At 57.4% G+C, this 57,671-nt stretch carries 45 protein-coding genes (1 of these 45 running past the window's edge); 24 read left to right on the plus strand and 21 right to left on the minus strand.

All coding sequences use genetic code 11. The annotated features are described in order from the left end of the window. Positions 1 to 147: 147 nt before the first annotated feature. The 4 genes from J5J09_RS16045 to J5J09_RS16060 all read right to left on the minus strand — a co-directional run bounded on the left by J5J09_RS16045 (position 148) and on the right by J5J09_RS16060 (position 4,931). Complete coding sequence (locus J5J09_RS16045) at positions 148 to 717, minus strand: CarD family transcriptional regulator (protein ID WP_208552198.1); 570 nt, start codon at positions 715 to 717, stop codon at positions 148 to 150. A gap of 336 nt (positions 718 to 1,053) precedes the next feature. Beyond that, entirely contained in the window at positions 1,054 to 1,392 is a 339-nt protein-coding gene (gene fdxA, locus J5J09_RS16050; protein WP_208552199.1) for a ferredoxin FdxA, read from the minus strand. Positions 1,393 to 1,556: 164 nt separating this feature from the next. Next, positions 1,557 to 1,961: an RNA-binding S4 domain-containing protein gene (locus tag J5J09_RS16055; RefSeq protein ID WP_208552201.1), complete on the minus strand. Its 405-nt coding sequence runs from the start codon at positions 1,959 to 1,961 to the stop codon at positions 1,557 to 1,559. 6 nt (positions 1,962 to 1,967) lie between these two features. Continuing rightward, positions 1,968 to 4,931 (minus strand): helicase-related protein, encoded by a 2,964-nt coding sequence (locus tag J5J09_RS16060; protein ID WP_208553610.1) that lies wholly within the window; start codon positions 4,929 to 4,931, stop codon positions 1,968 to 1,970. 265 nt (positions 4,932 to 5,196) lie between these two features. On the opposite strand from J5J09_RS16060, the gene J5J09_RS16065 reads away from it, so the two are divergent. Genes J5J09_RS16065 through J5J09_RS16075 form a run of 3 tightly spaced genes read left to right on the plus strand, consistent with a single transcriptional unit; the run spans position 5,197 to position 6,644 of the window. After that, a complete protein-coding gene (locus J5J09_RS16065) occupies positions 5,197 to 6,177 on the plus strand; it encodes an alpha/beta hydrolase (RefSeq protein WP_208552203.1) in 981 nt (326 codons plus the stop codon). 36 nt (positions 6,178 to 6,213) lie between these two features. Further along, positions 6,214 to 6,369 carry a DUF3309 family protein gene (locus J5J09_RS16070; protein ID WP_208552204.1) on the plus strand — a complete coding sequence of 52 codons (156 nt, stop codon included), beginning with the start codon at positions 6,214 to 6,216 and terminating at the stop codon, positions 6,367 to 6,369. Positions 6,370 to 6,389: 20 nt separating this feature from the next. Continuing rightward, on the plus strand, positions 6,390 to 6,644 hold the full coding sequence (locus J5J09_RS16075) for a glycine zipper domain-containing protein (RefSeq protein ID WP_208552206.1): 255 nt from the start codon (positions 6,390 to 6,392) through the stop codon (positions 6,642 to 6,644). 62 nt (positions 6,645 to 6,706) lie between these two features. Here J5J09_RS16075 and J5J09_RS16080 read toward each other — a convergent pair whose 3' ends face one another. Beyond that, a complete protein-coding gene (locus J5J09_RS16080) occupies positions 6,707 to 7,432 on the minus strand; it encodes a beta-ketoacyl-ACP reductase (protein ID WP_208552209.1) in 726 nt (241 codons plus the stop codon). 88 nt (positions 7,433 to 7,520) lie between these two features. After that, positions 7,521 to 8,702, minus strand: a complete 1,182-nt coding sequence (locus J5J09_RS16085; protein WP_208552211.1) for an acetyl-CoA C-acetyltransferase — start codon at positions 8,700 to 8,702, stop codon at positions 7,521 to 7,523. 237 nt (positions 8,703 to 8,939) lie between these two features. On the opposite strand from J5J09_RS16085, the gene phaR reads away from it, so the two are divergent. Next, the gene (gene phaR, locus J5J09_RS16090) at positions 8,940 to 9,515 is read left to right on the plus strand and encodes a polyhydroxyalkanoate synthesis repressor PhaR (RefSeq protein ID WP_208552212.1); all 576 of its coding nucleotides are present in this window, start codon (positions 8,940 to 8,942) and stop codon (positions 9,513 to 9,515) included. Positions 9,516 to 9,734: 219 nt separating this feature from the next. Here the strand turns inward: phaR and rpmF are convergent, their stop codons facing one another. The 3 genes from rpmF to mtgA form a co-directional block, all read right to left on the minus strand. Then, positions 9,735 to 9,920, minus strand: a complete 186-nt coding sequence (gene rpmF / locus J5J09_RS16095) for a 50S ribosomal protein L32 (RefSeq protein ID WP_208552213.1) — start codon at positions 9,918 to 9,920, stop codon at positions 9,735 to 9,737. A gap of 151 nt (positions 9,921 to 10,071) precedes the next feature. Beyond that, positions 10,072 to 10,719 (minus strand): glutathione S-transferase family protein, encoded by a 648-nt coding sequence (locus J5J09_RS16100; protein WP_208552214.1) that lies wholly within the window; start codon positions 10,717 to 10,719, stop codon positions 10,072 to 10,074. A gap of 71 nt (positions 10,720 to 10,790) precedes the next feature. After that, entirely contained in the window at positions 10,791 to 11,489 is a 699-nt protein-coding gene (gene mtgA / locus J5J09_RS16105; protein WP_208552215.1) for a monofunctional biosynthetic peptidoglycan transglycosylase, read from the minus strand. 170 nt (positions 11,490 to 11,659) lie between these two features. On the opposite strand from mtgA, the gene J5J09_RS16110 reads away from it, so the two are divergent. Continuing rightward, a complete protein-coding gene (locus J5J09_RS16110; protein ID WP_208552218.1) occupies positions 11,660 to 12,574 on the plus strand; it encodes a polyprenyl synthetase family protein in 915 nt (304 codons plus the stop codon). Between the two features lie 55 nt (positions 12,575 to 12,629). Further along, positions 12,630 to 13,262 (plus strand): LysE family translocator, encoded by a 633-nt coding sequence (locus tag J5J09_RS16115; RefSeq protein WP_208552220.1) that lies wholly within the window; start codon positions 12,630 to 12,632, stop codon positions 13,260 to 13,262. A gap of 59 nt (positions 13,263 to 13,321) precedes the next feature. Here the strand turns inward: J5J09_RS16115 and J5J09_RS16120 are convergent, their stop codons facing one another. The 3 genes from J5J09_RS16120 to J5J09_RS16130 all read right to left on the minus strand — a co-directional run bounded on the left by J5J09_RS16120 (position 13,322) and on the right by J5J09_RS16130 (position 16,578). After that, a complete protein-coding gene (locus J5J09_RS16120) occupies positions 13,322 to 13,984 on the minus strand; it encodes an OmpA family protein (RefSeq protein WP_208552221.1) in 663 nt (220 codons plus the stop codon). Positions 13,985 to 14,057: 73 nt separating this feature from the next. Beyond that, on the minus strand, positions 14,058 to 15,308 hold the full coding sequence (gene ispG / locus J5J09_RS16125) for a flavodoxin-dependent (E)-4-hydroxy-3-methylbut-2-enyl-diphosphate synthase (protein ID WP_208552225.1): 1,251 nt from the start codon (positions 15,306 to 15,308) through the stop codon (positions 14,058 to 14,060). A gap of 73 nt (positions 15,309 to 15,381) precedes the next feature. After that, positions 15,382 to 16,578 (minus strand): MFS transporter, encoded by a 1,197-nt coding sequence (locus J5J09_RS16130; protein WP_208552228.1) that lies wholly within the window; start codon positions 16,576 to 16,578, stop codon positions 15,382 to 15,384. Between the two features lie 161 nt (positions 16,579 to 16,739). On the opposite strand from J5J09_RS16130, the gene J5J09_RS16135 reads away from it, so the two are divergent. The 4 genes from J5J09_RS16135 (at position 16,740) to J5J09_RS16150 (ending at position 22,145) form a co-directional block, all read left to right on the plus strand. Beyond that, the gene (locus J5J09_RS16135; protein WP_246745858.1) at positions 16,740 to 17,639 is read left to right on the plus strand and encodes a DMT family transporter; all 900 of its coding nucleotides are present in this window, start codon (positions 16,740 to 16,742) and stop codon (positions 17,637 to 17,639) included. A gap of 96 nt (positions 17,640 to 17,735) precedes the next feature. After that, positions 17,736 to 17,936, plus strand: a complete 201-nt coding sequence (locus tag J5J09_RS16140) for a DUF2892 domain-containing protein (RefSeq protein ID WP_208552234.1) — start codon at positions 17,736 to 17,738, stop codon at positions 17,934 to 17,936. A 19-nt stretch (positions 17,937 to 17,955) separates the two neighbouring features. Then, positions 17,956 to 18,948, plus strand: coding sequence for an efflux RND transporter periplasmic adaptor subunit (locus J5J09_RS16145; protein WP_246745859.1), 993 nt, complete (start codon positions 17,956 to 17,958; stop codon positions 18,946 to 18,948). Then, positions 18,948 to 22,145, plus strand: coding sequence for an efflux RND transporter permease subunit (locus tag J5J09_RS16150; RefSeq protein WP_208553612.1), 3,198 nt, complete (start codon positions 18,948 to 18,950; stop codon positions 22,143 to 22,145). The genes J5J09_RS16145 and J5J09_RS16150 overlap by 1 nt, the downstream gene beginning before the upstream one ends. Before the next feature lie 42 nt (positions 22,146 to 22,187). Here the strand turns inward: J5J09_RS16150 and J5J09_RS16155 are convergent, their stop codons facing one another. From J5J09_RS16155 to J5J09_RS16175, 5 genes are all read right to left on the minus strand, one after another. Next, positions 22,188 to 23,351, minus strand: coding sequence for a M20 aminoacylase family protein (locus tag J5J09_RS16155; protein WP_246745860.1), 1,164 nt, complete (start codon positions 23,349 to 23,351; stop codon positions 22,188 to 22,190). After that, positions 23,352 to 24,167 carry an ABC transporter permease subunit gene (locus tag J5J09_RS16160; RefSeq protein ID WP_208552236.1) on the minus strand — a complete coding sequence of 272 codons (816 nt, stop codon included), beginning with the start codon at positions 24,165 to 24,167 and terminating at the stop codon, positions 23,352 to 23,354. It lies immediately after the preceding gene. Between the two features lies 1 nt (position 24,168). Beyond that, positions 24,169 to 24,897, minus strand: a complete 729-nt coding sequence (locus tag J5J09_RS16165; RefSeq protein WP_208552238.1) for an ABC transporter permease — start codon at positions 24,895 to 24,897, stop codon at positions 24,169 to 24,171. Positions 24,898 to 24,971: 74 nt separating this feature from the next. Next, complete coding sequence (locus J5J09_RS16170; protein WP_246745985.1) at positions 24,972 to 25,715, minus strand: transporter substrate-binding domain-containing protein; 744 nt, start codon at positions 25,713 to 25,715, stop codon at positions 24,972 to 24,974. A gap of 78 nt (positions 25,716 to 25,793) precedes the next feature. Continuing rightward, positions 25,794 to 26,567, minus strand: coding sequence for an ABC transporter ATP-binding protein (locus tag J5J09_RS16175; RefSeq protein WP_208552242.1), 774 nt, complete (start codon positions 26,565 to 26,567; stop codon positions 25,794 to 25,796). A gap of 227 nt (positions 26,568 to 26,794) precedes the next feature. On the opposite strand from J5J09_RS16175, the gene J5J09_RS16180 reads away from it, so the two are divergent. The 6 genes from J5J09_RS16180 to J5J09_RS16205 all read left to right on the plus strand — a co-directional run bounded on the left by J5J09_RS16180 (position 26,795) and on the right by J5J09_RS16205 (position 40,586). Then, positions 26,795 to 27,649: an arginine deiminase family protein gene (locus J5J09_RS16180; RefSeq protein ID WP_208553614.1), complete on the plus strand. Its 855-nt coding sequence runs from the start codon at positions 26,795 to 26,797 to the stop codon at positions 27,647 to 27,649. Further along, complete coding sequence (locus J5J09_RS16185) at positions 27,646 to 28,281, plus strand: TetR family transcriptional regulator C-terminal domain-containing protein (protein WP_208552249.1); 636 nt, start codon at positions 27,646 to 27,648, stop codon at positions 28,279 to 28,281. Before J5J09_RS16180 ends, J5J09_RS16185 begins: the two co-directional genes overlap by 4 nt. A gap of 12 nt (positions 28,282 to 28,293) precedes the next feature. Continuing rightward, entirely contained in the window at positions 28,294 to 29,493 is a 1,200-nt protein-coding gene (locus J5J09_RS16190) for a pyridoxal phosphate-dependent aminotransferase (RefSeq protein ID WP_208552251.1), read from the plus strand. Next, positions 29,481 to 31,091, plus strand: a complete 1,611-nt coding sequence (locus tag J5J09_RS16195; RefSeq protein ID WP_208552253.1) for a 5-guanidino-2-oxopentanoate decarboxylase — start codon at positions 29,481 to 29,483, stop codon at positions 31,089 to 31,091. Before J5J09_RS16190 ends, J5J09_RS16195 begins: the two co-directional genes overlap by 13 nt. A 113-nt stretch (positions 31,092 to 31,204) precedes the next feature. Continuing rightward, positions 31,205 to 31,888: an XRE family transcriptional regulator gene (locus J5J09_RS16200; RefSeq protein WP_208552254.1), complete on the plus strand. Its 684-nt coding sequence runs from the start codon at positions 31,205 to 31,207 to the stop codon at positions 31,886 to 31,888. 217 nt (positions 31,889 to 32,105) lie between these two features. Continuing rightward, a complete protein-coding gene (locus tag J5J09_RS16205; RefSeq protein ID WP_208552255.1) occupies positions 32,106 to 40,586 on the plus strand; it encodes a glucoamylase family protein in 8,481 nt (2,826 codons plus the stop codon). A gap of 73 nt (positions 40,587 to 40,659) precedes the next feature. Here J5J09_RS16205 and pyc read toward each other — a convergent pair whose 3' ends face one another. Continuing rightward, positions 40,660 to 44,121, minus strand: coding sequence for a pyruvate carboxylase (gene pyc, locus J5J09_RS16210; protein ID WP_208552256.1), 3,462 nt, complete (start codon positions 44,119 to 44,121; stop codon positions 40,660 to 40,662). Between the two features lie 159 nt (positions 44,122 to 44,280). Further along, on the minus strand, positions 44,281 to 45,021 hold the full coding sequence (locus J5J09_RS16215) for a LuxR family transcriptional regulator (RefSeq protein WP_208552258.1): 741 nt from the start codon (positions 45,019 to 45,021) through the stop codon (positions 44,281 to 44,283). 295 nt (positions 45,022 to 45,316) lie between these two features. Here J5J09_RS16215 and J5J09_RS16220 point away from each other — a divergent pair, with 295 nt between their 5' ends. Next, positions 45,317 to 47,065: a glucan ABC transporter ATP-binding protein/ permease gene (locus tag J5J09_RS16220; protein WP_208552260.1), complete on the plus strand. Its 1,749-nt coding sequence runs from the start codon at positions 45,317 to 45,319 to the stop codon at positions 47,063 to 47,065. Between the two features lie 22 nt (positions 47,066 to 47,087). Here the strand turns inward: J5J09_RS16220 and J5J09_RS16225 are convergent, their stop codons facing one another. Further along, entirely contained in the window at positions 47,088 to 47,852 is a 765-nt protein-coding gene (locus J5J09_RS16225) for an IclR family transcriptional regulator (RefSeq protein WP_208552262.1), read from the minus strand. 245 nt (positions 47,853 to 48,097) lie between these two features. On the opposite strand from J5J09_RS16225, the gene J5J09_RS16230 reads away from it, so the two are divergent. Next, a complete protein-coding gene (locus tag J5J09_RS16230) occupies positions 48,098 to 49,615 on the plus strand; it encodes an altronate dehydratase family protein (protein ID WP_208552264.1) in 1,518 nt (505 codons plus the stop codon). A 9-nt stretch (positions 49,616 to 49,624) separates the two neighbouring features. Here the strand turns inward: J5J09_RS16230 and J5J09_RS16235 are convergent, their stop codons facing one another. Continuing rightward, entirely contained in the window at positions 49,625 to 50,566 is a 942-nt protein-coding gene (locus tag J5J09_RS16235; protein ID WP_208552266.1) for a LysR family transcriptional regulator, read from the minus strand. A gap of 173 nt (positions 50,567 to 50,739) precedes the next feature. On the opposite strand from J5J09_RS16235, the gene chvE reads away from it, so the two are divergent. The 6 genes from chvE to J5J09_RS16265 form a co-directional block, all read left to right on the plus strand. Further along, a complete protein-coding gene (gene chvE / locus J5J09_RS16240) occupies positions 50,740 to 51,810 on the plus strand; it encodes a multiple monosaccharide ABC transporter substrate-binding protein (RefSeq protein ID WP_208552268.1) in 1,071 nt (356 codons plus the stop codon). A gap of 118 nt (positions 51,811 to 51,928) precedes the next feature. Then, entirely contained in the window at positions 51,929 to 53,464 is a 1,536-nt protein-coding gene (mmsA, locus tag J5J09_RS16245) for a multiple monosaccharide ABC transporter ATP-binding protein (RefSeq protein ID WP_208552271.1), read from the plus strand. Further along, complete coding sequence (mmsB, locus tag J5J09_RS16250) at positions 53,464 to 54,675, plus strand: multiple monosaccharide ABC transporter permease (RefSeq protein WP_208552273.1); 1,212 nt, start codon at positions 53,464 to 53,466, stop codon at positions 54,673 to 54,675. Before mmsA ends, mmsB begins: the two co-directional genes overlap by 1 nt. Positions 54,676 to 54,685: 10 nt before the next feature. Then, entirely contained in the window at positions 54,686 to 55,651 is a 966-nt protein-coding gene (araD1, locus tag J5J09_RS16255; protein WP_208552274.1) for an AraD1 family protein, read from the plus strand. 47 nt (positions 55,652 to 55,698) lie between these two features. Beyond that, the gene (gene araD / locus J5J09_RS16260; RefSeq protein ID WP_208552275.1) at positions 55,699 to 57,444 is read left to right on the plus strand and encodes an L-arabinonate dehydratase; all 1,746 of its coding nucleotides are present in this window, start codon (positions 55,699 to 55,701) and stop codon (positions 57,442 to 57,444) included. A gap of 11 nt (positions 57,445 to 57,455) precedes the next feature. Continuing rightward, positions 57,456 to 57,671, plus strand: the 5' end (the start) of a protein-coding gene (locus J5J09_RS16265) for a Gfo/Idh/MocA family oxidoreductase (protein WP_208552276.1). It continues 711 nt past the right edge of the window; only the first 216 of its 927 coding nucleotides appear in the window; its start codon is at positions 57,456 to 57,458; its stop codon lies beyond the right edge, outside the window.

The following is a 57,671-nucleotide window of genomic DNA, read 5'->3' on the forward strand; positions in this document are numbered from 1 at the left end:
CGATTAAGATCACGAAAACCTAAGACCAAAACACCACCTGACCGCGCACCTAAAAACAAGAAAACCCGCCAAGCAAAAATCGGCGGGTTTGTCAGCAGTCTGAAGGCGTCCTGAACGGACGCCTTTTTGGTAACTCTTTGCCGGCTTTTATGCCGCCTCTTCCTGCGCGTCGTCCTCTTCGACAACCTTTCCGCGCTTCGGACCCTTGTTGAGATTGGCTTCGATAAGGCGCACCGCTTCAGTTTCCGACATTTTATTCACCGCGGCAATTTCACGAGCCATTCTGTCTAAAGCGGCCTCGTAGAGCTGTCGCTCGGAATAGGACTGCTCAGGCTGGTTTTCGGCCCTGTAGAGATCCCGGACAACCTCGGCGATCGATATCAAATCACCCGAATTGATCTTTGCATCATACTCCTGCGCGCGGCGGGACCACATGGTACGCTTTACCCGTGCCTTGCCTTGTACGACCTTGAGTGCGCGATCAACAAAATCGGTTTCCGACAGCTTGCGCATGCCAATGCTCACAGCCTTAGCGACCGGAACCTTGAGACGCATCTTGTCTTTCTCGAAATCAATGACAAAAAGCTCAAGCTTCATGCCCGCAACTTCTTGCTCCTCGATGGCCGTGATGGTACCCACCCCGTGAGCAGGATAGACGATCGATTCGCCGGTCTTGAAGCCTTGACGGATCGGGGATTTCTTCTGCTGGTTCGTCATTCGAATTACAAACTCCCTGTTATGCTTCCAGCCCAAGGCCGGCGCCGGGTCGATTCAGGCCCGGATGAGACGGGGGAAACCGTCAGGTCACACGTTGCTGATCCTATAAACAAAAGCCGACATGCCCTCGGCCCTAATCTTGACGCGACTTATGTCTGCGCAGTCGCCAAGACCTAGCCCGAAGCATGCTTGTTTTGTGAAAATTAGGGCATACCCATGCCTAAAGTGGAACAGTTTTTGTGTTGTAGCACAAAAGCATGCGGAAATCAATATTTTGCTGCTTGGCTACGCTGCGCCTTGCCTGCCACTTCATTGGACCGGGTGAGAACCGAACAGTCAGTCACCCTGACCGGGGTTTGGGGAGAAAAATTTCTCGAGCTTCCCTTCTAGGCCGTCCATCTCTTTGGCTTCCGGCAGAGCATCGCGCTTCGTGGTGATGTTAGGCCACACTTTTGCATATTCCATATTAAGCTTTAACCAGGAGTCGAGACCCGGTTCTGTGTCAGGCTTGATGGCTTCAGCCGGACACTCCGGTTCGCAAACCCCGCAATCGATGCACTCATCGGGATGTATGACGAGGAAATTTTCGCCCTCGTAAAAACAGTCGACCGGACAGACCTCCACGCAGTCGGTGTACTTGCAGCGTATGCAATTGTCTGTAACGACGTACGTCATGCGGGACTCCAAGCCTTCTAATATTTTTTCGCCGACAGTCTGACAGCAGCCAGAACCCGTCCGTTGGCCGCTCCAATTTCTGTCGGAGCCAATGAGCTATTGGCTCGGCTGCGCTATAGCAAGGATAAACCATCCTGAAAATAGCTGAAAAGGAACAGAGTTTTCTAATCGCTGTCGTCTGCGACGCTGGGACGCAAGGCTGCTATAGCGCGGCGTTCACGTTTCGTGGGTCGCCCGCTTCCGGGCTTGCGGAGGGCCTGGTGTAGATGTGTAAGGCGCTGCTCGCCAGTCTTTGACGGCGTCACATCTTCATAAAGAAGCCGAGCCTCGGAATACGGACCCCGCCTGTCGGCGATTCCCTTTACAATGAGGACGCTATCCGCATGCTCGAAGGAAAGCTCTAAGCGGTCTTCAAGTGTAACGAGGCGGCTTGCCTGATGAACCGCGTTGCCATTGATCTTGATATGGCCTCCGCCGATATACGCTTGCGCAAGAGACCGCGATTTCACGATGCGGGCGAAATAGAGCCACTTGTCGACACGTTGACGATGTTCCGCAGCGCGATCCATGACGTCCTATTTTTTCATCTGCTCCTTGAGCGCCGCCAGCTTCGCGAAGGGAGAGTCGGGATCGAGGGGTCGCTCCTTGCGGGGCGGATTTGCCTCAAAACGAGCTTGCTGGGGCTTTTGCCGACGATCATCGCGCGACGATTTCGAATGCCGACCTTTGCCATCGGGAGCCGCGGCCCTGTCTTTCTTAGAGCTATGCTCCTCGCGGTTTCCGCCAGTCCTTGGCGGGCCCTTTCGGTTTTCGCCGTGACGACCTTGAGAAGCTTCATCACGTCGCGACCGCCCATCCCGAGTGAGAGCGCGCTCGCTACGTTGCTGATCATTCCGCCCGCCCGGCCGCCAAAGGAGAACTGGTTTCGGTTCAGATGAAGCCGCCTCTTCATCAATACCAACCGCCGCCTCTTCAGTATCTGCCTGGGACGTCTCGGAAGTCTCCTCCGTCACCTCAGAAGCAATGGGAGGAACCGGGGACCCCGGCACTATGTCGGCTGCGTCGGAAGTGACTGGGTTTTGCTTCTGCAAGAACTCCGCTGCTTCGGCTGCCGAGACAACATCGGCGCGATAGCCAAGTCCCTTGAGGATTTCTTCTATATCATCTGGTGTCGCCCCTAGAATCGACAACATCGCAGTGGTTGCGGTGAACCGACGGCCATCATAAGCACCCTCAGGGCGTGGACCCTGTCCCGGCTTCCACTGCAAAAGCGGACGAATGAGGTCCGCGAGCCGCTCAAGTATGTCGATACGAACTGCACGTTTTCCGAGAAAGCGGAAACCGGCCAGTTTGTAGAAGGTTCGCTCGAAGCCACTATCCGTGGCGACCGAGGTCCGACCTGCCGCAAGCACCGGTATCAATTCGCCATAGCCGGCCTTATCGAGACCATCATTCTTCAGGGCCCACAACAAAGTTATCAATTCGGCCGGCGCTGGCTTCAGCAACGCAGGCATGAAAACGTGATAGGCACCAAAACGTACGCCGTGACGCCGCATGGACGCACGAGCGTCCTGATCGAGAGACTTAACGTCATCGGCCACATCTCGACGGAACAGAACCCCCAGATTTTCCACCAACTGAAAAGCGAGACCTTTTGCAAGACCCTGCAAATCCTCGGCTCTCGAGAGATCATCGAGCGGCTTCAGAACGGTCGCGATATGGTGATTCACAAAGCGCTCGATACGGGCAACCACATGTTCCCTGGCGTTACCCGAAAGCTGCTCGTCCGCAAGTAGGATCACCCGAGGATGAAGGATGTGATCACTTCCCGTGAGACGACCCACCGGGTCGCCGAGCCAACGGACCAAACCGTCGGAGCTAAGCGCGAGGTCGCTGTTGCCGCAGGCATGCAGTCGAGCGGCGCGCGCTTCAAACTCGAGATGCAGCGCCTTTTGGGCAGCAGACTGGACAGCCTTCGCATCGGGGCCGTCCGTGCCGGCGACGGTCGTGAAACGAAATCCCGCCAATTGCCCCATCAGATGACCTTCCACGAAGACGTCACCATTAACACTGATTTCTGCTTCCAGCATCGCATTCTCTCTTAAGCGCTTCATGAGCACAGATGTCCTGCGATCAACAAAGCGTTTCGTCAACCGTTCATGTAACGCATCGGACAACCGATCCTCGATTTCCCGCGTCTTTTCTTGCCAGTGTGTCGGATCGGCAAGCCAACCCGGCCGATTGGAGACATAGGTCCATGTTCGGATCTGCGCAATCCTGGCGGACAGCGTGTCTATTTCACCATCTATTCGATCGGCCCTTTTGACCTGTTCCGCCATGAAGTTCTCGTTGACCGTGCCGTGACGTACGAGATCGAAAAACAGCGTGGAGATCAGATCCGCATGCTGCGCAGGTGTGATCCGGCGATAGTCAGGCAAAGCGCAGGCTTCCCAGAGCTTTTCCACTTTTTCTGCATCAGTGGCAGCATCTCTGATCTCCGGGTACCGCGCCAGATATTCAAGCGCCTGCTGATCGACGGCCGGCAAAGCCCTCGCAAGACCACCAATCTGCGGCGCCGCGTCAAGACTCCGGCGCAGTGCATCTATGGATGAATAGTCGAGACGCGCCGTGCGCCATTGCAGGACCTTGACGGGATCGAATGCATGTACCTCCAACCGTTCAACCAGTTCATCATCGAAAGGCGCCACCCGGCCCGTGACGCCGAAGGTCCCATCCCGCACATGACGTCCAGCACGACCTGCTATCTGCCCAAGCTCACCGGGATTTAGGTTCCGAAACTGATAGCCGTCAAACTTGCGATCCTGTGCAAAAGCAACATGATCAACGTCAAGATTGAGCCCCATACCGATGGCATCTGTCGCGACCAGGTACTCGACATCGCCGGATTGGTAGAGCGCCACCTGTGCATTGCGTGTGCGTGGGCTCAAGGCGCCAAGAACGACGGCTGCACCGCCACGCTGTCGCCGTATGAGTTCAGCGATGGCATAAACCTCATCGGCGGAAAAGGCCACAATAGCCGTACGCTGCGGAAGACGCGTGGTCTTTTTTTGTCCTGCATAGAGAAGCTGCGAGAGACGGGGGCGCTCGACGATTGTTATACCGGGCAGCAGCTGAAGAAGGATGGACTTCATCGTTGCCGAGCCAAGCAACAAAGTCTCGTCTCGTCCACGCAGGTGCAGTAGCCTGTCCGTAAAAATATGTCCGCGCTCGAGATCGCCAGCCAACTGTATCTCGTCGATGGCCACGAAAGACGCTTTCGTATCCCGTGGCATTGCTTCGACCGTACAGACGGAAAACCGGGCCGCTACAGGTGTTATACGCTCCTCTCCGGTGATTAAGGCGACCTGCGCAGCACCAACCTTTTCGACAAGACGGCCGTAGACTTCCCGGGCGAGCAGCCGAAGAGGCAATCCTATGATACCCGAGCCATGAGCGATCATCCTTTCGATCGCGAAATGCGTTTTCCCGGTATTGGTCGGCCCCAACACGGCAGTTACACCGCGACCGGTCAGGATCATGGGATGCGATGTCAACCTTAAACTCCACGACTAGACGCCACGTTGGCGACGTCGACAATCAAATGGCTATGAATTTTCAGAAAGGCAAGCGACGGAACTCACCGCGGCCGAAAAATGCCGATGACGGAATGAGGTCCGGGCGGTAACGCCAGGAATTGGCAAGTGCCTGCAGTGAGAGGAAGGCGCAATGACCTGGAGCTTCCGGCATCCGACCTCGATGGGAACATTTTCGTGCCCTTTTCGTTGAAGCGCCGAGGTCAAGAACATGTCCCTTCCGCTTCCACCCCCCGAACAACTTTCGGCTTTCCCCGGCCACAACTTCGCGCTGATCCACGGGTTGGGAATGGCGCCAGTCTTCTGGCGGCTTTACGCACCCCAATTCATGCTTGAGCACAAGACGATTGCCTATCCCCTCCCCGGCCATGACGGATGGCCGCTTCCTGTCGCGGGTCAGCCACTCTACACCCAGCAAATAGTTTCGGCATATGCGAATGCGATCGAACGAGATTTCCGAGGCCAGCCTGTTACGTTATTCGGCCATTCCACCGGTGGCTTCGTGTCCCTTGCGATCGCGGCAGCCAGACCCGATCTTGTTCGTGCGATCGTGCTGATCGGTGGATTCGCCTGCGGCCGATTTGAGGGACGTGAGCGCCTTGCTGCGCGCCTGCTGCGGATACCACACATCGGCCCCGCCCTTTTTCAGACTTTGTTCAAGAGATGGATTTCCACGCGGGAGACCTTCCGCTCAGGCTCCATTGATTGTGTCTACGATAAGTCCTGCCCTTGGGAGAGTGACGAGACACAGCAGATGATGGAAGACGTGCGGGTGCGTCTTCAGTGTTGTCGCCCGGAAGACGTGGGTTCAGTCGTCCGTTGGTTCCAGAACAGCACTCTGCTGGATCATCTCGAAAAGATCACCACACCCGTTCTCAATCTTGTTGGTGCAAATGACGAGATTGTCCCCGCGCATCATCAGCTCAGATTGGCACGAAGCATGCCTAACGCGATGACGGTACTGTTTGGCCAGACAGGACACCTCCTGATGGTCGAAAGGCAGAGCGAGCTAAACAGGATTTTGTCCCGCTTTAGCGCTGCCCCCTGGATCGTGATGTCGCCGGGAAGGTCGGCACGGATAACCAAGCCTCGTATTACCTCCGCTCAGGCGGAGGGTTGGGTAGCGACACGGGGATCTCTGATCGCCCGTTTCAAAACGGCATGGGGAACAAAAACTGCGCAGATTCATTAAGGGACAGATCGCGAAGCATCCAAAGGAGAGGTTTACATGCTCGGTACGATTTTGCTGGTGGTTCTAATCTTGTTGCTGATCGGTGCCTTGCCGAACTGGGGCTATAGTCGGTCATGGGGTTATGGCCCGTCCGGCGGACTGGGGTTGGTTCTCGTGATTGTTCTTATCCTGCTCCTTATGGGCAGAATTTAAATCAACCGTCGGAGTACCTCATGAAAAAGATTCTTCTCTCTATCGCCCTTATTGGCACGTTAGCATCTTGCACGGCGACCGAAAAAGGCGCGGCTACCGGCGCGGCCGTTGGCGGCGTCGTGGGTGGCGTTGCGACCAATTCTTGGGGTGGCGCAGCAGTCGGAGCCGCGGTTGGCGGTGTTGCTGGCGCATTGATCGGCCAAGCTCAGGACCGTCCTGGTTATTGCGTATATCGCGACCGCTACGGCCGCACTTACGAAGCGCGTTGCCGCTAAAGCGCGTTTCAAGTCCAAATGAAGGGGTCGCAGTTACGCGGCCCCTTTTCTCATGGGTTCTCTTAAACGAAGAACTGCCCGCCGTTGGCCGAAATTGTCGACCCGGTTATGAAGCCCGCATCATCGGAAGCAAGAAAAGATACGCACCGGGCAATTTCTTCCGGTTCCCCCAGCCGACCGACCGGTATCTGGGGGATGATGCGTTCGTTGAGCACTTTTTCAGGGATGGCCCGTACCATTTCGGTGCCAATATAACCCGGGCAGACAGCATTGACAGTAATGCCCTTCGCTGCGCCTTCCTGGGCAAGCGCCTTGGTGAAACCTAGATCACCCGCTTTAGCCGCTGAATAGTTAGCTTGTCCCATCTGACCCTTCTGGCCGTTGATCGACGAGATATTGATGATGCGACCGAAGTTCCGGTCCCGCATTCCGGTCCACACAAGATGGGTCATGTTGAACAGGCCTGTAAGGTTCGTCCCGATCACCTCGTTCCATTGCTCGGGGGTCATTTTGTGGAACATGGCGTCCCGAGTGATGCCAGCATTGTTGACGAGCACTTCGACCGGGCCGATTGCCGCTTCAACATTCGCGACGCCAGCGGCACAAGCCTGATAGTCGGAAACATCCCACTTGAAGACCGCAATACCTGTTTCCGCTTCAAACGCCTTGGCCTTCTCGTCATTACCGGCGTAATTGGCGGCCACACGATACCCTTGCTGCTTGAAAGCAATGGAAATGGCCGCTCCTATGCCGCGCGTGCCGCCTGTGACCAACGCTACCCTGCCCATGTATGTCCTCCCTCATTAGACGCCACGATTGTTTTTGGATGAGCTCCTCTACGGGAGCCTTAATCGTCACCAAGGAGATTGCGTGTCGTCACAGTGCTTCAAGGCACATCGCCACACCCATTCCTCCACCGATGCATAATGTCGCTAGCCCTTTCTTTGCGCCCCTCCGTTTCATCTCAAACAGCAGGGTGTTGAGAATACGGGCCCCGGAAGCGCCCACTGGATGGCCAATGGCGATGGCGCCGCCATTGACATTCACGATTGATGTGTCCCAGCCGAGATCCTTGTTGACGGCGCAGGCCTGTGCGGCAAACGCTTCGTTTGCCTCCACCAGTTCGATATCGCTGACTTTCCAGCCGGCCTTCTCCAGCGCCTTTCGAGACGCCGGGATCGGCCCGGTGCCCATGATCTTCGGGTCAACGCCAGCCGTCGCCCATGATGCGATACGAGCCATCGGAGAAATGCCGCGGCGAGCAGCTTCGGCTTCGGTCATCAGGAGGGCAGCCGCTGCACCGTCGTTGATTCCGGATGCGTTGCCAGCCGTGACACTGCCTTCCTTGTCAAAGGCGGGTTTCAGCTTCGTCAAGCTATCTAAAGTCGCTCCGTGACGGATGTATTCATCGGCATCGACGGTGATGTCTCCCTTGCGGCTTGAAACGACCACCGGAACAATTTCATCCTTGAACTTGCCCGCTTTTTGCGCCGCTTCGGCCTTGTTCTGTGACGAAAGAGCGAATGCGTCCTGCTCGTCGCGGGACAACTGCCACTGCCGGGCGACATTCTCCGCGGTTATTCCCATGTGATAACCATAAAACGCATCGGTGAGACCGTCCCTGATCATCGTGTCGACCATCCGCATGTCGCCCATCTTGGTCCCCGACCGCAGATGCGCGCAATGGGGTGCCATGGACATCGATTCCTGACCGCCGGCGACGATAATCTTGGCATCTCCAGTCGCGATCTGCTGCATGCCAAGAGCAACCGCGCGAAGTCCCGAGCCGCAAAGCTGGTTGATACCCCATGCCGTCGCTTCCTGCGGAATGCCGGCTTTCATCGCCGCCTGACGAGCAGGGTTTTGCCCCTCCCCCGCGGTGAGTATTTGTCCGAGAATGACTTCATCGACTTCCTCGCCGGCAACGCCGGCGCGCTCCAGCACGCTCCTGATCACCGTGGCGCCAAGCTCATGGGCTGGAACCGATGCGAATGCACCGTTGAACGAACCGACGGGAGTACGTGCCGCGCTTGCGACAACGATTGACGTGATGCTCATGGTGTCTCCTCGGACGTGTTTTTGCTGTGCAACGAAACTGGCAAAGCTTTATGTGAGAGTCAAATGAAACAGGGCAGCATCGCTATCGTCTTTTGGTTGTATGAACACCTGGTGATGAAGCAGGAAACAGACGCAAATCCCGCATCGCACAAAGAGATTGTCAGGACGCTCCGTTTGCGATTACAGTTGTCTTGGGAGAAGGCAATAATAATCAAATCTATGGGTTAGGAGACCGACATGGCGAAGGCCGAGGGCGAGATCGTTATCAAAAAATATGCCAACCGACGGCTCTATAATACCGGCACCAGCACTTATGTGACGCTCGACGACCTGGCCAAGATGGTAAAGAAGGGGGAGGACTTCACGGTCCAGGATGCCAAGACGGGCGAGGACATTACCCATTCGGTCCTCACACAGATCATCTTTGAGCAAGAGTCCAAAACCGGCAATACATTGCTCCCGATTTCGTTCCTGCGGCAGCTTATAAGCTACTATGGCGATCAGATGCAGATGGTTGTTCCGAGCTTTCTGGAACATTCCATGAAAGCGTTTGCGGATCAGCAAAGTCAGATGCGCGATCAGATGGCGAAAGCTTTTGGCGAGATGCCTTTGTCAAAAAATCTTCACATGCCGATGCAACTGGTCGAAGAGCAGGTAAAGCGCAATACCGAACTTTTCCAGCAGGCGATGCAGATGTTTTCACCGTTCCTCGGCCCACAGACACCCAAGGAAACCAAGAAGCCTGAGGCGAAGGATATTGACGAATTGAAAGAGCAGTTGCGGTCGCTGCAGAACAAGCTCGACAGCCTTTAACAGATGCCCGGTTCTTTCAGTCGGAAACGTCAATCAACAAGGCCGGCAGGTCGGTCAACAAAACTGGTTGCGGTGCCGAAGAAGCGGTTCTGCCAAGAAGATTTTTGATTAGCGATATTGGCCGCACACCGGGTCATCTGTTTGAGATGAGGCCCCAATAGCGCCCGCAAAACAAAAGGCCGGACAAGCCGGCCTTTACGCGTCATCATTAAGAAATGATTATGCATTTTCCTTCGGCGTCAGAACCTGACGACCGCGGTACATCCCGGTCTTGAGGTCGACGTGATGGGGACGGCGCAGTTCGCCGGAATTCTTGTCTTCAACGTAGGTCGGAGCCTTCAGACCATCAGCCGAGCGGCGCATACCGCGCTTGGACGGGCTTGTTTTTCTCTTCGGTACAGCCATTTCAACTACTCCACATGACGGGTAAAACATACTCGCCAGCCTTACAAAAGGGCCGGACCTCGCATGTCTCGATCTCGGAATTTGGCGGGCTTATACATGTCCCCCGCGCCTTTGACCAGTCCCTAGCGTGATTTTTTGCTATACCCCTGACCTACACCTCGTCTTCAGGGACAAGCCATGACTCCTGAAGCGCAGCGTCTCGCCATTTAATCCAGGACGGATGCGCCTGCATCGTCTGCATGTACCCCAGGCTGTCGCTGTCATCGACCAGTTCGTAGATGCTGAAACGGTTCACCACAGGAGCGAACATCGCATCTGCGGCGCTAAAGTCGCCGAACAGGAACGGTCCTCCTGACTTCGCCAATAAACCGTGCCAGAGTGCCCGAATTCGCGCGACATCGTCCATGACGCCGTCAGGGAGATCTATTCGTCCCGGGCGTCGCCGGATATTCATGGGGCAGGCGTTGCGCAGCGCCCGGAAGCCCGATGCCATCTCCATGGAGATCGATCGGGCGATAGCACGGTCACTCACATTGCAAGGCCACATCCCGGCGTCAGCATGGATCTCTGCCAAATACTCGATAATGGAAAGCGATTCCCAGATCTTCAGCGCTCCGTGCTGGAGAAGCGGGACACGACCCGTCGGAGACACCTCCTTGAGCTTTGGGTTTCCCGCGGGGAAATCGAACGGAATCAAATGCTCTTGAAACGGGATGCCACGTGCATCCATGGCAAGCCATGAACGAAAAGACCATGATGAATAGTTCTTGTTGCCGATGTAGAGAACGAGATCAGCCATGTCGCACTCCTGTTAAGTTGCAGCCGACTAAACAGATTTCGCCTAGGATTGACCAACAAAAGTTCGTTGAATCAATCATAAAGACAAGTGATGTAGTCTCCCGATTGACGAGCCCGTCGCTCAATGACGGCTGCCAACCTGTTCATGGAGCGGCTGGGCTTGCTCGCGACACGCTCTATAGGGTTAGGCAAGGAAACGGCAAGCAGTGCGGACTGCCTCTGGCTGAGCTTCGCGGCAGAAGTGTTGAAATGATGCCGCGCAGCGGCTTCGATACCGTAGATGCCGGGCCCCCACTCCGCAATGTTCAGGTAGATCTCCATCATCCGTCGTTTCGACCACGTCAGATCCGAGACGAGAGCGAGGGGGAGTTCCAGCGCCTTCCGGATGAAAGATCGGCCGTTCCAGAGAAACAGGTTCTTCGCAGTCTGCATTGGTATCGTGCTGGCGCCACGAGTAGCCTCACCAGATAACGTATCCTCAACGACGGACCTCATCTGGGTCCAATCAACACCATAGTGTGAGCAGAATTGTCCATCCTCGGACATCATCACCGACCTGACAAGATTTGGTGAAATGTCATCAAATGCCACCCATTGGCGATCATAGCCGCTAAAAGTCGCCAATTCGGCGATCATCAAGGTGGACACCGGCCGCACAGGTGGCAGGGCATAAAGGAAAATCAACAGATAGGGCAGGATGATCAGAAAAAGTGCGACGTGAACGGCACGGGCCAACAAGGCACGAGGACGGGCTCTCACTTCCGCTGTCATGCGAACACCACCTGCACGATTGCCAACGACTGCTTCCTCTGCTTGTACTCCGGCTCTGCAATCTCTTTAGCGAGACCATGGCGGCATGACCAGTACTCGACACGCGACGAGTGTCGCCTCCACGTGCGATTCCCGTTGCCTGTCCTCGGTTGCCGTGTCACATAGCGCTTATGATCCGCAGCGACGACGCCTTCCAAACCAGCCTTTCATCCTATGCCGAGACGGTCGAAGCCCGCCTCGCGATCCTTCTGGATCGCGCCACTCAAGTTGGAGAGTTGGCCCGTCCACAGCAACTGATCGAAGCCATGCATTACGGGGCATTGAACGGGGGCAAGCGCCTGCGACCATACCTCGTAATGCAATCGACGCGCCTCTTTGCGGGAAACGACGAAGCGGCGCTGCAGATCGGTTGCGCGCTGGAATGTCTGCACAGCTATTCGCTCGTCCACGATGACCTTCCTGCGATGGACGATGATGACATGCGCCGCGGCAAACCGACGGTGCATGTGAAATACGACCAGGCGACCGCCATTCTCGCTGGCGATGGTCTCCTTACGTATGCTTTCGACATCATAGCGTCGCCGGAAACGCCCCTGCCGGACGCTGCCAAGGTGGCTCTGGTCCTCGAACTCGCGCGCGCGGCCGGTATCGGCGGAATGGCTGGCGGCCAGATGCTCGACCTCGCTGCGGAGAAGGCGCAGCCGGACGAGGCGGGAATCGTCATGCTCCAAGCCATGAAAACTGGCGCTTTGCTGCGTTTTGCCTGCGAAGCCGGCGCAATTATTGCTGGAAGTAACGCACAGGACCGCAGCCGTCTTCGGCAGTTCGGGGAGATCATCGGCCGCGCGTTTCAACTGGCGGATGATCTTCTGGACGTCACTTCAGATCCCATCACCATGGGGAAGGCAACCGGGAAAGATGCCGCCAAGGGAAAAGCAACGCTTGTGCGCCTCAGGGGTGTCGAATGGGCGCATGAAGAACTTGAAAAGCTCGCGACCGAGGCGTGCGGCGTGCTCAGTCCTTTCGGTGACGCCGCACAACCCTTGAGAGATGCGGCACGTTTCATCGCCGGTCGAAAGAGGTAGGGCGCCGCTTCCTTCTGGTTAGAACAGGTGTTGGAAAACAGCGGAGAAGCACTTGATGATAGAAGTCATCTACCACTGGCCTCAGCTCGCGAGTGCATACCTCGTTTATCTCATCGCAGTACTCAGCGCCGGACCAGCCACCCTTGCGATCGCCTCGACATCCCTGAGCCATGGACGACGACACGGGATAACGATCGCCGCCGGGATTTTCTGCGGGTCGATGACTTGGGCGATCGCCGCTTCTCTAGGGCTTGCCGCCGTCCTGTCACACTACGCTCAAGCTCTGGTTTTGATGCGTATCCTAGGCGGCCTCTATTTGCTGTACCTTGCCTGGCGCGCTTTTCGCTCGGCCGCAAGCAGCACAAACAGGCTGAGCGTTGCGAACGCGAGGATCAGCCTGAAAGGTGTATTTCTAAAAGGCTATGCCATACATATCACGAACCCGAAGGCCATCTTTGCATGGCTGGCAATCATCTCTCTAGGCCTACCGGCAGAAGCCACTTCGGCGGCCGTGGTATCCGTCGTTTGCGGCTGCCTGATCACCGGTTTCACAGTCTTTATGGGCTATGCAATGCTTTTCTCGACACCCGGGGCGCTGCGCACCTATGATGCAGCACGCCGCTACATTGATGGAACGCTTGCGGTGTTTTTCACCTTTGCCGGCTTCAAGCTCTTGATGGCCCGCTGATATGAAGAGGGCGCCGCGCGTTGCGCGACGCCGTCCCTTGCCCAACCGGCCCCTTAGAGTCAGGCCTTGATTGGGGCGATCTGGATCTCCACGCGACGGTTCTGCGCCCGGCCTTCCGCTGTGGAATTGGGCGCAACCGGTTGGCTCGGACCGAACCCCATGGCCGAAACGCGGCGGGAATCGACGCCCTGGCCGAACAGATAGTTAGCCACGGACTGAGCGCGGTTCTGAGACAGCTGCTCGTTGTGCTGCAGGCTACCGGTGGAGTCCGTATGTCCGTTGACGTCGATGAGCGTCTTGTCGAACTTCCGAAGGACGATCGCAACCGAGTTGAGAGTCGGATAGAACTGCGGCATGACCGCGTATTGATCAGTCGCGAACGTGATGTTTGACGGCATGTTGAGTATAATGCGGTCGCCGTTACGAGTGACAGAAATCCCGGTCCCCTGAAGTTGCGCGCGCAGCTCCGACTCTTGCCGATCCATGTAATTGCCGATCATGCCGCCGGCCAGACCGCCGATGGCGGCACCAACCAGAGCGGAATCACGCCGCCCGGTAGCCGAACCTCCGACAGCAAGGCCGCCGAGTGCGCCGGCCGCCGCACCGAGCATCGCACCGCCTGCGGTGTTCGACATCTTCTGCTCACCGGTGTAGGGATCGGTGGTGGTGCAGGCACTGAGATAAACGGCCGCGAGAGCCAGAATGGGCAGCTTCTTCAACATCGGTCATGATTCTCCATCGCGATTTGATCAGCGAGCAACATAACAATTACGGCGATATGAAGATAGCGGCCGCTCACTCAGCGGCGGATCTCTGGCCGTAGCGTTTCTCGATGTAGTCGATCACCAGGGCCTCGAAATCAGCGGCGATGTTGGGACCGCGCAGTGTCATCGCTTTCTGCCCATCGATGAACACGGGAGCGGCGGGGCTTTCGCCCGTGCCTGGAAGCGAAATACCGATATCGGCATGTTTGCTTTCGCCGGGTCCATTGACGATACAGCCCATCACGGCGACATTCAGCCCCTCAACCCCGGGATATTTCTCCCGCCAGACCGGCATATTCTTGCGAATGTCGTCCTGAATCCGCTGCGCCAGTTCCTGGAAGACCGTTGATGTCGTTCGGCCGCAGCCGGGACATGCCGCAACAACCGGTATAAACTGCCTAAATCCCATGACCTGCAGCAGTTCCTGCGCCACCTGAACCTCACGGGTGCGGTCTCCATTCGGTTCGGGGGTAAGCGAAACGCGGATCGTATCGCCGATGCCGTGTTGCAGGAGGTACCCCATGGACGCAGAAGAGGCGACAATACCCTTCGACCCCATGCCCGCCTCTGTCAGTCCAAGATGGAGTGCGTGGTTCGAGCGGGCCGCAAGCATCGAATACACGGCGATCAGATCCTGAACTTGGCTCACTTTGGCCGAAAGGATGATCTTGTCCCGCGAAAGACCTATCTCCTCAGCGAGTTCTGCAGACAAAAGGGCAGACTGGACGATGGCTTCCCGTGTCACCTGTCGAGCCGACAACGGAGAGCCGGCTCCCTGATTCTTGTCCATCAGGCTGGTCAACAACTCCTGGTCAAGCGAGCCCCAGTTCACACCGATACGAACGGGCTTGTTGTAGCGGATCGCCATCTCCACGATCTCGGCGAATTGCTTGTCTTTCTTGTCCTTGAAGCCGACATTTCCGGGGTTGATGCGGTATTTCGCGAGGGCCTCGGCACAGGCTGGATGATCCGCAAGGAGCTTGTGGCCGATGTAATGAAAGTCGCCTACCAAAGGGACGTCCAGCCCGAGCCGCAGCAACCGCTCGCGTATTTTCGGCACTGCGGCCGCACTCTCATCACGGTCGACTGTGATGCGCACGATTTCCGACCCGGCCTTGTGGAGTGCCGCGACCTGCGCGACCGTCGCGTCAACGTCGGCGGTGTCGGTATTGGTCATCGACTGGACAACGACCGGCGCCCCGCCCCCTACGCCCACGCCGCCAACATCCACAGCGACAGAAGGGCGACGGGGCTTGGGATCGAAATCGGCTATATCAGACATGGGTCCGCGTCTCCTGGAGACAGTTCTTTGCCTTTCAGGTGGCTTAAGCAATGCCCCTTGTCAACAGCTTCAGCTAGCGAACATGATCCACTGGTCGATCGGCATGTCGCGCCAGGTTAGACAATCCCAGCACCACGATATTGAGCATGGAGACACCAGTAAAGACGATCGAAAGCGAAGTGTGTTCGGCAACGAAGCCGATAAGCGATGGTGCGAAGAGAATGCCGGAATAACCAAGCGTGGTCACCACCGACAGCCCGACACCGGCCGCCATGCCGGGCGCATTGCCAGCCGCGGAAAATGCGATCGGCACCATGTTGGATATGCCTACGCCCGCAATACCGAAACCCAGTAGCGCAACGAAGACATTCGGCGCCAAACCGGCAACGACCAATCCAGAGAAGGAAAGCACCGAGCAGATGCGTAGCGTCCTCACGGCCCCAAGCCTGTCGCGCACCCAATCCCCCATGAACCGCATGATCGCCATCGTCAGCGAAAATGCAGCGAAGGCGAGACCTGAAAGGCCGATATCGGCGGAAAGTTCGTCTCGAAGATAGATTGCCCCCCAATCGAGAATCGTACCTTCGGGTATCATGGAGAAGAGAGCGATAATTCCTATAAGCCAAGGCAAAGGAGAGATCGGCAGCCTGGCTCGCGTTGACACCTCTTCCAAGTGGGGCGCGTCTTTCAGGATCATTGGGCGGGCGATCAGGAACAAAGCAAGCGATGTCGACGACACCATCACGGCATGGAGGGAAACTCCGGCGGCAGCAATAAGATAGCCGCCGATTGAGGAGCCCAAAAGTCCCCCCAGACTCCAGAACGCATGGCAAGAGGACATGATGGAGCGACCCATTCGACGCTCCACCTCCACCGCATTGGCATTCATCGACACGTCCATCGCGCCGGTAAGGCCGCCGAAGAGAAAGATTGCCATCGCACCGCTCCAAATCGAGGGTGCGAAGGTGACGCCTAGAATGGTTGGAATGAACAGAAGTGTTGCAACCTGGACCACCCGGTTTGAGCCGAGGCGGGCAATCTGAGCGCCGGCCAGCGGCATCAGAAGGACCGACCCGACACCGAAAGCCAGCAACATCAATCCTAGATCTGCTTCCGACAACGCCAGTCGACCGGCGAATTCCGGAATCTTGGGCGCCCATGATCCCATCACGAAGCCGTTTAGAAGAAAGAGCGTGGCCACGGCGACTCGGGGACGTGGAAAAAGACGAGCCCGCTCTTGCAGGGCTCGATCGAATGCTTGGTCGGACATCAAAGACTCCTCAGGACCGGCGCACGCTATTTAAATCGATTGTATTCTCAAGCCACTTTCCTGCAGCAAGTCGTCACGTTTTATTTCAATCGTAAACTCTGGTCGTGTTTGACAACCGGCTGAGAACGGAGAAAAAAGTTACATGACGCATGGAGTGGTCTATGCGTTTATCACTCAAGATTGAGACAGGTGCGCCGGTGGCAGGTAGTGTTGGCTTGGGCATTCTGCTGACGAGCCTTTCGTACTTCCTGTTCACCCTTCACGACGGCGTCATCAAGCTTTTGGTCGAAACGACTGCGGTTTGGCAGATTCTCTTCTTCCGCAGCGCCACCATATTAGCGGGATGCTTTCTTGCCGGAGGCGCATCCCTCGCGAAAGAGGCCGCACAATCTTCTATCATCAAGCCAATGTTGATCCGCAGTGTGCTGCTTCTCGCTGCATGGCTTTCCTATTATAACGCTGCCAGATTCATGCACTTGGCAGAACTCACCACGCTCTACTATGCGGCTCCGGTGGTTGCGACCTTGCTCGCTGTTCCAATCCTTCGCGAACAAGTGACTGTCGCGCGATGGGTCGCGGTGGCTATCGGCTTCGCCGGCGTTGTCATCGCGAGTAATCCCGTCGACCTCAAGATCAGCTGGCAGGTCTATCTGGCCCTGCAGGCCGCGTGCCTATGGGCGCTCTCGACGGTTCTACTGCGCAAGACGGCAATGGGCGCAAGATCGCTGGTCCAGATGTGCATCACCAATCTTTTCTTTCTGTTCATGACCGGGGCGATGCTGCTTCATGTCTGGCACACACCAACGGTCACCGAGGCGGCCTTGCTGGTATCTACAGGCATCATAGGCGGCCTGGCGCAGTTGGCGTTCTTCGAGGGCATGCGACGCGCGCCCGTCTCGGTCCTGGCGCCGTTCGAGTACACCTCGCTGATTTGGGCATTTCTGTTGGGTTACGTCATCTGGGCAGACGTCCCGACCGCAAATGTGTTCATCGGCGCCGCACTCATTTGTGGCGCGGGGTTCGTCATCGTCTTCAGCGAAAGGCTCAAGCTGAGGCGGTGACGGGAGTCACTGCCCCGGAAATATCACAACTACGCCATTGTAATTCCGCAGCCTTCAATATATATGTTATTTCATATGTATATTTTGGAGGTCCTCATGTCCCTTGATCGCGTCATCCTTGCCTTCGCCGGCGTGATGGTATTGCTGTCCGTCGCGCTGACAGCCTTCGTCCCTCCCTACTTCGTGTGGCTGACAGTTTTTGTAGGCGTCAATCTGCTGCAATCGGCTTTCACGGGCTTCTGTCCTGCCGCAATGATTTTCCGCAAGCTTGGCATCCGTCCCGGCTCCGCCTTCTGATGGATGAAGGAGCAGTAAAATGACAAAGCGCCGTCTTCCGACGTTGATAGCCTATTCTATGCTGTTGCTGTGGGCGTCTCTGAGCACGGCGGCACTCGCGGAAACCCTTCGCCTGGAAGCCACGACGATTCCCGACTGGAAGGCGGTGTATGGTCGCGTAGAGGCCCGCGACAGTGTCCCGGCACGGGCTCGCATTGGCGGCACTGTGATGGAGCTCAACGTTACGGAAGGTGACAACGTTGGCGCGGGTGATATCATTGCGACCGTCCGCGACGACAAAATCGGTTTCCAGATTGCAGCTCTCGACGCCCAGTTGAAGGGTCTGAATGCCTCGCTTGAAAACGCTTCCGCGGAACTGGCGCGGGGCGAGGAACTGATCAAACGAGGCGTGACCACCGCACAACGGCTAGACGCTCTGCGGACGCAAGTCGACGTCGTCCGCAATCAGATTGCCTCGGCAGAAGCACAACGCTCTGTCATCATTGAGCAAAGCAAGGAAGGTGCCGTCCTGGCACCGACCTCGGGCAAGGTCCTGAGCGTTCCAGTCACGCGCAATACAGTCGTCATGGCCGGCGAATCCGTCGCCGTTATAGGTGGTGGCGGCTTCTTCCTCCGCGTTGCCATCCCGGAACGGCACGCCGCCCTCCTTACCGAAAACAGTATCATTGAGATCGAGAAGGGTAATGGCAGCTCCACGTCGGGCCGACTTGCCAAGATTTACCCCGAGATCGACAGCGGCAGGGTAATAGCCGACGTCGAAGTGGATGATCTGCCCACCGAGTTCGTCAACAGGCGTCTACTCGTGCGCATCCCGGTCGGAAAACGATCGGCTTTGGTCCTACCTCAGACATCCATCGTGAGTCGCTTCGGCATCGACTACGTGACTGTCCGGACAGGGGATGGCACGGCGGAGCGTACGGTGGTCACATCACGTCCGTTCACCTTCGGCGGCGTTGATGTGGTCGAGATACTGACCGGGCTGCAAAGCGGCGAAGAAGTGGACCTGAAATGATGAAACCCGGTCTCGGAATCGCAGGCTCACTTACCAGGGCATTCATAACCTCGCCATTGGTCCCACTCTTCCTGCTTGCCGCCTTTGCATTGGGCCTGGTCGCCTTGATGACATTGCCGCGCGAGGAAGAGCCCCAAATCTCGGTTCCCATGGTGGACATCATCGTCCGCGCGAACGGTTTGAAGGCGGAAGACGCCGTCAAACTCGTGACGGAGCCTCTGGAAACGATCATCAAGGGCATCAACGACGTCGAGCATGTCTATTCTCAGACCGCGGACGATCAGGTCATGGTGACCGCACGTTTTGTGGTCGGCACCTCCGGAGACACGGCGGTCCTTCGTGTCCACGACAAGATTCGAGCCAATCTAGCCTCCATTCCAGTCGGTATCCCCGAGCCTCAGGTCATCGGAAGAACGATCGATGACGTCGCGATTGTGACGCTGACGCTAACACCGTCGAGAGATAAAGGAGCCGGCTTTACCGCCAACGATCTCACAAGGATCGCTCGCGAGTTAAGAGCCGAAATGTCCAAGATCGACAACGTCGGTCTGAGCTATCTCATCGGCGAAACCGGAGAGGCGATCCGAATTGAGCCGGATCCAGAAAAGCTTGCTCTCTACGGGATAACTCTAAGACAACTGTCGGACAAAGTCGCCGGCGCGAACAAGGCATTTCCGACAGGTCTGCTTCGCCAGTCAGGCCAGCAGATCGAGATGATCGCTGGTGAAACGCTGACCACGTCAACCGAAATAGCCAATCTGTTGCTGACGACCCGAGACAATCGGCCTGTTTATGTCCGCGATGTCGCAGACGTATCCTTTGTCACCGATACCGCCGAATCGAGAGTCTCGACGGTAACACTTCGGGAAGATGGTTCCCTGGATCGCGTACCGTCGGTAACTCTGGCTATAGCTAAGCGGGCGGGTTCGAACGCCGTCATTGTCTCGGAAGAAATCCGAGACCGGGTCGAGATGCTGAAGGGCACGTTGATTCCGGATTCCATGGATGTCGAACTGACGAGGGACTACGGCGAGACGGCAAATGAAAAGGCCAACGAACTGCTATTCCACTTGGCGCTTGCCACCCTCTCGATCATTGCTTTGGTCTGGGTTTCCATCGGCCGTCGCGAAGCATTTGTTGTCGCAATCGTCATTCCGGTGACGATCCTGCTGACGTTGTTCGCGGCGAACATCATGGGGTACACGCTTAACCGCGTATCCCTCTTCGCCCTGATCTTCTCGATCGGCATCCTTGTCGATGACGCGATAGTTGTTATCGAGAATATTGCCCGTCACTGGGGAATGGCCGACGGAAGAGGGCGACGCGAAGCGGCAGTCGACGCTGTGGCGGAAGTCGGCAATCCGACCATCGTTGCCACGCTCACAGTCGTCGTGGCCCTGCTTCCGATGATGTTCGTCTCCGGGATGATGGGTCCCTACATGAGCCCCATCCCGGCGAACGCATCCGCCGCGATGATCTTCTCGTTTTTCGTTGCGGTCCTCGTCACACCTTGGCTGATGCTGAAGATTGCTGGCAAGGGAGTAGTTCACCACGACGCCGCGCACACCACCGGCGGAGCACTGGGGCGTGGATATGCCGCCGTTGCTCGCCCGATACTCGCGAGCAAGTCGCGAAGCTGGATATTCCTCGCTGTGGTGGGCGCCGCGACAATAGGCTCGCTCGCGCTGTTCTACACCCAAGACGTGACAGTCAAGCTTCTGCCCTTCGACAACAAGTCTGAACTTCAGGTCGTGGTGGACCTGCCCGAAGGATCGTCGGTCGAGGCGACCGACGCGATTATTCAGGCGGTGGCAAGTATTGCCTTGACCACACCCGAAGTCCGATCCGCACAGACACATGCAGGCAGCGCATCGCCTTTCGATTTCAACGGCCTTGTCAGGCATTCCTATCTCCGAGCCGCACCTCAAATGGGGGACGTCCAGATCAATCTCAGCCCAAAAAGCGAACGGTCACGGACCAGTCACGACATAGCCCTCGATCTGCGGAGACGCCTTCAGTCGGAGTTGCAATTGCCGCCGGGAGCATCACTCAAAGTGGTGGAGCCGCCTCCGGGGCCGCCGGTCATGGCGACCCTCCTGGCTGAAATCTACGGTCCAGACGCGGAAACGCGCCGCGCTGTGGCAGAGAAGGTCAAGCAGGCATTTTTGTCCGTGCCGTTCGTGGTCGACGTCGACGATAGCTACGGCCTGCCGGCGCCACGCTTGCGGGCCACACTTTCGACGGACGACCTGGATTTCTACGGCGTCTCCGAGGCAGATGTCTTCGACACTCTCTCGATCCTGAACGGGTCCACGGTGATCGGCTACTCGCATCGCGGCGGAAGCCGTCCGCCGATACCGATCGAGGTGGCTCGTCCGAAAGGCGAACGAGTGCTGGATGAAGCATTTCTGGCCACGCCCATTCCGGCCAACCTGCTACCAGGATCGCGGGCGGTGGTCGAACTTGGAGATGTTCTGAAGATCAGCAAAGAACAGGCCTCTTTCCCGATCTTCCGACACAACGGGCGTTACGCCGAAATGGTAACGGCGGAACTGGCGGGCGAGTTTGAAGCGCCGCTTTACGGTATGCTTGCCGTCCAGAAGGCCATCGAGACGACGGACTGGAACGGCATTCAAAAACCCGAGATATCCCTTCACGGCCAACCGGATGACGAAAGCGCTCCCGTCCTACTCTGGGATGGCGAGTGGGAAGTCACTTGGGTAACCTTCCGGGACATGGGTGCCGCGTTCATGGTGGCCATGCTGGGAATCTACATACTGGTCGTCGCACAGTTCGGATCGTTCAAGGTTCCGCTCGTGATCCTGACACCGATCCCGCTAACCTTCATCGGCATCATGATAGGACACTGGATACTTGGCGCACCTTTCACCGCAACCTCGATGATCGGCTTCATAGCCTTGGCGGGCATCATTGTGCGCAACTCGATCCTGCTCGTCGACTTCATCCGTCATGCACCTACCGGCGATCGGCAGCTTGCGGATGTTCTTCTTGAAGCGGGAGCAATCCGCTTCAAGCCCATCCTGCTGACGGCACTTGCGGCCATGATTGGAGCGGCGGTGATACTCGCCGACCCCATATTCCAGGGACTGGCTATCTCTCTCCTGTTCGGACTTGCCTCATCAACGCTTCTCACAGTTCTCGTGATCCCGGCAATTTACCGAGTTCTGCGAACCTGAAGCATCTTCCGGCTCCGTCAAATCGACAGGCGGGGCCGGCCGTCACTTGGACGACAGGTAATCTTCTACCAATTCAACCCAAAACGCCGTGCCTGTTGGCAGAATGTCGTCGTTGAAATCGAACTTCGGATGATGCAGCGGTGGATCGTTTTCCGTCTTCGCGGTCCCGAGAAAGAAGTAAGTGCCCGGCCGCTCCTGCAGCATGAAAGCGAAATCTTCACTCCCCATGATCGGCTGCGGCATGTCGACGACATGCTCCCCGCCTGCAAACCGCATCGCCAGTTGACGGACGTAATCGGTCTCCGACTTGTGATTGATCGTCGGCGGATATCCGCGTTCGTAGTCGATTTCCACGGACACGCCGTAGCTCGCGGCTTGCGCTTCTGCAATGAGGCGGATCCGCCGTTCGAGTTCGTCTCGAACGTTATCGTCCAGCGCACGAATGGTGAGTTTCATCTCCGCCCGCTCGGGAATCACGTTGCTGGCGATACCGCTGTTAAAGGCTCCGACCGTGATGACAGCCGACTGAAGCGGATGAATATTCCGAGAGATCACAGTCTGTAGCGCCATGATAATGCTGGCGCCGGCCACGATCGGGTCGGCAGCTTCCTGCGGCTCGGCTCCGTGTCCGCCACGACCGACAACGGTGATTTTGCATTCATCGGCGGACGCCATGATTGGCCCCTCGCGAAACGCGAACTGGCCGAACGGCATGCTGGGATCATTGTGAAGCGCAAAGATCGCGTCGCAGGGAAATTTGTTGAAGAGACCGTCATCCATCATGATTCTGGCGCCGCCGAAATTTTCCTCAGCCGGCTGAAAAATCAAATGTACGGTGCCGTCGAAACTTTTGCGTTCAGCAAGAATTCGTGCAGCACCCAGCAACATTGCGGTGTGACCATCATGTCCGCAGGCATGCATCACGCCCGGATGCGTGCTGGTGTACTCTGCCCCCGTTTCCTCGAGGATCGGTAGCGCATCGAAGTCCGCCCGGATGCCGACGCTGCGGCGACTCGTGCCGTTTCTCAAGGTTGCAACGACCCCCGTCTTGCCAAGCCCGCGCGCGACCTCGTATCCCATGGTAGATAGCTGCTCAGCCACGAAGTCGGAAGTCTTGAACTCGGACAATCCAATCTCCGGTATCTGGTGAAGATAACGTCGATTTGCGACGATTTCCGGCATATGATTGGAAAACTGGATAGTCATTTACACACCACGCGTTGGAACTCGGTTTTCGAAATAGCGGAAAAATGCGACGAGTGCACCCGTCAGGCAGAGATAGATCAGCGCCAGAAGAAGAAGCGGTTCGTAGGTTAGAAAGGTCTCCTGCCGCACCTTTGAAATGACGGCATAGACGTCAACAACGGTAATGGTTGCAACCAGGGGCGTCGACTTGAGTTGGAGAACTGTCTCCCCGTTGAGGGTCGGAAGGGCTCGATTGATCGCACGCGGCAGCCATATTCGCCGAAACGTCGTAAACCTACTCATCCCGAAAGCTCGGGCTGCCTCCAGTTCCCCCCTCGGCACTCCGGCGAAGGCACCGCGCATGACCTCTCCTTCATACGCCGCGAAGGAGAGCGTTAGCGCCGCAAAACCATAAGGCCCGGCCTGCCGCAGATAGGGCCAGAGGAACGACTGCCTGATCTCGGGATATTGTGCAAAAATGGAGCCGAGACCGTAGTAGAGCAACCACAGCTGCAGCAGCAGCGGGGTGCCCCTGATCAGCGTGCAGAAACCTCTTGCAAGCCAGGCCAGCGGCCTTGGTCCAGCGACTTGAACCAATCCGATCGGCACCGCAAGAAGAAAGCCTACAAACGCGGTGGAGAAAAGCAGAACGAGCGTTTCCCAGATGCCGTAAAGGAGGCGCGTCTGGTAACGAGGCAGCCAATCCCACCTCATGAACCATATCGCGCAGAATACGACCAGGGCGAAGAAGGCCATTAATATGATGCGATGTGGCTCGAGGAGGCGACGCGCGGGAGGCGAAACATAGGCCGGTGATGTCGTGTTCACATCCGACATCTCAGATCGGCTCCGCAATGCCGCGGCGGGCGCGGCGTTCTATGATCGAGATCACAACGTTGGAGACAAGCGTGAGCGATAGGTAAAGCACGCCGGCCGCGCAGAAAAACAACATGTACGCCTTCGTGCTGCCGGCGGCCTGACGCGTAACAAGCGTCAACTCACTAAACCCGACGACCGCCAGAAGGGCCGTGTCCTTCGTTGCGATCAGCCATAGGTTCGCCAGACCCGGAAGAGCAAATGGCAGCATTGCCGGAAGCGTGATGCGCCGCATGATCTTCCAGGGAGACATACCATAGGCCCGGGCCGCTTCGATTTGTCCGGGTGGAACAGCTTTAATGGCACCTCTCAGCACCTCTGTGGAATACGCGCCCTGGACGACGCCAATGACAAAAATCCCCGCAGCCAGGCCGCTGATATCGACCATCGGCAATCCGAAGAGGGTCAATAACGCGTTCACCGCGTCCGTTCCTGCATAATACAGGAGGAGGATCAGCACGAGCTCTGGTACGGCCCTGATCACGGTTGTGTAAACTTCCAGGAGGTCGCGCAGGATCGGCCCACCATAGAGCTTGCCGGACGCCCCCCCGATCCCGATGACGAGACCAAGCCCATACCCACCAATTGCGAGCTGAAGTGAACTTGCAAAACCGCTCAGAAGGACGCCGCCCCAGCCAGGAGGCGACAAGGCAAGCAGATCGAGATTGAGAAAGCCGGTCTCTGCGGCCATGGGCACGGATCCACGTTCGCGGGCGAGGCCGGCCCGCATCGCGTTAGGATACGGGCCGAAGCGAGGTCGAAGGCTCAGCCGCCGTAGATATCGAAGTCAAAGTACTTCTTCGAGAATGTGTCGTATGTGCCGTTTGCGCGGATCGCCTTGATGGCCGCGTTGATCTTGTCTTTCAACTCCGCGTCGCCCTTGCGCACCCCCACGCCAACGCCTGCGCCAAGGATGGCCGGATCATCCTTCACGTTCCCTTTGTGCTCACAGCAGGTGCCCGCATCCGACTTGAGGAACGCATCGAGTGCGATGGCGTCAGCCTGTACCGCATCGATGCGGCCTGCGGCCAAATCCTGGTTCGCCTCATCCTGCGTCTGATATTCCTTGATCTCGGCAGCAGTCGGACCGAAATATTTCTGCGCATAGTCGGCGTGTACGGTCGATACTTGGACGCCAATGATCTTCCCGGCAAGCCCTTCCGGCGTCGCTTCGAACGCCTCTTCCTTGGGTCCGATAATCCCCGTCGGGGTGTTGTAGTACTTGTCTGAAAAATCGATCGTCTTCAGTCGCTCCTCGGTAATCGACATCGAACCGACGATCATGTCGATCTTGTTAGACGTCAGCGCCGGGATGATGCCGTCCCAAGCTACGGGTGTGATGACGCACTCGAGTTTTGCCTCGGCGCAGATCGCTTCCATGAACTCGACCTCCCAGCCGACCCACTTGCCCGCGGCGTCTGGCGACGTGAACGGCGGGTAGGGTTCGGCAGCGAAGCCTACTTTCACCTCAGCGGCAGAGGCCTGCCCGGTAATGGCAACGCCGACCATCACCGAGAAGATCGCGATCTTGAGAATGTTTTTCATGTCTTTCCCCTGTTTTTCGTTGTTTATGCCGGGCTTTGCCGGCTAGTGAATCGAACGGATGAACTTTTTCAAACGCTCGGATTGCGGATCGCCGAACACCTTTGCAGGCGGTCCCTGTTCTTCGATGATGCCGTTGTGCAAAAAGACGATATGGGTCGCGACCTCGCGGGCGAATTTCATTTCGTGTGTTACCAGGATCATAGTCCGCTTCTCGCGCGCGAGATCTCCGATGACACTTAGAACCTCTCCGACGAGTTCCGGGTCGAGTGCGGATGTTGGCTCATCGAAAAGCATGACAAGAGGTTGAACGGCGAGCGCCCGAGCAATGGCGGCACGCTGCTGCTGCCCGCCGGAAAGAAACGCCGGGTAGGCGTCACGCTTGTCGTACAGCCCGACGCGCCGCAGCAAAGTTTCGGCGATCGTCACCGCCTCGTCTCGTTTCATTCCCAAGACATGGATCGGGACTTCTATGACGTTCTGCAAAACGGTCATGTGCTGCCAGAGATTGAAGCTCTGGAAAACCATGCCAAGACGACTGCGGATTTTCTGCACTTGGCGCCGGTCGGCAGGCATCAGACCACCTCGGCCGTCCTTCTTCAGCAAAATCGTCTCGCCGTGCACCGTTACTGAACCGGCCGTAGGCAGTTCCAGCATGTTGATGCAGCGAAGAAACGTCGACTTTCCGGACCCGGAGCCTCCGATCACCGCGATGACATCGCCTTGACTGGCGGAAAGTGAAACCCCCTTCAGAACCTCTAGAGGGCCAAAACGCTTAAAGAGGTCGCGCACCTCAATGGCCTGCGCCGTCGTGTCCATTCACACCGCCAATGCCCCGCAACAACGGGGAAGCTGTTGCAACTGTCCCACCGGCAGTGTCTTCCTGGACTGATGCGGCGCCGGCCGTTCGCTCGATCCTTGAAGGCAGTTTTGCACTTGTGCGGTAATTATTCAACCGTATAATAACCGAAGTTCATTGGCGCCTTGAAATCATGACGGCTTGAAGTCTGGAGGGGGATAACATCATGGCGCACGGTTCCCAGGAAATGTCCGGTAGACTGAGGCGCGTCCTGATGCGGCGTCCCGGACCGAGCCTCCTGACAGCAGACCCTAAAAGGTGGCACTACGGCCCCACCTTCGACGGAGCCAAGGCAGTAGATCAGTATCGCGCATTCGTAGCGCTCGTCGAACGTAGCGGCACGGAGATCGTGTGGCTGGAGGATAGCGGCGATGGCCTTGCGGATGCAATGTTCACACATGATCCTTCGCTTGTGACACGACATGGAGCCGTAATCCTGCGAATGGGAAAGCTGCTGCGCTCGGACGAACCCGGCCTGCACGAAAATGCCTATCGTAAAGCTGGTATCCCGGTTCTGGGACGGATTGAAGCGCCGGGCACGGTTGAAGGCGGCGACTGCGTCTGGATCGATGAAGAGACACTGGCGATCGGCCGTGGTGTGCGAAGCAACCAGGCTGGAATTGAGCAACTCGCGGCAATTCTTGCTCCGCACGGAATAAGCGTTGTCGGATTCGATCTGCCGCTTTGGCAGGGCGAGGAAGCATGCCTTCATCTCATGTCGGTGATAAGTCCGCTGAAGCGGGATCTTGCTCTCGTCCATGCCCCACTTCTGCCCGCAGCCTTCTACTTTCTCTTGAAGGAGCGCGGAATCGGTTTGGTTGTTGCACCGGAAGACGAGTTTGCGGCTAGCAGCGGCCTTAACCTCAATGTTCTGCCAACAGCACCGGGGGAATTGATCATGATCGACGGGTTCCCGGGAACCAAGACCGCTTTGGAAGCCGCTGGCTGCTCTGTCTCGACCTTTCCCGCCGACGCGCTGTGCGTTGCATGCGAGGGCGGCCCCACTTGCCTGACGCGGCCAATCCTCCGGGATCGGTCATGAGCAGGCGAAGCTTCCATCGAGCCGGCGAGGGAGAACGGAGACAGGAACTGATTACCGCAACGCTCGACTGCGTCGCGGAGTTAGGCCTTCAGGGAGCGACCGTACGCCAGATAGCGGCAAAGGCCGGAGTGACCGGAGGGCTCATCAGGCACTACTTTGCCGGCAAGGATGAGATGATGCAGGCCGCCTATGAAGAGCTTATGGCCGGCATGACAGGCGCGGCCATCGCTGCTGCGGACCGGGGCGGCGCAACCGCCCGCGAGCGCCTTCGAGACTTTATTGTGGCCAATCTGACGCCACCCGTGACGGATGGGCGCACCCTGTCTCTTTGGGCGTCCTTTATAAGCCATGTTCGTACTGATCCGACATTCGCCAGAATTCACCGCGAGAGCTACTTGGCTTTCCTGTCGGCGCTGGAACAATTGATTGCCGCATTTCTTCGCGAATGCGACCAGCCCGCCGATCCCGTGCGCTGCCGGCAACTAGCCATTGCAATCAACGGCCTGATCGACGGGCTTTGGCTTGAGGGAACGATAGCGGGAGACTTGTTCATGGAAACACCCCTCCCCGCCATCGCCCTGAATTCCGTGGAGGCTCTCCTCGGCGGCTTGAGACTGAGCGACCTGGAATAAAGTTGAGAAAAGATGCGCTACGCCTCAATCACTGATCGTCTTGCACATCTGGGCTCCGGTAAATGGGCGGTGCATATCAAGGCTCGCCAGATGGCGGCATCTGGACAACCGGTTATCGAGTTGACGATCGGAGAACCGGACATAGCACCCGACCCGGCGCTTCTGGGCGAGGCGAGCAGGGCAATGCACGCCGGCCGTACGCGATATTCGAATGGCCGCGGTGAACCCGCCGTTGTCGCCGCACTCACCGAGAAATATCGAAAGCGGCGGCCGGATGTCAGTGAGCGGAATATTCTCTGCTTCCCCGGCACTCAAACGGCTTTGTTCGCAGTTATGCTGGGGCTGGTAGAAACCGGAGACGACGTAATTGTCGGTGATCCACTCTACGCGACGTATGAAGGCGTCATCGCTGCGACCGGAGCGAGGATGGCACCGGTACCTCTGCGGCCGGAGAACCGCTTCCATATGAAAGCCGACGATCTGAAAAAAGCAGTAACGGCAAGATCGAGAGCCGTCCTTCTCAACTCCCCTCACAACCCGACGGGAGCGGTTCTCACACGCGCTGAGATCAAGGCAATCGGCAAGGTCTGCATTGAGCACGATCTGTGGATCGTCTGCGACGAGGTTTACGAGGAGCTGATCTTCGACGCACCCTTCGCCTCACCTTTCGATGATCCCGACCTGGCGTCCCGGACGATTGTCGTCTCTTCGATTTCCAAATCACATGCCGCACCTGGTTTCCGGTCTGGCTGGGCCGCCGGTCCGGTCGAGTTTTGCGATCGCCTTCTTCCGGTATCGGAAACCATGCTTTTTGGTGTGCAACCCTTCATAGCCGACATGACTGCCATGGCGGTTTCGGGCTCGTTCGACACTGCCGGCCGGATGCGGGACAACTACCAGCGGAGAGCTAAGCTGGTGGAGCAGCGATTGAAGGAGCACGGAAGTCTCGTACCTTTGATGCCGGAAGGCGGAATGTTTCTTCTGATTGATGTTTCCGGGACAGGATTGACCGGTGAGGAGTTCGCTGCGCGCCTTCTCGATGAAAAGCATGTGGCTGTTATGCCGGGTGGCTCGTTTGGAGACCAAGCGCGATCGTTCGTCCGAGTATCGCTGACTGTCTCGGACGATCTTCTTGAGAAGGCGTCGGCACGAATAGCGGAACTGGGCGATGAATTGGTGGGGCGGGTGCGGACGAAGACATGGGCATCGTAACAAAGACGGTAGGCGAAGCGCTCATCGATATTCTTGAGGCGAACGGGGTCGACGTCGTGTTTGGCATCCCTGGCGTCCACACCGTGGAACTCTATCGCGGCCTTGCAAATTCCAGAATCCGCCATGTCACACCGCGACACGAACAGGGCGCGGGTTTCATGGCAGACGGATATGCGCGCGTCAGCCGAAAGCCGGGGGTTTGTCTCGTGATTACCGGCCCCGGCCTGACCAACACGATTACGGCAATGGCGCAGGCCTACCAGGACTCCGTACCGATGCTCGTGATTTCCGGCGTCAATCCGCGTGCGTCTCTCGGCCACGGCCGTGGCCGGTTACATGAACTACCCGACCAACGTGCGATGATTGCCACACTGGCACTGATGTCGCACACCCTGCTCGAACCCGAGGATTTGCCTATCGTCATGGAGCGTGCATTCGCAATATTGCGCTCGGGGAGGCCGGGGCCCGTTCATATCGAGATTCCCACCGATGTCATGGCGAAAAAAATTTCGATTGGCAAAATCGTATCGCCGGTCGTAGCAGGACCGCGAGCAGAACTTTCCCATCTGCTTGATCTCGCGGAGCGCTGCAAGAGCGCGCGCGCCCCGGTAATTCTGTGCGGCGGAGGCGCGGTATCCGCAGCACCCGGAATCGAACTGCTTGCGCAGCGACTTGACGCTCCTGTAGTCACGACTGTCAATGCGCGCGGGATGTTCTCCGGTCATGACTTGTCGGTGCCAGCCAGCCCCAGTCTTAAAGCGGTGCGAAAGCTGATCGCAGCTTCTGATCTGGTGATCGCTCTCGGAACCCAGATGGGCCAAACAGACTATGACATGTATGATGACGCAGGCTTTCCAGTCATATCCCAACTAGTGAGGGTTGATATCGATCTTCAGCAATTGGCGAGGGGACCCGCCGCCTCGCTGTCGCTCCACTCGACCGTCAACAATCTGGTCGATGACCTTCTCTCGTTACTTGAAGGCAATGCCGTCCAGCGCGACGGACGGCGGCGTGCCGGAGAGGTTACAATCGAGGCGCGCGCTGAAATCGGCGAAAAGCTGGAGCGGCAGGTCACCATTCTGGAAACTATTCGCGACACGCTTTCCAATTGCATCATCGTCGGCGACTCTACTCAGCCGGTTTATGCCGGCAACCTCTTTTACGAGGCGGGACGCATACACGGGTGGTTCAATGCCGCCACCGGATATGGTGCACTTGGATACGGGCCTCCAGCCGCCATAGGCGCCAGCTTGGCGGAGCCCACAACGCCGATTGTCTGTCTTGTCGGCGACGGGGGATTGCAGTTTTCTCTAGCAGAGATCGGTTCGGCCAAGGACTGCGGCGCGAACGTCATCTTCCTCGTCTGGAACAATGACGGTTACGGTGAGATCAAAAACTACATGCTTGACTGCGGCATCACGCCGGAAGGCGTCACGCCATCCGCACCGGATTTCCAGTTGATCGCGTCCGCTTATGGTCTGGCTGCCGAAAAGTTGAGTCACATCTCGGAACTACCCGCCGCACTCTTGAGGGCCGAATCCGCCACCGGGCCATCGCTAATAGAGATCCACGAAATTCTCACTGCCGGAGTGTCGTGACGCGATACGGCTTATCTGCCGATCGATGGCCAAGCGCTTGCAATTACGATAAGACCGCTGACAAGTCGGCGACTTGTTCCGGCGGAGTGGGATCAGTTGGCGGGAGAGGGTGAATGGCGGACACACGCCACGGGCGTAAAGCTTCGGCGGCAGCGCCAGAGGCAAAGCGCGCCTCGCTGCAGCAGGACCCGCATGCAATTCGCGATCCCAAGGAAAACAATCTCGAACTCGCGATCGGCCACGAGGTTCGCTTCTATCGCAAGAAGCTAGGGATAACAGGTGCCGACCTCGCGAATGCCACCGGCATCTCGCTAGGGATGCTGTCCAAGATTGAAAACGGCAACACGTCCCCTTCGCTGACGACACTGCAATCCCTGGCCAAGGCTCTGGGTGTGCCGCTTAGCGCCTTCTTCAGGCGCTTCGAGGAGGTAAGAAACGCGGTGTATGTGCGGTCAGGCGAAGGGCTCGAACTAGAACGTCGCGGCACGCGGGCTGGACATCAGTATAACCTTCTGGGTCATCTCGATGGTGGTCCTAGCGGGCTTCAAATAGAACCATACCTGATCACATTGACCGCCAAATCAGACGTCTTTCCCACGTTTCAGCACGAAGGCATGGAGTTTCTCTACATGCTCGAAGGCGAAGTGAAATACCGTCACGCTGACCGGCTATATACCATGCGACCGGGGGATAGCCTTATGTTCGACGCCGACGCCCCGCATGGACCGGAGGTTCTGGTGAAGTTGCCGATACGTTTCCTCTCCGTGATCTGCTACCAAAGCAGACTGGAAAGCTAGGCATCGCCAAATGAGCCTCTCCGCGGACATGGCACAAAAAAGCCACTATGATAGAAAAGGCACGGACGCCACAAAGGGCGGCTCTCCGACCACTGCATCCGGTCAAGGGACTACCACAGTGTGAGTGCTTACTAGACGATAAAATGGACCGCAGGAACAACAGAACGCACGACGCGTTTCCTGCCGAATGACCAACCCTCAGGAATACTCCGCTAACATGCCCCACGACGTCATGCAGCCGGCTCCCGTGCGCGAAATCGAAACCAAACAGATCGATCACAACGACTCGATCCGCGCCACCTATCTTTCAGTTGAGGAGCTGCAAGAAAAGGCCGCTGAATTGGCAGCGGAAAGCGGAACCGAACTCCCCGGATTCTTTGCCTTCGATTTCTTCGCAAGACACAAGGAGAGCGAGCAAGAAATCCTTCGGGTTTACCGGACAACGGCGGCCGATGTTGAGTCGGGAGCGACGATCACGCCAGCTGCTGAATGGCTCCTGGACAATCACTACATTATCGAAGAAGCCATTCAGGAGGTCCGGCGGGATTTTCCTCGCCGATTCTACCGTCAACTGCCGACAATGCGCGTTGGCACGACCGAAATTCCCCGAACGTTGGCGCTTGCTTGGCTTTATGTCGCCCACACCCATAGCACGACTTCACAGGAAAGCCTGACGGCGCTCGTCGAAGGCTTTCAATCGCGACAGGTCCTGGAAATCGGTGAACTCTGGGCGCTGCCTTCGATGGTCCGGTATGTCCTGATCGAGAATCTGCGACGGATTTCTACCCGTGTGGAGCGCTCTCGTCGTATGCGGCGCCGAGCAAACGAAGTTGCCGACGAAATCATCCGTCTGGGTGACCCGGATGCGAGTGATGAGCTACTGAAGCGAATTGAGGATCTGGCAGAAGACAACACGTTCACCACGCAATTCGTATACCGGCTCCGAAACGGCTCGCAGAACACAAGCTTTGCGGTGACATGGCTCGAGAAGAGGCTTGAGCGAGCAGGCCGATCCGTCGAGGAAGCCCTGACAGCGGAGCAGAACCGTCTCTCGTCCGGTAATGTAACGATGGGAAACATCGTCCGGAGCCTTCGCGAGATTGACGACACAGAGTGGTCGGTGTGGGTCGAACACGTGTGTCACGTTGACCGTGTTCTGGGAATGCACACCGACTATCGCGAACTGGATTTTGGTTCACGCAACGCCTACCGCAACACGATCGAGAAGATGGCCCGGCGTTCGGCCCTCACCGAGGTGGAAATCGCGCAAGCGGCAATCGATTTGGCGAATGACGCAACAGAATCGCGCGAGAGCGAAAGCCTGGCGGACGTAGGAGCATTTCTTGTCGGCAGACAGCGCCGGCAACTGGAGTCGGCGATCAGCTACCGGCCTTCCCTATTGCAAATGCTTGTCCGGTTGATCACCCGCCTGAACTGGCTCGCCATTGCGCTCCCGGTGGTGGGTATCACGCTCGGGGCCCTAGCAATCGTGGCCTGGTTCCTGTTCCAAACGGAGCTCTCAACACCGGTCATCGTCCTGATGCTGATGATGATCGCGCTTCCCGCTTCTGAAGGCGCGACCGGCCTTTTCAATACCCTTGTGACGTTTATCGTGAAGCCGGCGCGTCTCGTCGGCTTCGAATTCAAAGAAGGAATCCCGGAAGCAGCACGAACACTTGTGGCGGTTCCCTGCCTGATTGCAAACAGGGACGAAGTGGACGAACTCGTTCGCAATCTGGAGGTCCACTACCTGACGAACCCGCGCGGGGAGATATACTTCGCCCTGTTGAGCGACTGGCGTGACAGTCAGGTAGAAGAAACCCAAGCGGATATCGAGGTGCTGGAATACGCAAAGCGAGAGATCGCTGAACTCAATCTTCGATATAACGAAGATGGCAAGACACGGTTTTATCTTCTACATCGCCGTCGGCAGTATAACCCCGTCGAGAACTGCTGGATGGGCTGGGAGCGAAAGCGAGGCAAGCTTCACGAACTGAACCTTCTGCTGCGTGGCGACCGCGACACATCGTACATCCCGGGCGCAAATGTCGCACCGGAAAACATACAGTATGTGATGACCCTGGATGCGGATACGCGACTGATGCGCGAAGCCGTGACCAAATTGGTCGGCAAGCTCTACCACCCGATCAACCGGCCGATTGCTGATCCCAAAACCGGCAGAGTGGTCAGCGGATACGGTATTCTACAGCCGCGCGTCACCCCTTCCCTGACGACTGGCAAGGATGCCTCCGTATTCCAGCGCGTGTTTTCGATCAACCGTGGTCTGGATCCCTATGTTTTCACGGTATCTGACGTCTATCAGGACATCACGGGTGAAGGAACGTTCACCGGCAAGGGTCTTTATCATGTCGATGCGTTCGAGGCGGCAATCAAGGGACGTGTCGATGAGAACACTGTGCTCAGCCACGATCTGCTCGAAGGGTCCTTCGCCCGATGCGCCCTGGTCACTGACGTAGAGCTGGTTGAAGACTTTCCCACACGCTACGAGGTGGAAATCTCCCGGCAACATCGTTGGGCACGAGGCGATTGGCAGCTACTGCCTTACATTCTCGATCCACTGCGCGGCATAACCGCGCTTGGCCGATGGAAAATGGTCGACAATCTAAGACGGTCGCTCACACCGATTGCGTGGTTTCTCGCCTCCGTGCTCGGCTGGACGACAATGACACCGCTGGCGGCCGTTCTTTGGCAGATGCTTCTCATCTTCTGCCTGTTTGTCGCACCAACGCTATCGCTTCTTTCCGGACTCATACCGCGTTCAAGCGATTTCGTGCCACGCGCGCACTTTCAGTCTGTTTGGACGGAGGCTCGAGCTGCGAATGCCCAAGTGGCGCTTCGCATTGTCTTCATCGCCGACAACGCATGGATGATGGCGGATGCGATACTTCGTTCGCTCTATCGGCTCTTCTATAGCCGAAAATTTCTGCTGGAATGGAAAACGGCTGCCAGCGTTCAATCCGTCGCACAAGGTGATATCGGGTCTTATTACCATTCGATGCGCCATGCGCCTGCGCTCGCAGTGCTGGCACTGACAATCGCCAGTGTCAACGGAACGTTCGGCGTGGTGGTGAGCCTACCATTCGTAGTGCTTTGGGTGCTCTCCCCACTGGTCGCGTGGTATGTGAGCCAATCCGCGGAGACAGAGGATCGACTCGAAGTTCCACCCCAGACACTTTTCGAGCTTAGAAAGATCGCACGTCGGACTTGGCGTTTCTACGAAACCTTCGTGACAGCGGGCGACAACTACCTGCCGCCGGACAACTTCCAGGAAAAGCCAGAACCTATCGTCGCACACCGAACGTCGCCGACAAATATCGGCGTCTATCTCTTGTCTGTCGTGTCAGCCCGGTACTTCGGCTGGATCAGCTTCGAACAAACCGTCGAGAAGCTTGAGCAGACCTTGTCGACAGTTGACAGGATGGAAAAGCATCGCGGCCATCTCTTCAATTGGTATCATACGGATACGTTGAAGACCCTTGGTCCCAGATATATATCCGCCGTCGATAGCGGTAACCTTGCAGGCCATCTGATTGCCATATCATCGGCGTGCCGAGAATGGGCTGAAGCGCCATCCGCACATCTCCAAGGCAACCTGGACGGCATTGGTGATGTAGGCAGTATACTGGAGGAAGCTCTGAAAGACCTGCCGGACGATCGAAAGATCGTTCGCCCTCTACGACGGCGCCTTGAAGAGAGAATTTCTGGCTTCAGCTCAGCTTTGGCGGCCGTCAAGCGCGAACACGAATTCGCATCCATCCGTATAGCGAATCTTGCGGTTCTGGCACGAGACATCCAGAAGCTCGCAGCCAATCTTCATCATGAGGTACGCTCCGAGCAGAGTGCCGAGGTAACGCGGTGGACGGAAGCCTTGGTCTCGACGTGTGAAGCCCATATCGCAGACTCGGCTTCCGACCTCTCCAATATAGAACCCATCCGTCAGAGATTGGTCACGCTTCGCGACAAAAGTCGTGATTTGGCGTTTTCGATGAACTTCACCTTCCTGTTTCGTCCGGAACGGCGCCTGCTGTCCATCGGATACCGTGCAGACAGCCGGGAACTGGACGAGGCTTGCTATGACCTGCTCGCATCGGAATGCCGTCTGACGAGTCTCTTCGCGATCGCAAAGGGAGATTTGCCGACGGAGCACTGGTATCGTCTCGGCCGTCAAGTCGTCCCGATCGGCGCACGCGCGGCGTTGATTTCGTGGTCGGGCTCCATGTTCGAATACTTGATGCCGCCGCTCGTGATGCAGGAAAGGCAGGGCGGCATACTTAACCAGACGAACAACCTTGTCGTCCAGGAACAGATGAATCATGGCCGTCGGCTGAATGTTCCATGGGGCATCTCCGAGGCCGCATTCAATGCGCGCGATCACGAATTGACCTATCAGTACACCAATTTTGGCGTGCCGAGCTTAGGCCTCAAGCGCGGCTTGGGCCAAAACGCCGTGATTGCGCCCTACGCATCGATTCTGGCCAGCCAGTACTATCCCGAAGCAGCTCTTGAAAATCTTCAACGACTGAGAAAGCTCGGAGCTTTAGGCGCCTATGGCTTCCATGACGCTGTCGATTTCACACCCACACGCGTACCGGATGGCAAGAGGTGCGCAGTTGTCTACAACTACTACGCCCATCATCACGGGATGTCGATTGCGGCGATCGCCAACGTGGCCTTCAATGGCCGTCTGCGCGAACTCTTCCATGCGGATCCGGTAATTGAGGCCGCCGAACTCCTCTTGCAGGAAAAAGCACCGCGCGAAATACCCGTAATGAGCGCGAAACACGAGTCGAGCGTGCCTGGGAAGGGCCAGGCTGATCTATTGCGTCCGGAGATCAGGACGATCACGGATCCGGCATCGAAGGACCGGGAACTGGTCTTCCTGTCGAACGGCCACTATTCGGTTGTCCTTTCGGCAACGGGATCAGGATTCTCTCGGTGGAATGGACAGGCCGTCACCAGATGGAAAGCAGATCCAACCGAAGACCGTTCCGGTACCTTCATCTTCTTGCGGGACACGGCAAGCGGCGACTGGTGGTCTGCGACGGCCACACCCCGCCGCGCAGAGGATGAAAAAACCAAGGTTATATTTGGCGACGACAAGGCCGAATTCTTCAAGACCGTCGGCGATATATCGAGCAGCGTCGAGTGCATCGTGGCTACAGAGCACGACGCCGAAGGTCGCCGCGTGACGCTTCTGAATACAGGGCCTGAGGACCGTTACATAGAGGTCACATCCTACCTTGAGCCTGTGCTTGCGATGGATGATGCCGACAACGCGCATCCACTGTTCTCGAAGATGTTCCTGCGCACCGAGTTCGGGAAGCGAAAGGACGTGATCCGGGTTGAGCGCAACAAGCGAAGCCCTGGCGACCCGGATATGTGTCTCGCGCACTTGGTGGTCGACAATGCGGGACCCGGTCGCCCAACGGAATTTGAAACCGACCGAATGGCGTTTATCGGACGAGGCAGGACCCTGTCCGACGCCGCTGCCTTCGATCGGGACGCCACGCTTTCCGGCACCGAAGGCTTCACTCTGGACCCGATTCTCAGCCTCCGCCGTATTGTACGGGTGCCTTCGGGCAAGAAGGTCAATGTGATTTTCTGGACCATCGCGGCTCCTAACCGCGAGGAAATCGACCAGGCTATCGACCGCTACCGTCATCCGGACGCCTTCAGCCATGAACTCATCCACGCATGGACCCGAGTTCAGGTCGAAATGCGGCACATCGGCATCACATCTCAGCAGGCTGCGGCTTTCCAGCACCTTGGGCGTTACCTGGTGTATCCGGAAACGCACCTGCGCGCCGACCCGGAAACGGTACGCAATGGCCTGGCGTCTCAACGAAGCCTGTGGCCGTTGGCGATATCCGGCGACTATCCCATCTTCGCCCTGCGCATCAACGATGACATGGACATCGACATTGCACGCGAGGCATTAAGTGCACAGGAATATCTCCGGCGTCGCGGTATCGTCGCCGATCTCGTGATCGTAAACGAGCGGGCATCGTCCTACGCGCAGGATATGCAACATGCGCTGGACGCGCTGTGCGAGAACCTTCGACACACGCAAGGAGACGGCGTAAAGCCGCACGTTTTCGCGGTTCGACAGGACCTGATGGAAGAGAGCACTTGGAATGCGCTTCTGGCAGCTGCGCGTGTCGTCCTCCACGCGCGAAACGGCAAGATCGTTGATCAGATAAACCGCGCGGTCTCACTCTATTCTTCGCCACGCGGCGGGGAAGGGCGCGATGCGGAATGGTCTGGCCGAATATCTTCACCTTTGCTGCCCAAAACAGAACGAGATCAGACTGAAGCCGATCTCGACCTCTGGAACGGATTTGGGGGATTTAGCAAGGATGGTCGCGAATACGTCATCCGTCTGCAGGCCGGTGAGACGACGCCTCATCCGTGGATCAATGTTATCGCCAACGAGCAGTTCGGCTTCCATGTCTCGGCCGAAGGATCGGGCTTCACCTGGAGCAAAAATTCCCGCGATTATCAATTGACGCATTGGTCAAACGACCCGGTGATCGATCGCTCCGGTGAGGCTTTCTACATCACCGACCTTGACAGCGGCGAGGTCTATTCCCCTACTGCCTCCGGCAACCTGCGCTCCGAAAGCACATTCGAGGCACGTCACGGTCTCGGCTATTCCGTATTTGAAGCCGTTCACACCGATATCAGAACAACGCTCACTCAGACCGTGGCGAGGACGCTCCCAGTCAAGCTGAGCCGCTTGACGCTCCAAAACACATCGCTCGAAAGGCGACGTCTGCGTTGCTACGCGCTGGTAGAGTGGGTGTTGGGCAACAATTCGCAGAAGACGGCGCCATTCGTGTTGTCGAGCTTCGACGAGGAAACTGGCAGCCTTTTCGCTACAAATCCCTACAGCATAGATTACGCAAGCCGCTATTCCTTCTTCGGAGCGTCAGCGCGGCCGGACAGCTTCACAACGAACCGACGGGAGTTTGTCGGGCGAAATGGATGCATCAAGCTTCCGCAGGCGGTAGCGCGAGCCTCAGCGCTTCTCAGTGCCACGGAAAGCGAAGGCGACCCTTGCGCCGCACTGGCTTTCGATATCGAGTTGGGCCCTGGCGAGACGCGAGAGTTGGTCTTCCGACTGGGCGATGGTGGTTCGAGAGAAGAGGCTGGAGACATTTTAGATAAGGTCTCCGCGATATCCTTTGACAAAGTCCTCAACGAGCAGAAGGACTTCTGGCTCGACTTCACCAGCCGCGTAAAGGTGCATACACAGGATATCGCGCTCAATAACCTCGTGAATTTCTGGCTCCCTTACCAAACGTATGGTTGCCGTATCACTGCAAGGGCGGCATTCTACCAAGCAAGCGGCGCCTACGGTTTCCGTGATCAGTTGCAGGACTCGTTGAGCCTTCTCCTTCACGATCCAGGGCTTGCCAGACGACAGATCCTCGCAGCCGCAGGGCGTCAGTTCCGCGAAGGCGATGTACAACATTGGTGGCTGCCGCAGACCGGCGCAGGCGTCCGCTCAACCATTTCGGACGACGTCGTGTGGCTTTCTTACGCCATCGTCCGCTACATCAGGACCACGGGCGACGCCGGTATCCTCGATGAGCGTATACCTTTCCTGTTGGGACCGGAGCTCAAGCCGGGCGCCCACGATGGATTCTTCCAGCCAGAGATATCGGAAGATGACGCCGATCTCTATGAACACGCGGCATCTGCTTTGGATCTCGCCATACAGCGTACCGGTGAACATGGCCTGCCATTGATCCTCGGTGGCGACTGGAACGACGGGATGAACCGGGTAGGCGAGAGCGGACGCGGCGAAAGCGTCTGGCTGGGCTGGTTCCTGGGTCAAGGACTACGGGACTTCATTCCGTACGCCGAGCGTCGCGGAGATCTCGCCAGAATGGCGCGGTGGCAGAAGCATCTAACCGACCTGACGCAGTCACTGGACACGCAGGCATGGGACGGAAGCTACTATCGGCGCGGCTATTTTGATGACGGATCTGCGCTCGGCGCATCGGAGTCGCTCGAGTGCAGGATCGATTCGATCGCGCAGTCCTGGAGCGTGCTTTCGGATCTCGGAACACCTGACAAACGAGCGCTCGCACTCCAGTCTGCCTACGACGAACTCGTCGATCAGGAAACCGGGATCATCCGCCTCTTCACACCACCTTTCGTGCGAAGCGAGAAGGATCCCGGTTATATCAAGGCCTATCCGCCGGGGGTTCGGGAGAACGGAGGGCAATACACGCATGCAGCTATCTGGTTGGGAATGGCATTTGCGCGTCAGGGCGAGACCGACAAGGCCTGGCAAAGCTTCTCCATTTTGAATCCGGCGAACCGTGCTTTGACAAGGAGCGACGCAGAAACCTACCGCGTCGAACCCTATGTGGTAGCGGCTGATGTTTACGGTGCTGAACATTATGCCGGCCGTGGTGGCTGGACCTGGTATACGGGATCGGCCGGATGGCTCCATCACTTTGCGCTAAGCGAATTGCTGGGAATTGAGCGCCGAGGCGATCGGATGCATGTCTCGCCGCTTCTGCCCGACCACTGGCAGAGATTTTCCGCCGAGGTATCCCTGGAAGGAAAGACTTTCGCGATCGCCGTTGATCGCTCAGGTCAAGGATATACCGTCAGCGTCAATGGCGAAAAGCTTCCAGATGCCAGCCAGGGCATACGCATCTGACAAGATTTCAAAAATGGAAAGGGCGGCAATAGAGCCGCCCTTTCACCATACAGCCAAGAATACGGACGCTCGGTTAGTCCGCGAAGACCACCAGAAGATCTTTGGCATCAATCTGATCGCCGGTTCGGACGAGGATTTCAGAGACGACGCCGTCGCGATCGGCGTGAAGCGCAGTTTCCATTTTCATCGCCTCGATCGAAAGCAACACGTCCCCGGTCTTTACAGATTGGCCGGCCACAACTGCGACTGTCGATATAACCCCAGGCATAGGCGCGCCAATATGGGCGCCGTTGCCCGGCTCCATTTTGCGCCGCACTGCCGAACCAGAAGCGCCATGGGCACGATCGGGGACTTTGACACGACGCGGCTGACCATTAAGTTCGAAGAAGACGGTGATCATCCCCGTGTCATCGGTCGCGCCCATGGCCTGATTGACAATGACAAGTGTCTTACCCTTCTCCAGATCGACAAACAGCTCCTCCCCGACCGGCAGGCCATAAAAGTACGAAGGCGTAGGCAGTACGGAGACTGGACCGTATAAATCGGCAGCCAGCGCGAAGTCCGTGAAGACTTTCGGGTACATGAGGTATGAGGCCAACTCGAAGTCGTTGATCTCACGCCCAAGCTTCTCCTCGACCGCCGTTCGCTCACCCTCAAGGTCCGTTTCCGGAATGAGTGACCCGGGACGGACGATGTATGGCTCCTCACCCTTCAGCGCCTTGCGCTGCAGAGCCTCTGGCCAGCCCATTGGTGGCTGCCCTAGATCACCCCGCAGCATGGACACCACCGATTCAGGGAAAGACACGTCTCGCGAAGGATCAACCACGTCGTCGACGGAAAGGTCCTGGCTAACCATCATAAGGGCCATGTCACCAACCACTTTCGACGACGGTGTCACCTTGACGATGTCACCGAACATCTGGTTCGCGTCGGCGTATGCCTGCGCCACCTCATGCCACCGGGTCTCCAGCCCCAGCGAGCGAGCCTGCTCCTTGAGATTGGTGAACTGTCCTCCCGGCATCTCATGCAGATAGACCTCCGACGCTGGGCCCTTAAGATCGCTTTCAAAAGCGGCATACTGATTTCGAACGGCCTCCCAGTAGAAGGAGAGCTTTCGGATCCATTGAGGATCAAGACCCGGATCACGCTCGGAACCCCGAAGAGCCTCGACGATGGAACCAAGGCAAGGTTGCGACGTGTTCCCGGAAAGGGCATCCATGGCAGCGTCGACAGCGTCAACGCCGGCATCCACCGCTGCGAGCACCGTTGCCGCTGCAATCCCCGACGTGTCATGCGTATGAAAGTGGATCGGAAGATCCGTCGCCTCACGAAGTGCCTTGAAAAGGATTTTGGCAGCGGCAGGCTTCAACAGCCCCGCCATATCTTTCACGGCGATGATATGAGCACCGGCCTTCTGCAACTCCTCGGCCAGGGACACGTAGTATTTCAGGTCATACTGCGGACGAGCGGAATTGAGGATGTCACCTGTGTAGCAGATGGCAGCCTCGCACAGCTTGTTCTCCTCTGCCACCGCGTCCATCGAGACGCGCATGTTCTCCACCCAGTTAAGGCAATCGAAGACACGGAAGAGATCCACCCCACCAGCCGCCGCCTGCCGCACAAAGAATTTGACGACATTGTCGGAATAGTTCTTGTACCCGACGCCATTGGCCCCGCGCAGCAACATCTGCAGGAGGAGGTTCGGAGCACCTTCCCGAACAAGAGCAAGACGCTCCCAAGGATCCTCCGTCAGAAAACGCATGGAAACGTCGAACGTCGCTCCACCCCAGCATTCCAGAGAAAGGAGTTGTGGCAATGCTCGCGCGTAGGTCGCCGCTGCACGGGCAATGTCGTAAGTCCGCATGCGCGTCGCCAGCAGCGATTGGTGACCGTCACGCATAGTTGTGTCGGTGATCAACACACGGCTTTCGTTGCGCATCCATTCGGCGAACTTCACCGGCCCAAGTGTATCAAGCAGCTGCTTGGTGCCATCCGGAACCGCCGCGTCGATGAAGGGGACGACTGGTTCAGCGGCATCTTCGGGAGGACGCGGGCGCCCCTTCGCTTCCGGATGACCATTCACCGTCACGTCCGCAAGATAGGTGAGCAGCTTCGTGGCACGGTCCTGGCGTTTGACCTGGGCGAACAGTTCCGGAGTCGAATCGATAAACCGTGTGGTATAGCTGTTGTCGCGGAACTTGGGATGCCCGATGATGGCTTCGAGAAACGTGAGGTTCGTGGCCACGCCCCGGATGCGAAACTCTCGCAAAGCGCGATCCATGCGTTGGATCGCTTCGTGCGGCGTCGGCGCCCACGCCGTCACCTTTTCCAGCAACGGATCATAGTAGCGGGTTATAACCGCGCCGGAATACGCGGTTCCCCCATCCAGACGAATACCGAAGCCCGTTGCACCTCGATAGGCGGTTATCCTGCCATAATCAGGGATGAAATTGTGTTCGGGATCTTCCGTAGTGATACGGCACTGGAGCGCGTGTCCGTTGAGACGAATGTCCTGCTGCCTCGGAACGCCGGACCCCTCCGTCCCGATAGCATGCCCATCAAGGATATGGATCTGAGCCTTGACGATATCGATACCGGTAACGACCTCCGTCACGGTATGTTCAACCTGAATACGCGGATTGACCTCGATGAAGTAGAACTTCCCGGTATCTGAATCCATCAGGTATTCGACTGTGCCTGCGCCGATATAGTTGGTGGCTTGCGCAATCTTGAGCGAATAGCTTGCAAGCTCTTGGCGCTGAGCATCGCTGAGATAGGGCGCAGGCGCGCGTTCCACCACCTTCTGGTTTCGACGCTGGATGGAGCAATCGCGCTCAAAGAGATGGACGACGTTTCCGTGCGTGTCTCCAAGTATCTGGCTCTCCACGTGACGGGCACGCTCCACCAGCTTCTCGAGATAGACTTCGTCCTTCCCAAATGCCGCTTTTGCCTCTCGCTTGGCCTCGGTCACTTCGCGAATGAGATCTTTAGGGTCGCGGATCGCACGCATTCCACGGCCCCCGCCACCCCACGACGCTTTCAACATCACAGGGTATCCGACCTCCTCGGCAAGCCGGTGAATCTCGGCCTCGTCATCGGGCAAGGGATCAGTGGCCGGCACGACCGGTACGCCAACCGAAATCGCCAGATTGCGCGCGGCGACCTTGTTGCCCAATTGCCGCATCGTATCCGAGCGCGGACCGATGAATGTCAGCCCTGCCGCGTTGCAAGCCTCCACGAACTCCGGGCTTTCGGAAAGAAGGCCATAGCCGGGATGAATCGCATCAGCCCCTGAGAGCTTCGCAACTCGGATCACTTCGTCGATCGACAGATAGCTCTCGATAGGTCCGAGATCTCTCGAAAGATGAGGTCCTCGTCCGACCTGATAACTCTCGTCGGCCTTGAAGCGATGCAGGGAAAGCTTGTCTTCCTCGGCCCAGATGGCAACCGTTTTAAGCCCCAGTTCGTTAGCCGCCCGGAACACGCGGATCGCTATTTCAGATCGATTGGCGACGAGAATCTTGGAAATTGGCAAAACGAACTCCTCCTAAGTCGGCCGCACACAATGTTGCAGTGCGAAATTCATAACCTGTTGCAGAAGGAAGTTCAATTTCCTGTCATATTGGAATCGTCACAGGCGGCGGTCTGCGGACCACGGACATTTGCCGTAGCGATTGCAGCCGCTGAAGGTCGCTCAGGTGATCAAACCGCGACGAAAGGCGAGGGCGACGACATGTTGACGGTTCTTGGCGTTGAGCTTGTCCTGGATCCCGTTCATATACCAATCGACAGTATGGTTCGAGATTGCCAACACCTTGCTGATCTCGTTTGAGGTCATCCCATCCGCGAGGTAACTCAAGACCTCCATCTCGCGCCTCGTGAGTTTAGCCTCGACATTGCGAACGTTTTCCAGCTCAGCGGCTTTTTTCGTGACCTCAAGATATCGCCAGAATACCCGCTTCGCGACGGCATCGAACAAGGCCATTTCCATGGGAGAGAGGTCAGCGCCCTTTCCGCCAATGGACATATTTCCGAGCAGGCCATTGCGGCTATGAATTGGAAAGATATAGCCATCTTCCAGGCCGAAACGTGCCGCATCACTCATCATCCGTTCCATCCGCGTCCGATGGGGATCCGAACGAAATGCCGATAGTGCCTCCCTCCACCGGAACCCTCGTTGGGCAACACCCAGATATCGGACCGTGGGATCGCTGACGATGTATTTCTTTGCGACATAAGTTTCGAGCCAACGTTCAGGCCAACGGCCGGCAAGAACCAACTGCATCTGGTCGTCGAGTGGTCTCTGTTGCCGCGTCACACCGTAGTAATCGAAGCGGTAGGCCGCTAGCAGCGTCTCTAGCGCCGATGTGATATCGCTAGCAGTCCGGCATTCAGTAACCGTGGTCAAAAATTGAGTGATCTTATCAACGTTCACGATATTCCCCGACCGGCGCTGCCGAAGAATCGCACAGGGCCTCAATAGCGTCTAAAAGCGAGCACAGTACGTTAGAGACCATTTAACGTAGAGTGCCAAATCTTGCCTTCCAACATAAAATTGCGTGTGTGAGAGACCCTGTGGAAACTGGTGGAACAAGTGCTCGCGTTCAAATTGGTCGGAAATCGCAGCAGAACCTCGGGCCGGGGATTTTCGCCTCTGCCGGTGGCATATTGACTATCGTTTGGAATATGCGACATCCCGGGTAAGATCGCAAACAGTCAGGACGCATCGATTGTCTCTACTCCAGGTCTATGTTCGAGCATTGAGTTACCTGGCCGCGTACAAGGCGAAAACGACCGTGATCGTGATCGCCAATATTGTGCTGGCGGTTATCACCATTGCGGAGCCGATCTTGTTCGGCCGCATAATTGATGCGATCTCCGAAGGTGCGGACGCAAGTGGTGTTTTGTTGATTTGGGCCGGGTTTGGTGTCTTCAACACGATCGCGTACGTGCTCGTGGCCCGTGAGGCTGACCGCTTGGCGCATGGCCGAAGGGCATCGCTGTTGACCGAAGCCTTCAGTCGCATCATTTCGATGCCGCTGGCATGGCATCACATGCGCGGGACGTCGAATGCACTGCACACCCTGTTACGGGCTAGCGAGACCTTGTTTGGTCTTTGGCTGGAATTCATGCGGACACACCTGGCGACGTTTGTCGCTCTGGCCTTGCTCATTCCGACCGCATTTTCGATGGATACCCGCCTGAGCGCTGTGCTGCTGGTCCTCTCGTTTCTTTATCTGATGATAGGTAAGACCGTGATGGTCAAGACGAAGGAGGGACAAGCCTCCGTCGAGGGGCACTATCACACGGTCTTTTCGCACGTGAGCGACTCCATTTCCAATGTGTCGGTTCTGCACAGCTACAATCGCGTGGAAGCGGAAACGCGCGCATTGAAAAAATACACCGACGACCTGCTGGCGGCCCAGTATCCGGTGCTGGACTGGTGGGCAATCGCGAGTGCGCTTAATCGCGTAGCCTCAACCTTGTCGATGCTGATCATCCTGGTGATTGGTACGATGCTGGTTCAGGCGGGCGAATTGAAAGTTGGAGACGTCATCGCTTTTACAGGGTTTGCGGGCCTCCTGATTGGCCGACTAGACCAGATGCGCGCCTTTGCTACTCAGATTTTTGAAGCCCGGGCGAAGCTGGAAGAGTTCTACAAACTTGAAGAGTCAGTGCAGGAGCGAGAGGAGCCGGCTGGCGTTTCCGAGTTGAAAGAGGTCAAGGGAGCAGTGGAATTCCAAAACGTTTCTTTCGACTTTGCCAATACAACTCAGGGCGTCCACGATCTGAGTTTTTCCGTCGGCGTGGGACAGACGATAGCGATCGTCGGTCCGACAGGAGCAGGAAAGACGACGCTGATCAATCTGCTTCAGAGGGTTTACGATCCCCATCAGGGCAGGATTCTGATCGACGGCATAGATATTTCGACCGTTAGCCGCCGGTCGCTGCGCCACGCCATCGCGACCGTGTTCCAGGATGCTGGGCTCCTCAACCGCTCGATCGTCGAGAACATCCGGCTCGGCCGAGAAGATGCAACCGAACCCGAGATCATCAGCGCCGCCGAAGCCGCCGCCGCTACCGAGTTTATCGAAAGCCGCCTCAATGGTTATGACACGCTCGTCGGTGAGCGCGGAAACCGACTGTCGGGCGGGGAGCGTCAAAGGATAGCGATCGCGCGGGCGATCCTCAAGAACGCACCGATCCTTGTTCTGGATGAGGCGACCAGTGCGCTCGACGTGGAAACCGAGGGCCGTGTGAAGGAGGCCATCGATCGCCTGCGGAAGGATCGTACGACGTTTATTATCGCGCACCGGCTGTCCACCATTCGTGAAGCCGATATGGTTCTGTTTCTGGATCACGGCCGGATTGTTGAAATCGGCAGCTACGAGCAACTGAGAGATAGCGGCGGCAGATTTGCCAGCCTCTTGCAGGCAAGTGGACTGACGAGTACGGAAACGTCTCCCGCGATTGCCTAACCATTAAATGTCTCAGAGAAACTCATGCGATCGACAGTCGTTGGGCAAGATCCAGTAGTTGTTCCAGAATAGCGGTTACGCCAATCCGCTCAGCGCGGTCCATACGTTCGGTAAAGGCGCAGGTAATAACGGCGACGGCATCGCCATTAGGTTCCCTTATCGGAGCCGTGATATCGACCAATCCTCGCAGTTGCTGGCTGTCCGCTATGCGATAGCCTTGGTCACGAACAGCGAGAAGCTCGGGCTCGACGCTTCGCAGCTTTTCCAGTTTGTCAGAGCCACGCCAAATTGCCAGCGTGTCCTCCCGCCGTTGGAGGTCCTGAAAGGCGAGCAGCGTCAGACCAGAGCCTGTCGTCAGCAGATCAAGCCTTGAACCGACATTGACCCTGAATTCCCAACTATCGACCGGGCTCGCTTGGGCCACCACCAGTCCTGCACCGTTGTATGGCACCACGAGGTGGCAAGACTGCTCCACCTCTCTTGCGAACTCGTCCATAAGGGGCATGGCTTTGGAGACAAGTCTTCTGACGGGCGGATGCCGATGGGAAAGGACGAACAGTTTCATCGTCAACTCGTATCTGTCTCCTTCGGCCGAACGCGAGACATAGTGACGAGCGACAAGGCGTTCGAGCATCCGATAAATCTCCGATGGACTGCGACCCATCGCACGAACAATTTCCGCACGCGTCAGACCCTTGGGCTGCTCGGCAAGGAGTTCCAGGATATCCAGTCCCTTGTCCAGCGCTGGTGCCCTATAGCGATCGGGGGCGGTCTTTCTCTCTTCCAAAATATGCGTCCTCGGCTTTCGCTTAACGTTCCGGTCAATTCAAATAACACCCCATGGTGATTGCAAGTCCAGTTCATTTTTGAATATAATGTGCATATGTAAACGGCCGCCGGATGGCATCCTGGTCGAATTTCGGACTATGGGTGCTTTCGAGCCGCCCGCTTCGGGCGAAGGTAATGAGTTGAAATGGCCGGCAGCCCCGCGACTGCGGGAGGCTTGACGCCATCAAGCGGAGGAAGGCACCAATGTCACAAGCGAGTATTCGTCTACACCCAAGCGACAATGTCGAGATTGCTCTACGGGACCTCAAAACGGGCGACTGTCTGAGCGAAAGTGGCGTTGCTGCGGCGCAGACGATTATGCGCGGCCATAAGGTAGCTTCCACCACGATAGCCGCAGGGCAGTTCATCCTGCGTTACGGGCAGGTCATCGGTGTTGCCATGAGCGACATCGCAGCCGGCGATCATGTGCATGTCCACAATATCGGGATGTCGGATCACTCACTCGACTACGCCTTCTCCACTGATGCGCGAGTGCTGCCGGCCATCGCCGAAAGCCGCACATTCCAGGGTTATCGACGCGCGGACGGCAGGTTTGGCACCCGAAACTATGTGGCAGTCCTCACATCGGTGAACTGTTCGGGCAGCGTCGCGAAATTCATCGCAGAGGCTGCGGAGCGGTCCGAGTGGTTCAACGCGTTGGAGAATGTCGACGGCATCGTGCCGATCGTTCATGGGTCCGGCTGCGGCATGTCGGGCTCGGACGAGGGATATGCAACGCTCTTTCGCACCCTTTCTGGCTACGCGCGCAATCCCAATTTCGGCGGCATTCTGCTGGTCGGCCTTGGATGCGAGGTCATGCAAGTGCCGGAACTGGTTGGCAAGGACCGCCTTCGGCCCGACGGCAATTTTCGCTACATGACCATCCAAGCGACGGGTGGGACCCGCAAGACAGTTGAAGCAGGGGTGGCCATGGTTCGCGAACTCGCGGAGGAAGCGAACAGGATAAGCCGGCAACCGGCACCCTTGTCAGAACTGATGGTGGGTCTTCAATGCGGAGGTTCGGATAGCTATTCCGGCATCACTGCAAACCCCGCTCTCGGTTATGCCTCTGATCTTCTTGTCCGCCATGGCGGCACAACAATTCTGTCGGAAACGCCCGAGGTTTACGGGGCGGAGCATCTTCTCACCCGCCGCGCGATCAGTCCGGACGTCGGGCAAAAGCTCGTGGAAAGAATCGATTGGTGGAAGGACTATACTGCCCGAAACATGGGAGAGATGAACAACAATCCCTCGCCCGGCAACAAGCGCGGCGGGTTGACTACCATACTGGAGAAATCGCTGGGCGCCGTCGCTAAAGGCGGAACAGCACCGCTTGTTGGCGTCTACAAGTTCGCCGAGCAGATCAGCACGCACGGGTTTGTCTTCATGGATAGCCCTGGCTACGACCCCTGTTCCGTGACGGGCCAGATCGCTTCCGGTGCCAACCTGATAGCATTCACAACCGGCCGAGGTTCGGTATCCGGCTACAAACCCGCACCCGGTATCAAGCTCGCCACCAATTCCGAGATGTATGAGCGCTTGTCCGAGGATATGGACATCAATTGCGGCGACATCGTTGATGCTGGGGTATCGATTGAAGAGAAAGGACGCGAGATATTCGAGCTGTTCATCGCCGTTGCTTCGGGAGCAGAGACAAAAAGCGAGGCCTTGGGTTTCGGTGGAGCCGAATTTGTCCCGTGGCAAATCGGTGCGGTGATGTGAGACGGCACATCACATACGTCCCCTCTCTCGAAATTCTGTCAGTACGAAGTCCTTGAGCCGTAGGGCAATCGTCGACATTCGTTTGCCCTTCAGCGTGATGAGGTGATAGGGCTCCACTTCGATGAGTTGCCGCATGTCAAGCGTCTTTAGGCCAGCGATACGGGCATCGTGACAAAGAAGGTCGGAAACCTCGCGTGACATTGGGGCAATAGCATTCGACGATGACAGCAAAGCGATCATCACCAGCAATGACGTCGTGTTGATGATGTTCGGAGGGATGGGGGCGCCGTTGGCAATGAACACATTCTCCACCGCCCGTCTGACTGGCGCGCCGGGAGCTTGCATCACCCAGGGAAAATGAACGAGGTCGAACACCGAGAGGTCGGCGGTATCTGCGAAAGGATGCGTATGGTGAACAAGCAGCTTCACCTCTTCGATCCTAAGACCGATCACGTCGAAATGACGCACATCGAAACCGGACGGCAAGCGACCAAGTATGAAGTCGTGATGCCCCGCGATCAGTCCATTCACCAGTTGGTCGCTTGGCGCGACGTCCACGTGAATATCCACCGCCTCGGCTTCCTCCTTCAATGCCTGCATGGCGGGAACGACGTAACCGACCGCGCCGCCCGTAACCGCCCCCACCCTGACCGTGCCCGCATGGCCGCGCCTGATCGCCTCGATCTCCCGCGCGGCCTCCCTTATTTCTTCAAGGAGCGTTTGGGCACGTCGGGCGATCGCATGACCGACCTCGGTCGGCTCCATTCCCTTTGGCGTGCGATGAAACACTGACACCCCCACCAGTCGCTCGATCTCCGCGAGCATGCGCGAGGCAGCCGGCTGCGTTAGCGCCAAAGCGCTTGCGGCAAGACTCAATTGCCCTTTTTCGGCAATCTCCCTGACAAGACTGAAATGTTTCGGCAGGAGCCGAGCGCCCAAAGGTTCTGACATCAGCCATATATCAAAGTTGGTATGCACAAAGTCAAATTATTCATTTGATCGGCATATGGGGCTCGATAAGAGTCGGCCCCGGAGCTGGGGGCCGCGCTTTTTCGGCCACTCGTTCTTTTCTTAGCGAGCCCAGGGGGAGCTTGGACTCGCACGGTTTGACCAGGGAGGTTACCATGAAGAAATTTGGCGCCCTGATTGCCTCGTTCGCAATCAGCATCGCATCCTTTACGCCCGCTGCCTTCGCGCAGGACAAGGGCATGGTCGGTATTTCGATGCCGACGAAGACGTCCACGCGCTGGATCTCCGATGGCGAAACCATGGAGAAGCTGTTCACGGAAGCGGGCTATACGCCGGATCTGCAGTTCGCAGACGATGATATTCCGAACCAGCTCGCCCAGATCGAAAACATGGTGACCAAGGGCGCCAAGGTTCTCGTGATCGGCGCCATCGACGGCACGACCCTCTCCGACATCCTGCAGAAGGCCGCAGATGCTGGCGTAAAGGTCATCGCCTACGACCGCCTGATCCGCGACTCGGGCAATGTCGACTACTATGCTACCTTCGACAACTTCCAGGTTGGTGTTCTCCAGGCAACGAGCCTCGTGGACGGCCTGAAGGAGCGTTTCCCGGACGTCAAGCCGTGGAACGTCGAACTCTTCGGCGGCTCTCCGGACGACAACAACGCCTTCTTCTTCTACGATGGCGCTATGTCAGTCCTGCAGCCCCTGATCGACAGCGGCGACATTGTTGTGAAGTCTGGCCAGATGGGCATGGAACAGGTTGGCACTCTGCGTTGGGACGGTACGGTTGCCCAGGCCCGCATGGAGAACCTTCTCTCCTCGACCTACACGGACGATCAGCTGCACGGTGCCCTTTCGCCGTATGACGGTCTCTCCATCGGCATCCTGTCGGCTCTCAAGGGCGTCGGCTATGGCTCTGGCGATATGAAGATGCCGATCGTGACCGGCCAGGACGCGGAACTGCCGTCCGTCAAGTCGATCCTTTCGGATGAGCAGTACTCCACCGTCTTCAAGGACACTCGCGAACTCGCGAAGGTTGCCGTTTCGATGGTCGAAGCCCTGATGTCTGGCGGCACGCCGGAAATCAACGACGACAAGACCTATAACAACGGCGTCAAGGTCGTACCGTCCTACCTGCTGAAGCCGGTGGCAGTCGACAAGGCCAATGTTCGCGACGTTATGGTTTCGTCCGGCTATTACACCGCAGAGCAGATCGACAACTGATACCTTTTGTCATCAAGGGGTCCGCGGCATCGTCGCGGACCCATTTTTCATGAAGGCTGAGGGAGCTTGCGTTGGGGTCCCGATGTATAGGCATCGAGCCGGCGCTGGAATTCTGCACATGAACAATATCATTCTGGAGATGCGCGGCATCACCAAGACATTTCCGGGTGTGAAGGCCTTGGACAATGTCAGCTTCAAGGTGAAGGAAGGCGAGATACACGCTCTTGTGGGCGAGAATGGCGCTGGCAAGTCCACGCTCATGAAGGTCCTCAGCGGCGTTTATCCGGCTGGAACTTACGACGGCGAGATTCACTACGACGGTAAAGTTCGTAACTTCCACAACATCGCCGACAGCGAAGAAATCGGCATTATCATTATTCACCAGGAGTTGGCGCTGGTTCCTCTGCTGTCCATCGCCGAGAACATCTTCCTTGGAAACGAGGTAGCGACCAAAGGAGTTATCCAATGGCCGCAAACCTTCGCAAAAACCAAGGAACTGCTGGCGAAGGTCGGATTGAGGGACGCCCCCACCACACGCATCACCGACATCGGCGTCGGCAAGCAACAACTGGTCGAGATCGCCAAGGCATTGTCGAAGAAGGTCAGGCTTCTGATCCTGGATGAACCGACTGCGTCGCTGAACGAGACGGATTCCGATGCGCTGCTCACACTCCTGATGGAGTTCCGCAAGCAGGGGCTCACCTCGATCATCATCTCGCACAAGCTCAACGAAATCCGGAAGGTGGCCGACCAGATAACGATTCTCAGGGACGGCGGAACAGTAGAAACGCTGGACTGTCACTCGCAGGAGATAACCGAGGATCGCATTATCAAGGGAATGGTCGGTCGCGACATGGAAGATCGCTATCCGCCGCGTGACCCGAAGATCGGCGATATGCTGCTCGAGGTGAAAAACTGGAACGTGTTCCATCAAAACCATCGAGATCGGCAGTTCCTCCACGACGTGTCCTTCAACGTGCGGGCAGGAGAAGTTGTCGGCATCGCCGGGCTGATGGGCGCTGGTCGTACCGAGACCGCCATGAGCATCTTCGGCAAGTCCTGGGGTCATAAGATTACCGGCGAAGTCAAAATGCACGGTAAGCCCGTGGATGTGAGCACAATCCGAAAGGCGATTGACGCAGGCCTCGCCTATGTCACTGAGGATCGGAAGCATCTCGGGCTCGTCCTGATGAATAACATCAAGGAAAACACCACACTGGCGAACCTCAACGGTGTCTCTGCAGGCGGCATAATCGATGACCGGGCAGAGGCGCGGGTTGCTTCCGACTACCGGCAGAAACTCCGTATCCGGTCCCACTCGATCTATCAGGAGGCCGTGAACCTTTCAGGTGGCAATCAGCAGAAGGTCGTTCTGTCGAAGTGGCTCTTCACCAATCCTGAAGTTCTTATTCTCGACGAGCCGACCCGCGGTATCGACGTCGGCGCAAAGTTCGAAATCTACACCATCATCAACCAGCTTGCAGCGGAAGGTAAGGGCATCCTGATGATTTCATCGGAAATGCCTGAACTGCTCGGCACCTGCGATCGCGTCTACGTTATGAACGAGGGACGGATCGTGGCCGAACTCTCGAAACAAGAGGCAAGTCAAGAGTCCATCATGCGTGCCATCATGCGCTCTGGGGAGAAAAATTAATGGCGATCGACACAAGAACCGAAGCCCCCAAGGTATCCATCGGCGACTACCTGCGCCGAAACATTCGAGAATACGGCCTGTTGCTGGCGCTTGTCGTCATCATGGTTCTGTTCCAGGTGCTGACCGGCGGCGTGCTGTTCCGCCCAGTCAATATTACCAACCTGGTGCTCCAGAACTCGTTCATCATCATCATGGCGCTCGGCATGTTGTTGATCATCGTGGCCGGTCACATCGACCTTTCTGTGGGGTCGATCGTTGCTTTTATCGGCGGGATATCGGCCATCATGCTGGTCAAATGGGGCTGGCATCCGGCGATCGTCGTGCCATTGTGCCTGATCATCGGCGCCGCCATGGGCGCGGCTCAGGGTTACTGGGTAGCGTACCAGAAGATACCTTCCTTCATCGTCACGCTCGCCGGCATGCTGGTATTCCGCGGTATGACATACGTCGTGCTCGAAGGCCGACCTATTGGCCCCTTCCCGAAGGAATTCCAACTCCTGTCAACTGGCTTCGTCCCGGATTTCCTTGCTTTCGGAGATGCCGCAGACGGCTTGATCAAGAACTACTTTGCGTTGGTCGTCGTCATTGCACTGGTGGCTTACGCCATCTACGCTGGCATGAAGAACCGCCGCATCAATGATGCGCACGGCACCGAAAATGAGCCGTTCGCATTCTTCGTCGTCCAAATGGCGATCATAAGCGCAGTCGCACTTTTCCTCGGCTTTCAGCTGGCAACCTATCGCGGTTTCCCGAACGTCCTGGTCGTCATGGCGGTATTGATCGCTCTCTACTCTTTCGTCACAACACGGACGACGATAGGCCGCCGCATCTATGCTCTTGGAGGCAATGAAAAGGCCGCAAAACTGTCCGGCATCAATACCGAACGACTCACCTTCTTGGCCTTCGTCAACATGGGTGCGCTTGCAGCTCTGGCAGGCATGATTATTGCGGCACGACTGAACTCCGCGACCCCGAAGGCAGGTGTCGGCTTCGAGCTCGACGTGATCGCGGCATGCTTTATCGGAGGCGCATCGGCTTCAGGGGGCGTCGGCAAGATCACCGGCGCGGTGATCGGCGCTTTCATCATGGGCGTCATGAATAACGGCATGTCGATCATGGGCATTGGCATCGACTACCAGCAGCTGATCAAGGGCCTCGTGCTTCTCGCGGCTGTCTACTTCGATGTCTACAACAAGAACAAGGCAGTTTGAGGAATATCGGATGTTTCTGTCTCAATTGAAGGCCGGTGGCGTCATTTGCCGCCATGGCGAAGTGGCGACGATCGTGCCAGGCGTTTCCTCGACCTATGAACTCGCTCTGGCTGCTATCAAGGCCAACTCTTCGCTGAAAACGGTGATCGAACAGCGCGGCAAAGGGGAAACAGTCAACCTCCCCGACCTCGCTGCGGCAGGCAAACTCGACTGCCCCGTCCGGCATCCGGACGCGGCTCACATGTACCTGACAGGCACCGGGCTCACCCATACCGGCTCTGCATCGGCTCGTGACAGCATGCATGCGGATACGACCGGTATGAGCGATTCCATGAAGATGTTCCGCATGGGCATCGAAGGGGGGAAGCCGAAAGCTGGCGAGACCGGCGTACAGCCGGAATGGTTCTACAAGGGCAACGGTGTGATGGCCGTCGCACCTGGCGACGATCTCGTGTCTCCGCCTTTTGCGCTGGATGGCGGCGAGGAGCCTGAGCTCGCGGGCTTCTATGTCATTGGCGAGGACGGGACGCCTTTCCGACTCGGTTTTTCGGTCGCCAACGAGTTTTCCGACCACGTGACGGAGAAGATCAACTATCTCTATCTGGCGCACTCGAAACTGCGGCAGGCCGCGTTCGGCCCCGAGCTATTGGTTGCTCCTCTCCCGGATCACGTCGAAGGCACATCGCGTATCCTTAGGGATGGCGAGGTCCTTTGGGAAAAGCCTTTCCTTTCAGGCGAGGATAACATGTCCCACACCATCGCCAACCTGGAGTATCACCACTTCAAATACGCGCTGTTCTGCCAGCCGGGCGACCTGCATGTGCACATGTACGGTACCGCAACGCTTTCGTTCGCCGACGGCATAAGGACCCAGGAAGGCGACGTCTTCGAAATCGACGCTCCGCAATTCGGTTTGCCACTGCGCAATCGCCTCTCGCGAGCAGCCGAGAAGCCGCTGACCGTCAAGATGCTGTGACGCCTGGCCGCTTTGGGCGGCTCTGAAACTGGACAGAGAAGAACATCATGAGTGCTTTCAAACCGGCCCCTTGGCCCCGCAAGCTTAGATCTCAGCACTGGTATGGCGGAAATTCGCGCGACACGATCTACCACCGCGGCTGGCTGAAGAATCAGGGCCATCCCCACGACCTGTTCGATGGAAGGCCGGTGATCGGCATCCTCAACACCTGGTCCGACCTGACACCCTGCAACGGGCATCTGCGAGAACTGGCGGAGAAGGTGAAGGCCGGTGTGTGGGAAGCAGGCGGATTTCCCGTTGAAATTCCGGTGTTCTCCGCGTCGGAAAATACGTTCCGTCCGACAGCCATGATGTACCGCAACTTGGCCGCCCTTTCGGTCGAGGAGGCCATGCGCGGCCAGCCCATTGATGGCGCCGTCCTTCTGGTTGGCTGCGATAAGACCACGCCGTCACTCGTGATGGCCGCCGCGTCCACGGACCTGCCGTCAATCGTCGTCACCGGCGGCCCGATGTTGAACGGCTACTTCCGTGGCGAGCGCGTTGGGTCGGGAACCCATCTCTGGAAGTTTTCGGAGGCCGTGAAGGCGGGTGAGATGTCTCAGGATGAGTTCCTCGAGGCGGAAGCTTCGATGTCTCGCTCCAGCGGCACCTGCAACACCATGGGCACCGCATCCACGATGGCTTCGATGGTGGAAGCGTTGGGCATGGCCCTTTCCGGTAATGCTGCCATTCCAGCCGTCGACAGCAGGCGCAAGGTAATGGCGCAACTCTCCGGCCGCAGGATTGTGCAAATGGTAAAGGACGACCTCAAGCCGTCCGACATCATGACGAAGCAGGCTTTCGAAAACGCCATTCGCGTCAATGGTGCCATTGGCGGTTCAACCAACGCAGTCGTCCATCTGCTCGCTATGGCAGGCCGTGTCGGAATAGACCTGACGCTGGACGATTGGGACCGGTTGGGTCGAGACATTCCGACTATCGTCAACCTCATGCCTTCAGGTGAATACCTGATGGAAGAGTTCTTCTATGCCGGCGGTCTACCCGTTGTCATCAAGATGCTTGGCGAGTCCGGAAAGTTGCACAAGGACGCGCTGACCGTCTCCGGCACCAGCATATGGGAAGAGGTCAAGGACGTCCGGAACTGGAACGAGGATGTCATCCGCCCGGTCGAGCGTGCGCTCACGCAACAGGGCGGCATCGTCGTCCTGCGGGGTAACCTCGCGCCGAAGGGGTGTGTCCTGAAACCGTCGGCGGCCTCGCCACACCTGATGAAGCATCGCGGTCGCGCTGTGGTGTTCGAGGACATCGATGACTACAAGGCCAAGATCAACGACGAAACCCTCGACATCGATGAGACCTGCGTCATGGTCATGAAGAACTGCGGTCCCCGCGGTTATCCTGGTATGGCAGAGGTCGGCAACATGGGTCTGCCGCCGAAGGTGCTCCGGAAGGGCATCACCGACATGGTCCGCATCTCCGACGCACGCATGTCCGGAACTGCATACGGCACGGTTCTACTGCACACGTCGCCGGAAGCAGCGCGCGGCGGTCCGCTCGCGATCGTGGCAAATGGCGACTTCATCGAAATCGACGTCGAGGCGCGGAAGGTACATCTCGATATCTCCGACGAGGAAATGCAGCGCCGCCTCGCCAACTGGCGTCCGCCGGTGGAACCGCCGGCAAGCGGTTATGCGCGCCTGTATCACGATCACGTCGAAGGCGCTGACACTGGTGCGGACTTCGATTTCCTCAAGGGATGTCGCGGCTCGGAAGTCGGCAGGGACTCTCACTAAGGAATATGACGATGAAGCCCGTTTCCCTGGCCCTCGTGGGCGTCGGCAAGATTGCGCGCGACCAGCATATTCCCTCGATCGCCGGAAATCCGGCGTTCGAGCTTGAGGCCGCAGTGTCGCGTCATGGACGGATCGAGGGGATTGAGAACTTCACCGACTTCGACGAATTCCTCAAGTCTCGTCCCGACGTCACCGCGGTTTCGCTCTGCACGCCGCCTGAAGTTCGC

Source organism: Ciceribacter sp. L1K22, from assembly GCF_017599385.1.
GTDB lineage: Bacteria > Pseudomonadota > Alphaproteobacteria > Rhizobiales > Rhizobiaceae > Allorhizobium.

Bases quoted from the DNA above. Each gene is read 5' to 3' on its own strand.
- J5J09_RS16190 (WP_208552251.1), top strand. From the start codon at position 28,294: ATGCGCTACGCCTCAATCACTGATCGTCTTGCACATCTGGGCTCCGGT.
- J5J09_RS16150 (WP_208553612.1), top strand. From the start codon at position 18,948: ATGAAACCCGGTCTCGGAATCGCAGGCTCACTTACCAGGGCATTCATA.
- mtgA (WP_208552215.1), bottom strand. From the start codon at position 11,489: ATGACAGCGGAAGTGAGAGCCCGTCCTCGTGCCTTGTTGGCCCGTGCC.
- J5J09_RS16120 (WP_208552221.1), bottom strand. From the start codon at position 13,984: ATGTTGAAGAAGCTGCCCATTCTGGCTCTCGCGGCCGTTTATCTCAGT.
- J5J09_RS16155 (WP_246745860.1), bottom strand. From the start codon at position 23,351: ATGACTATCCAGTTTTCCAATCATATGCCGGAAATCGTCGCAAATCGA.
- J5J09_RS16075 (WP_208552206.1), top strand. From the start codon at position 6,390: ATGAAAAAGATTCTTCTCTCTATCGCCCTTATTGGCACGTTAGCATCT.
- J5J09_RS16200 (WP_208552254.1), top strand. From the start codon at position 31,205: ATGGCGGACACACGCCACGGGCGTAAAGCTTCGGCGGCAGCGCCAGAG.
- araD (WP_208552275.1), top strand. From the start codon at position 55,699: ATGAGTGCTTTCAAACCGGCCCCTTGGCCCCGCAAGCTTAGATCTCAG.
- phaR (WP_208552212.1), top strand. From the start codon at position 8,940: ATGGCGAAGGCCGAGGGCGAGATCGTTATCAAAAAATATGCCAACCGA.
- J5J09_RS16230 (WP_208552264.1), top strand. From the start codon at position 48,098: ATGTCACAAGCGAGTATTCGTCTACACCCAAGCGACAATGTCGAGATT.
- J5J09_RS16100 (WP_208552214.1), bottom strand. From the start codon at position 10,719: ATGGCTGATCTCGTTCTCTACATCGGCAACAAGAACTATTCATCATGG.
- J5J09_RS16060 (WP_208553610.1), bottom strand. From the start codon at position 4,931: ATGATCCTGACCGGTCGCGGTGTAACTGCCGTGTTGGGGCCGACCAAT.
- J5J09_RS16110 (WP_208552218.1), top strand. From the start codon at position 11,660: ATGATCCGCAGCGACGACGCCTTCCAAACCAGCCTTTCATCCTATGCC.
- J5J09_RS16085 (WP_208552211.1), bottom strand. From the start codon at position 8,702: ATGAGCATCACGTCAATCGTTGTCGCAAGCGCGGCACGTACTCCCGTC.
- J5J09_RS16065 (WP_208552203.1), top strand. From the start codon at position 5,197: ATGTCCCTTCCGCTTCCACCCCCCGAACAACTTTCGGCTTTCCCCGGC.
- araD1 (WP_208552274.1), top strand. From the start codon at position 54,686: ATGTTTCTGTCTCAATTGAAGGCCGGTGGCGTCATTTGCCGCCATGGC.
- J5J09_RS16080 (WP_208552209.1), bottom strand. From the start codon at position 7,432: ATGGGCAGGGTAGCGTTGGTCACAGGCGGCACGCGCGGCATAGGAGCG.
- J5J09_RS16170 (WP_246745985.1), bottom strand. From the start codon at position 25,715: ATGGTCGGCGTTGCCATTACCGGGCAGGCCTCTGCCGCTGAGGTGAAA.
- J5J09_RS16185 (WP_208552249.1), top strand. From the start codon at position 27,646: ATGAGCAGGCGAAGCTTCCATCGAGCCGGCGAGGGAGAACGGAGACAG.
- J5J09_RS16235 (WP_208552266.1), bottom strand. From the start codon at position 50,566: ATGTCAGAACCTTTGGGCGCTCGGCTCCTGCCGAAACATTTCAGTCTT.
- rpmF (WP_208552213.1), bottom strand. From the start codon at position 9,920: ATGGCTGTACCGAAGAGAAAAACAAGCCCGTCCAAGCGCGGTATGCGC.
- fdxA (WP_208552199.1), bottom strand. From the start codon at position 1,392: ATGACGTACGTCGTTACAGACAATTGCATACGCTGCAAGTACACCGAC.
- J5J09_RS16145 (WP_246745859.1), top strand. From the start codon at position 17,956: ATGACAAAGCGCCGTCTTCCGACGTTGATAGCCTATTCTATGCTGTTG.
- J5J09_RS16180 (WP_208553614.1), top strand. From the start codon at position 26,795: ATGTCCGGTAGACTGAGGCGCGTCCTGATGCGGCGTCCCGGACCGAGC.
- mmsB (WP_208552273.1), top strand. From the start codon at position 53,464: ATGGCGATCGACACAAGAACCGAAGCCCCCAAGGTATCCATCGGCGAC.
- J5J09_RS16045 (WP_208552198.1), bottom strand. From the start codon at position 717: ATGACGAACCAGCAGAAGAAATCCCCGATCCGTCAAGGCTTCAAGACC.
- J5J09_RS16205 (WP_208552255.1), top strand. From the start codon at position 32,106: ATGCCCCACGACGTCATGCAGCCGGCTCCCGTGCGCGAAATCGAAACC.
- J5J09_RS16175 (WP_208552242.1), bottom strand. From the start codon at position 26,567: ATGGACACGACGGCGCAGGCCATTGAGGTGCGCGACCTCTTTAAGCGT.
- J5J09_RS16055 (WP_208552201.1), bottom strand. From the start codon at position 1,961: ATGGATCGCGCTGCGGAACATCGTCAACGTGTCGACAAGTGGCTCTAT.
- J5J09_RS16160 (WP_208552236.1), bottom strand. From the start codon at position 24,167: ATGTCGGATGTGAACACGACATCACCGGCCTATGTTTCGCCTCCCGCG.
- chvE (WP_208552268.1), top strand. From the start codon at position 50,740: ATGAAGAAATTTGGCGCCCTGATTGCCTCGTTCGCAATCAGCATCGCA.
- J5J09_RS16070 (WP_208552204.1), top strand. From the start codon at position 6,214: ATGCTCGGTACGATTTTGCTGGTGGTTCTAATCTTGTTGCTGATCGGT.
- J5J09_RS16165 (WP_208552238.1), bottom strand. From the start codon at position 24,897: ATGGCCGCAGAGACCGGCTTTCTCAATCTCGATCTGCTTGCCTTGTCG.
- J5J09_RS16140 (WP_208552234.1), top strand. From the start codon at position 17,736: ATGTCCCTTGATCGCGTCATCCTTGCCTTCGCCGGCGTGATGGTATTG.
- mmsA (WP_208552271.1), top strand. From the start codon at position 51,929: ATGAACAATATCATTCTGGAGATGCGCGGCATCACCAAGACATTTCCG.
- J5J09_RS16130 (WP_208552228.1), bottom strand. From the start codon at position 16,578: ATGTCCGACCAAGCATTCGATCGAGCCCTGCAAGAGCGGGCTCGTCTT.
- J5J09_RS16115 (WP_208552220.1), top strand. From the start codon at position 12,630: ATGATAGAAGTCATCTACCACTGGCCTCAGCTCGCGAGTGCATACCTC.
- J5J09_RS16195 (WP_208552253.1), top strand. From the start codon at position 29,481: ATGGGCATCGTAACAAAGACGGTAGGCGAAGCGCTCATCGATATTCTT.
- ispG (WP_208552225.1), bottom strand. From the start codon at position 15,308: ATGTCTGATATAGCCGATTTCGATCCCAAGCCCCGTCGCCCTTCTGTC.
- J5J09_RS16135 (WP_246745858.1), top strand. From the start codon at position 16,740: ATGCGTTTATCACTCAAGATTGAGACAGGTGCGCCGGTGGCAGGTAGT.